Source organism: Bacteroidota bacterium (assembly GCA_021300195.1).
GTDB lineage: Bacteria > Bacteroidota > Bacteroidia > J057 > JAJTIE01 > JAJTIE01.
In genome coordinates this window covers 1-46,831 of record JAJTIE010000049.1, presented here as the reverse complement: position 1 = coordinate 46,831, position 46,831 = coordinate 1, and the positions used below count along the sequence as shown (strand labels likewise).

Below are 46,831 nucleotides of genomic sequence, written 5' to 3'. Positions count from 1 at the left end.
AGCACCCCCTACTCCGGACCGAAATGAATGCGACGCTGAACTCCCGTCTCAATCCCAGGTATTGCCCGCCCTTTGCATCTGCCCTTGCTCGACTAACAGTACTCCTTGGTGTCCTGTATTGCCTTGCCCCCTTGTACACGCGCGCGCAAGCACCTGTGCTAAACCTGGACGTAAATGAGTACGTCTGTGGCTCCAGCCTTGAGGTGACCAACAACACCGTAGCTGGCTCACATCAGTGGGACTTCTGCCTACAGGACATGGAGGCCAACTTTACGGACAATAACGCGCAAAGCAATATTAACACACGCGGAGCTGGTTCGGATGCAATTATCGAACCCAGCACTGGGAACACATACGTATTTGTAACATCTCTTTCAGGGTCGAATAATATCTTCCGTTACAATATGGGGGGTGATGGTAATACACCCAGCGGCGGAACTTCATATAATGCAAATACAGTACTCGGGAGTAATCTTGTGGGCTGTGATGCCCTCATTGATCAGACAACAGGTAATCGGCACTTATTCGTTGCCTCTCTAAACTTAGTTGGTATTGGTCGACTAGACTTTGGTTCCTCCTTTGAAAACATACCAACAATAGTAAGTATTGGAAATTTGGGAGGAAACCTGACCACAACCGCGTGGGCTGTAGAAATCAGTTATATAGACAATCGATATTACATGGTTGTAGGAACAAATGGGACCCAAGTTCATATTTTCTCATTTGCCAACAATCTCACATCTGCCCTCACACTGGTTCAAACAATAACAATCTCAACTACTGCAGCCCGAAACAGTTATCATTTAACAAAGCAGGGAGATATTTTTTATTTAATCGGCACGAGTGATGTGCGAAGCGGTTACACCATTATTCGTCTAGGTACGGCTGTGTCAGATGCACCTAGTTCTACCCAAAATATTAGCAGCGCAACCTTGACCGCACCTCAATTTAACACCTTGGTAGAGGAAGGGAACAAATATTACCTGATCGCAACACGAGGAGCTAACGATCTGTACAAGGTATCACTAGGAGTAGACCTTGCTAATACCTCTGATGATGCCGTCCAAACCATCTCAACTTCTGTTGTAACACCCCAGCGCTTTGCTATTAGCAGTGCTATCAATATCAATAATGGCCTACGACTTTACACCGCATCCGAAGGCAGCGTAAACAATCATTTGGTGCGCATCTCCTTCTCGGCTAACTGTGGCAGCAGCAGCCAGGCCAATCAGGCGGCCCCGTCGCAGGTTAGTCTCACCGGAACCGGGCCTCGGCTTATCCAGTATCAGGCTTGCAACGACGGATTCCGATGCAGGGATACAGTTATATCCGTAACGGCCCTGCAGGCACCCACCGCCTCCTTCTCCACCACCCCTAGCTGCCTGGGAGAAACCAATGCCTTTACCAGTACGATAACCACAGATCCGCTGGATGCGCCCCTCAGCTATGCCTGGAACTTTGGCAACGGGGCTACCAGTAGCATACAAAACCCTACTTACACATACCCCGGTGCGGGAAACTATACGGTAACACTGGATGTAGCGACCAACAGGGGCTGTAGCGACAACTATACGCAAACACTTGCTGTTCGTCCAAAGCCTGTTGCCTCCTTCACCCACACAAACCCCTGCCCCGGGGATAGCATTTCCTTCACCGGGACATCTACGCTGAGCGAGGGGACGATTGTAACACGAGAGTGGGTAATGGGCAACGGGCAAACACTTGTAAACCCCCCGCTCAACGTGCAGGGTGCCTTCAAGTATAAGTATCTGTTGCCGGGCTCTTATGACATAAAACTGCGCGTAACGACGGACAACGGGTGCCGGGACAGTATTACAAAGACCCTTGTGTATCCGGGTGCGGACTTTGCCGTGGGGCAGAGCTGTGTGGGCCAGCCCACCAGCCTGACAGCCACCTACACGGCCCCGGGCGGAGCCGCGTTGAGTGGCTTGAAGTGGGCAGTAGATGGCACGGAAATACTTGGCAACCCTGCCAGCTATACCTTCGGCTTCGAGGGTACCTATGAGGTGAGCCTGATCCTGACCTACGACAATGGCTGCCGAGACACGGTAACCAAGAATGTAACCGTCGGCCAAATACCCACTGCCAACTTTACCGTGGCACAGCCCTGCGTAAACCTGAACACGAGTTTTACAGATACCAGCACCCTGGGGGGAAACCAGAGCATCGTGAGCTGGGCCTGGAACTTTGGCGATCTCGCCTCAGGGAGTGCGAATACGAGCAACCTGCGAAATCCCACACACAACTATGCTACGGCGGGCACCTATACGGTTTCGCTCACCATTACCAGCAGCACGGGCTGCCAGGCTGCCACCAGCCGGGCAATTACCATCTCCACACCCAAAACACTGAGCATTCAGGCCCCGGCCCTGGCATGCCAGAGCCAGCCCGTTCAGCTAAGCACCACCCAAACCTTCCAGACTTACAACTGGACCGTGGAGACAGGCTCGGGCACCCTCTTCTCCACCCTAGCTGCACCCAGCTTTATTTTCGCTACTACGGGTGTCCGCACCATCTCTGTAACAGCGGTGGATGAAAACGGGTGCAGCCTGAGCAGCAGCCAGGTAGTGTCGGTGCAGGCAGTCCCGCAGGCGCTTTTTAGCGTAACAGGGGCAAATCTAAACGGGCAGTACTATACAGACTCTACCCTGACCTTTACCAGCCAGAGCACGCAGGGAGCCGGCCTGAGCTGGGAGATACAGCCCCTGGGCGAACAGCGCACTGCGGCTACATTTAGCTACGCCTTTCAGGACCCCGGAACCTACACGATCCAGCTAATAGCCCTCAACCCGAACGGATGCGCCGACACCACCCGGCAGAGCCTGGTCGTCATACCAGCCCCCGACCCGATTGCAGACCTGAGCATAGTGGGCATGCAGGCTACGGTAGAAGGTACCGTAGTGCGCACGCGCCTGCAGCTCACGAACACCGGCAATCAGGTTATCGAAAATTTCCGGCTTGGCAGCTTTCCGGCGGATAACCTGCCTGCCTTCCAGGATTTCAGTGTGCGCTTGGTACCCGGTGCCAGCCTGGATACCAGCCTGAGCCAGCTCTGGTTTTTTAGCCCTACAAACCCCTACGAGTTTATATGCGCCGAGGTAGCCCGAATAAATGGTGCTACAGACCTGGTGACCGAAAACAACCGAAAATGCGAGTTCTTCGGATCAGACCTGAGCGTACACCGTGTGTATCCCATCCCCGCCACGCGCGAGCTTTGGGTGGAGCTGGCTAGTAGTAGCACCCGCCTGCTGGAGATTGAACTAATAGACCAAATGGGCAGAACAAGCTACCGCACAAGTAGCCGACCCCTGGGCGCAGGCTTCCAGCGGATCCGCATCCCCCTCTCGGGCATACAGGACGGGCTGTATACCCTGCGTGTGCAGCAGGGCAAAGCAGACTACAAACAAAGAATATTGGTAGCAAACTAGAAGCCATGCGCACAGAAACTCTATTGGCATGGGCTTTGTTTCTGTACTGCTATGAATACACGCACCCACATACGCATCAGCCTGCTTATCCTGCTCGGCGCATTCGGCCTAACCGGCCTGGTCAAAGCCCAGGAACATCTGCCTCCCTTTGAGTTTGAGCATGTGAACGGAGGGTTGCTCCGACAGCAAGACCTGCCTAAGGGGCGCACCGTTTTTGTGCTGTTTTTCAGCCCAGACTGCGACCACTGCAACCGGCAGGCCCAGCTCATACAGGCCGAACTCCCGCTTTTCAGGCAGGCCACACTAGTGTGGGTAAATGCCTTTCATGAGGTGGCAGACATACGGGCTTTTCAGCAGAAGTACTTCGCCGGGCAGCCCAATTTTTATTTTGGAAAAGATAACGACTGGCGGTTCGACAGCTACTTTGGCGAAAGCCAGGTTCCCAGCATCTATGTGTACAACCCAGCTGGAGACCGCATTGCCAGTTTTGTACCCAAAGAAGGCGAGTTTGAAGAAGTGGAGGCCCAAACCCTGGCCAGGCTGATTCAATAGCTATCTTTGCCCCCATATGAGCCTGAAAGACACGCTGAACGAAGACCTGAAGACGGCCATGAAGGCCAAGGACCAGGTAGCCCTGCGTACCCTCCGCGCAATCAAGAGTGCCATCCTGCTGGCCGAAACTGCTGAGGGGCGCCAGGCAGGCACCGCACTCACCGAGGCGGAAGAGATAGAGCTGCTAACCCGGCAGCTAAAGCAGAGAAAGGATAGCATGGAGCAGTATCAGACCCACGGCAGGCCCGACCTGGCCGAGGCTGAAGAAGCCGAGATAGGCATCCTACAGCGCTATTTGCCCAGCCAGCTGGAGGGAGAAGACCTAAATGAGGCACTGAGGCAAATCATTGCTGAGGTGGGCGCCAGTGGCCCACAGGACTTTGGCCTGGTGATGAAGGCAGCAAGTAGCAGCCTGAAGGGAAGGGCAGACGGAAAGGCAATTTCTGCCGCAGTAAAGCAGCTGCTTTAGACCATTCAGGCACGGGTTTGTACCGTTCAGCAACGAAGCCGAACGTATACCGGCCCCTGCGCGTATTAGGGTTATCAGCAGCCGAGGATAGAATACCGGGAGTAATGGCCCTTATGTCCACTTCGACCTGCCGCGCCCTGCTTTTTGTCTATTTTTGAGCCATGCAGTTTAATCTCATCAAGGAAGGCGGATACGAGTACATCCAGCACGGCAAAGGCCCTACGCTCCTGCTGCTGCATGGGCTGTTTGGTGCCCTTAGCAACTGGAACGACGTATTGAAGGGCTTTACCGATCGCTATCGGGTCATTATACCGCTTATGCCGATCTACAAGAGCAGCGTGCACAATCCCTCGGTAGAGGGGCTGGCAGCTTTTGTGTCAGACTTTGTTCATTTTCAGAACCTGCAAGACCTGCATGTGGTGGGCAACAGCCTGGGAGGGCACATTGCACAGGTGTTTGCCCTAAAGGAGCCGGAGAAGGTGCGTACGCTAACGCTGACTGGCAGCAGCGGCCTATTCGAGAGTGGCATGGGTCAGGGCTACATCAGCCGGGGCAATTACGAGTTTATCAAAGAGCGGGTGGCCTTCACCTTCTACAGCCCCGAGACCGCCACCCGAGAGCTGGTGGACGAAGTATTCGAAATTGTAAATGATGCCAGCCGTGCCATTCGTATTGTAAAAATAGCCCGTGCTGCCCAGCGGCAGAATCTGCGGACAGACATCCAGCACCTCCGGCAGCCCACCTGCCTTATCTGGGGCCTGAACGACAACATAACCCCCACCTATGTAGCCCACGAGTTCAACAAACTGATTCCCAATAGCGAACTACACTTTATAGACCACTGCGGGCATGCAGCCATGATGGAGCAGCCCGAAGCTTTTAACCAGATTTTATCCGACTTTTTGGAGCGTAATACCACGCCCACCTTAGCGCATGCTAGCTGAAACCCTCATATCGCCCCACCTGCCCGCTGCACAGCCGGATCAGTCTATAGCCCAGCTGCTGGGGCAGATGCAGCGCTTCAATGTGCTGCACCTGCCGGTTGTGGAGGGTAAGCACTGCAGGGGCTTGATAGCCCGCATGCACCTGGAGCAGCTGAACGCACCGGAAGACCTACTGGCTGCCCATCTGGACGAGCTACCCATACTACAGCTGAGTGTAAACGGAAAGCAGCACTTCTTCGATATCATCGAGCTGATGAACCAGCACATGCTCAGCCTGGTGCCGGTGCTGGATGCTGACCAGCACTACCTGGGAGCGGTAAGCCAGGCGGAGGTTATCCGCGCGCTCAACCAGATAACCGCAGCAGAGGAGCCTGGTTATATCATTGTACTAAACCTGAAAAAGCAGGACTACAGCCTCACCGAGATAGCCAGCATAGTAGAGAGCAACCACGCACGCATACTGAGCCTGTATATGAGCCCCGGCGAAGACCCCCGCGCAGTATATGTAAACCTGAAGATAAGCGGGGAGGCCAGCGGGCCGGTCGTGCTCAGCTTCCAGCGCTATAGCTACGAGGTGGCCTACGTATTCAGCAGTGCGCAGGAGGCACAGGACACCCGGGAACGCTATGATGCCCTCATGCGATTTCTGAACATATAGCCCCTTTGGGGGGTAGGCTGCCACCTCGGAATGGTTCCCGGGGCACCGCTCCATGAACCCGCGCATGGCCGTACCACGCCTACAGCTACTGACCGACACACACCTCCAGCAGCGCTATACGGCCCTGGAGCTGGCACAGTTTGCCCGATCGGCCGGGGCCGATGCCGTGCAGTACCGAGAGAAACAGCAAAGCACCACACAACAGGTGCACACCCTGCAGCAGCTGCATGCCCTGCTACAGGGGAGCAGTACCCAGCTGATTGTAAATGACCGACCCGACTGGGCAGCTGCCCTGCCTGGCGCGGGGGCGCACGTAGGCCTGGAGGACAGCCCACCGCAGCAGGCCCGCAAGACGCTGGGGCCAGGCAGGCTACTGGGGGCCACCGTGCATAGCCTGGCCGAGCTGGAGGCCATAGCGCAAATGCCCGCCGGCACGGTAGACTACATAGGCGTAGGGCCTGTGTTTGGCACCACCAGCAAAAACACCGGCCTACCCCCACTGGGGCTTAGCGGCCTACGCGAAATCTGTAACTTGTCCTCCATACCTGTTGTAGCTATTGGCAGCATCACCCCGCACACCCTCCGGCCCGTACTGGACACCGGCACCTATGGCGTGGCGGTGCTGGCGGCCTTCTGCCTGGCTGCAGACCCTGCCGCTGTTGCTGCTGAGCTGCTGCACCTGCTGGCCCCCTACCGCTAGTGCCCAGCAGCCACCGGTGGCGGGATACTACGTGCTGGACAGCATTGGCATAACAGGCAACCGCGTAACACGCACCCAAACCATACTCCGCCTGCTGGAAGCCCAGATAGGTGACACCATCCGGGCAGACAGCCTGAGCCGCGCGTGGAATGCACTGCTGCTCTACAACACCGACCTCTTCAACCAAGTAACCATCCAGCAGGGGGCCCGGCCCGGACACTGGCACATAGCGGTGGAAGAACGCTGGTACCTATGGCCCTACTTGCGCTTCCGGGTGGAAGACGTTACGCTAAGCGACTGGGTGCGTAACCCGGTGTTCTACCGGGTTACCTATGCCCTGGGCTTCTACCGAAACAACCTGACGGGCCGGCAAGACAAGCTGCAGCTGGTATTCCGGGATGGATACAAACGGGGCTTCACCCTCTCCTACAACCGGCCCTTCCTATTCGTAAAACCCAAGATAGATGCTTACTTCTACTTCAATTATTTTCAGAACGACGAGGTAAACTATGGTGCCCGGTCGGGCGAGGTACTCCGCTTGCGCCAGCCCAATAGACCCGTTCGTACCCTGTACGAGGGTAGCATTGCCCTAAGTAAGCGCCTGAGCCAAACCGACTGGCTGCAGCTAAGCCCGGGCTACCGTACCGTAGCGGTGCAAGACTCTCTGACGGTGCTGAACCCCAGCTACCTGCCGGGCCAACGTACCCTGGAGGCCTATCCCTACCTGGCCCTGGGCTATGTGCACGACAGCAGGCGGGTACGCGCCTTCCCGCTGGCGGGCTACAAATGGGGCATCAGCCTAGCGCAGTATGGGCTGGGCGTGGGTACCAGCCAGTTCTGGAAACTACAGGGGCACTTCCGGCGCTTCATCCCCCTGGGCCTCAGCCGCTGGAACCTGGCCTATGGCCTGGATGCACAACACATCTTCTATCAGAACCTACCTTTTTACGAAAAAGCCTTCGTAGACCCGGATGTGGGTGCAAGGGGCTATGAGAGCTTTTTTGTAAGTGGCACCACCCTGCTAGATGCCAAAACCGAGCTGAAGTATGCCCTTATACCCTGGCGCATAAGGGAGGTGAGCTGGCTACCCCGGCCATTCCGCCACGCGGCACTAGGGCTATACCCCTATGTGTATGCAGACACCGGCTATATGGAAGACCGTAGCCAGAATGGCGATGACGGCACCTACCTGAACAAATTGCTGGGCACCGTGGGAATAGGCCTGTATGTGCCTTATATTTACGACAACCTGCTGCGGCTGGAGTACGGACTAAACGTACAGGGCCAGGCAAGGTTTCAGTTCAACTTCGTACATGCCCTGAGATGAACCTCGCGCTGTATGGCACCCTTACACGAAACACCCGGCTGGACTGTGTGCGTGGCTTACTGGAGTTTCTGTATGGCCACCGGATACCCTACCGGCTGTATGCCCCCTATGCCCAAGAGCTGAGCGAGCACTTTACGGACCTGGTAGCAGAGCTGGAGCCGCGTTTTGACAGCATACAAGACCTGCAAGACTGCGACTACCTGTACAGCCTGGGCGGCGACGGCACCCTGCTGGATGCAGCCACCCTGGCCTACCCGCACGACCTGCCCATTGTGGGGGTAAACATGGGCCGCCTGGGCTTCCTTACCGCCATTCCGCAGGAGGACCTGATCCTGGTAACCCGCGAGCTGATGCACAACCGCTACCACCTGGAGGAGCGGCACGCCCTGCAGGTGGTGAGCAACCGGCCCCAGCTATTTGGCGACGTAGACCTGGCACTGAATGAAGTAACCATCCACAAGAGCACGAGCAACGAGATGATAACCGTGCAGGTGTATGTAAACGGCGAGTTTTTGAACACCTACTGGGCAGACGGGCTGGTAATCTCCACCCCCACGGGCAGCACGGCCTACAACCTGGCCTGCGGGGGCCCCATCATTAGCCCCACTGTGCAGGGCAATGTAATTACCCCCATTGCACCCCACAGCCTTACGGTGCGGCCCATCCTGCTGCCCAGCAACGACGTAATCTCTATCCTGGTAGAGAGCCGGAGTGGGCAGAGCCTGGTGGCCATGGACCACCGCACCTACCTGATAGACAACCAGGTGGAGCTGGCCATCCGGCGGGCAAGCAGGCCCATCCGGCTGGTGCAAATCAATCCCGCCAGCTACTACACCACCCTGCGAAACCGCCTGAACTGGGGCCTGGATACGCGAAACTAGCTCTACTCCCCCCTAACCCGCTCATCGTGTCTGGCGCACTCATCTGGCAGCTACTACGGCTACACAACCGGCACCGCATCCACAGCCCCTATGTGTACCGGTTGCTTACGGGCTTTTTGCTCCGTAAGCCTGCGGCAGACCTACGGCCTATTCGCCAGCTGCACCGGCAGCTGCGGCAGCGCAACGACACCCTCTGGCTACAGGGCTACGGCGCACAGGCAGCTAGCCGCACCGTAACCATCGGGCAGCTAGCCCGCCGCTCGGCCACCGGCCCGCGCAAGGGGCGGCTGCTGCACCAGCTGGTGCGCCATGTGCAGCCACAGGCCATGCTGGAGCTGGGCACCAACCTGGGCCTGGGCACAGCCTACCTGGCCAGTGCCGCCCCCAGCGCCACCCTATACAGCTGGGAGGGCGAGGCCCAACTGGCAGGCCTGGCCCGCCAGCACCTGCAGCTGCTGGGCTACACGGCCCAGGTGCAGCAGGGCAGCTTTCTGCAGCGCTTTGCCCAGCTACAGCAGCACCCCATGCCCCCACTGCAGCTGGTGTATCTGGATGGCGACCACCGCTACCAGCCCACCCTGGACTACGTGGAGGCGCTGCTACCCCTGCTGGACACCGAGGCCGTGCTCGTGCTGGACGACCTGTACTGGAGCCGCGAAATGACCCGCGCCTGGCGGGCCCTGCAGCACCACCCCGCCTTCCCCCTCAGCATCGATCTCTTCCGCCTGGGGGTATTGGTAAAGCGAGACCAGGCCCGTCAGCACTTCCGCCTGTGGGTGGGGTAGCCTCACGCGCTAGAGGTCTACGTCCAGCAGGAAGCGCAGGGTTTTGCCGGGAGCAGGGGGATCTTAATCTTGAGTTTAACAGAAAAACTCCCCCTTACTGTAGTATGACAAGCTGTACACCACTGCCTTCAGGACTGGTGGTGTATAGAAAAAACATACCCTGCCCAAAGACCGTGGTATCGGGAATTGTATGAGAATCGCCCGTAAAGCTGGCCTGGTACACGGTCTGTCCATCCATACGGGCCAGGTACAGCTCATAGGTACCCACCTTTTTCATAGAAACCGACAGGCTACCATGTACTGGGTTTGGATAGGCATGGATGATTTCAACGCCCCCGGGAAAACTGGGCACCACGGGTTCAATAACCCTGAGCTCTGCCGCCTCACTTAAAACAGGCGCACCGCATTCCGGGGTGATTAACACGGAATAATAGGCCCCGGAGGCTTGCAGGCTTGCATTGCTTACCAGGTAGCTGGCAGCTGTAGCACCAGGGATATCTACCCCATCCTTTCTCCATTGGTAGGTCAGGCCCTGGCCTTGTGCATTTACCACAAACTGGCCCGCATACCCTGCTTCCAAAATGAGCTGCCGGGGCTGTTCTACTATGCTTGGGCTCTCTGATGTGCGGCTAAGGGTCATCTGGTCGGTGGTGATCCCGCAAAACTCGCTGCTGCTGGTGTAAGCAAAGGTGTAGGCACCGGCTGCCTCCATCCCCGAAGCTACATTGCCCACGATAGAGACCGGTGGAGAGTCTGCCGGTTGGTTTATCAGTGTCCAGCTACCTCCAGCAGGTGTGCCTGCTAATGTCAGGCTTGTTGCACAGGTGGAAACATCATTGCCTGCACTAGCCCGTGTGTCTGCCACAGAGAAGAGCGTAAGGTCATCACTTACCTGTGCACAAAGCTGGGCAGGTAGTGTGTAGCGTAGCACATACTCCCCTGCCAGTAGGCCAAGTACCTGGTTGCCCGAGATGGAGATAGGCGGAACACCGGCAGGCTGGCTAAGCACTGTCCAGGTACCGCCGGCGGGACTGGGGCTGAGGGTGTATTCGGTGTCGCAAGTGGCCGCATCCGGTCCGGCCGAAACCATGGGAGGCTCCAGGCGGGTAAGCGTAAATTCATCCGCTCCGGAGGCGCATAGGCCACCCGAAACCGTGTAGCGAAATACATAATCGCCCGGCACAGTCAGTCCACTCACGGTAGTGCTGGCAAACTGGGCCGAGGCACCCGCAGGCTGGCTTACCACACTCCAGCTGCCACCGCCAGCGGACGGGCTAAGGGTATAGCTGGCCTCGCAGGTAGTGGCATCCGCACCGGCCGAAACCGTTTCGGGTGCCAGGCGCGTAACCACTACAGCATCGGTGGCCATACCACAGTTTGTAGCCATGCTGTACTGCAGCACGTAGCTGCCGGGTACCAGCAGATTCGTTAGGCTATGCTGGCTTAGCAGCGCACTAGCCCCGGCCGGCTGGCTAAGGATAGTCCAAGTGCCCCCGGCAGGGCTGGGTGCCAGCTCATAGGTAGCCTCGCAGGTAGCGGCATCCACGCCTGCGGATACGGCACTGGGCGCCAATCGCGTGAAAGTGAGCTCATCCGAAAACGCCCCGCAGGCATTGCTCGCCGTGTAGCTAAATACGTAATCGCCTGGCACACCTACGCCGAGCACGGTACCACCAAGAAAGTAGGCCGAGGCACCCGCAGGCTGGCTCACCACACTCCAGCTACCACCGCCCACGGGTGGGCTCAGGTCATAGCTGTCTTCGCAGCTCACCACGTCCGCACCGGCCGAAATAGCGATCGGCGCATGGCGAGAAATCTGCACTTCGCTGCTGAAGGCGGCACAGGCACCCCCGGATGAGACGTAGCGGAGGGTGTAGATGCCTGGCTCGGTAAGCCCCTGAACCGTGTTCTGCTCAAAGGAAGCAGCAGCCCCGATGGGTTGATTCACCACCGACCATACACCCCCCACCGGACTGGGAGACAGCGTGTAGCTATCTGTGCAAGTGCTTGCATCGGGGCCTGCGTCTACCCCCAATTCTTCACGCACAAAACTGTACTGGGCACTCCTGCTGCCGCAGTCTGTTGGTGTTGTCGTGAATTCAATAAGGTAGGTGCCAGGCAGGCTAGCACCCTGTAATACGCCGCTGGGTAGCGGCACGGGACCGGGAATAGACCCGCTTGAAATAGTAGCCGAGGCACCGGCAGGCTGGCTGATAAGGCTCCACTGCCCAAAGAAACCAATAAAATATACAGTCTCGCTACAGGGTGAGGAGTTATTGGGTACCAGGTTATCCGGGTAGGGCTCGATGGACGGTACCTCAGGTGCAGGCTTTGTGGTTACCGAAAGCGTGTTGCTATAGGCCGTTCTACTGGCTGCATCCGTTACCCTCCTTCGGTAATGGGCGGTACCGGCTGTATTCTGTACAGGTAGGTCATAGGTTTCGCCCGTAGCAGCAGCAATCTCCACATACGTGCCCGTTGCACTCGGGGCTACCTCCCACTGGTAGGCGTAAGGAAGTGTGCCGCCGGCCGCCGGCTGCACGCTGGCAAAAGGAGCTGGATCAGCGCCCTGGCAAAGTGTTTGCGCAGCACCTACCTGGCCGGCTACTAGCAGGTTTCTTCTTTCGAGAGAAATGTCATGGTTATAGGGACAATCAGCGGAAACAGGGGTAATGTCGAAGCCGCCAAATGCATCAAGGCTAATACCAAATGCAGGGAAGGCGCGTGTGCTGCCGGGTGTGATCGTTGCGGTTAATTGAACCGTCTTTACATTCTTGCAGAACAACTTATCGTTCTCGTAGTATAAAACATAATCCGAAAGTGAATTTTGGCAAATGGGTTGGCCTCCAAGAATGGAAATCGGGACTACCAGGATGGTCCTTATGTTATCTCCTTCCTGGGCCATCGAAAACACCTGGCCTGTATTTGTGCGAAACACAACGGAGTTTACCTCCCACCCGGTTGGCAGGTTTTTAAGCCCCAGTATGGGTCTGTAATCGTAGAAACCACATTGTCCCCCCGGGATACTCTCGCTATCCTCGAATACCTCATCTCTGAAATCGGCGTAGACATTAACCTCAAAGGGTACACCCGGGGTGTACGTGGTCGGTTCTTCCGTCCGGATGTTATGAAACTGTGCCTGGACAGACGTGCCGAGCAAGAGGGTGAGCAACAAAGCAGCGGACGTAAAGAGAGTAGAAAAAGATCGCATACACAGGGGAATTGGAGGCAAAGGTTAGCGTCTGGGCTCGAATATACACTTTTATCCATAAAGTAGCCTGAACTCGCTTATTACCCATACCTAAGGCCGCAGGCTATGTTCCCTGTGCTCGTAGCGCATATCTGTTTCATGCATGCATCCACTGCTATTGGTGTTCCCGGCGGCTCACTGTGGGTCTACGTCCAGCAGGATGCGCAGGGTTTTGTCGGGGGCGGCGGCGTAGTAGGCCTGTATGGCCTGGCGCAGGGCATCCTTTAGGGCAGCGGCCTGGCCGGTGCGCGGCAGGCGTAGCATAAACTGGCGGCGGTAGCGGCTGCGCAGGCGCTCTACGGCGGGCGTGGCGGGGCCGGATAGGTGGGGGCCCAGGGTGGGCCGTAGCAGCTGGTGCAGGCGCTGGGCCTCCTGCTGCAGGTAGGGGGGCTGGCTGTGCTGCAGCTCTACCACCAGCAGGCGGGTGTATGGGGGGTAGGCAAAGGTGCGGCGGGCTTCCAGCTCGCGGGTGTAGAAGGCGGTGTAGGGCTGGGTGAGCAGGCCGAAGATGGGATGATCGGGCTGGTAGGTCTGTATCAGCACCTGGCCGGGCAGGTGGTGGCGCCCACTGCGGCCGGCAAACTGGCGGAGGAGCTGGTAGGCGCGCTCCTCGGCGCGGAAGTCGGGGTAGCTCAGCAGGGCATCGGCATTCAGCACCACGGCCAGGGTCAGGCGCGGAAAGTCCAGCCCCTTGGTCAGCATCTGGGTGCCCACCAGGATGTCCAGCTCGTGCTGTTCGTAGCGGTCTAGCAGCTCTTGCAGGGCATTTTTCCCACGGGTGGTATCTGCGTCCATGCGGGCTATGCGTGCGCCGGGCAGTAGCTGGGCCAGCTGCTCGGCCACCCGCTCGGTTCCATAGTCCTGCACGCGCAGTTCGGGCTGTCCGCAGGTGCCGCACACGCGGGTCTGGCTTTCGGTAAAGCCGCAGTAGTGGCAGCGCAGGTCTTGGGTGCGCTTGTGGTAGCTGAGGCTGATGTCGCAGCGGGGGCACTGGGGCACGGTGCCGCAGCTGGTGCACACCAGGTAGGGGGCATAGCCGCGCCGGTGTACAAATACGACGCTCTGCTCCTGGCGCTGCAGGCACTGCTGCAGGGCGTGCAGGGCATGGCTGCTCAGGCGGCCCTCGCTCAGGTGGTGGCCCACCTCGTGGCGCATGTCTATGCAGCGCAGCTGGGGGGGTGGGGCCGTGCGCACAGGCTCGGGCAGCTCCACCAGCTGGTAGCGGCCCGCCAGGGCCTGCCGGTAGTGCTCCAGGCTGGGGGTGGCACTGCCCAGCAGAATGGGGATCTGTAGCTGCTGAGCCAGGTACAGGGCCGCATCGCCAGCGTGGAAGTAGGGCAGGCTGTCCTGCTGCTTCAGGCTGGTATCATGCGCCTCGTCTATCAGGATCATCCCCAGGTTGGGAAAAGGCAGCCAGAGGGAGGAACGCACGCCCACCACCACGCGGTATTCTCCCTGCCACACCTTGTTCCAGATCTCTACCCGCTCGGCTGGGCTATATCGGCTGTGGTACACCCCCAGCAGCTCGCCAAAGGAAGCGCGGAGGCGCTCCACCACCTGCTTGGTAAGGGCAATTTCGGGCAGCATCAGCAGCACCTGCCGTCCCTGGGCCACCACGTCCTCTGCCAGGCGGGTGTACAGGTAGGTTTTGCCGCTGCCGGTGGCGCCATGCAGCAGGATGGGTTTGGTGGGCGCCTGTGCCCAGCTGTGCTGTATCTGGTGTAGGGCGCGGGCCTGGGCCTGGGTGGGGGCCGATGGGGTGCGGTAGGCCGTGTGTGCCACCTCGCGCAGGCGGCTTACGGGCAGGGCCTCTACGGTTACGATGCCCTTTGCCACCAGGGGGGCCAGGCTGGCCGCGCTGGCTCCGGCCTGCGCCAGCACCCAGTGCCTGGCGGGTAGCTGGCCCCTCAGGTGTGCCTCCGCCACCACCAGTAGTATTTTCTCCTGTTTGGGCGCGCGGCCTAGGCTTTCGAAGGCCTCGTTCAGCTTTTCCTCGGCTTGGTAGGCTGGTGTGAGCTTCAGTACGGGCAGGGTCTTCTCGGTATAGCGGTGCAGGGCCTCGGCCTGCTGGTGCACATAGCCTGCGGCCTGCAGCTCGGCTATGTAGCGCTGCGCACGCTTGAGGCCCAGGGCCTCGGCAGCCTCCTCGAGGCTCAGCTGCTGCGCCAGCAGGAGTGCCTGTAGTAGGAGGTAGGCTTTATCGCTCAGCTGGGGGTCCTCCAGGTCGGCCGTTTCGGTAGGGCTCAGCACCTGCTGGCTATCCACCTTCAGCCCAGTGGGTAGGGCCGCCCGTAGCACTTCGCCCTCGGTGCACAGGTAGTACTGCGCCAGCCACTGGATGAAGGGTAGCTGCCAGTCTTGCATCACGGGCTGCGGGTCTAGCACCTCCAGCACAGGCTTCAGCCCCTTGGCCTCGGCCTGGCTGTACAGGTAGCGGCAGCCTACCACTATGCCAGCATACTGCTGCCTGCGGCCAAAGGGCACCAGCACCCGGTGCCCGCTGAGCTGCTGCCCCTGGCAGGAACTGGGGAGCAGGTAGGTAAAGTGGCCAGCTACCGCTAGTGGCAGCAGCACATCTGCCACCCATACCCGATCTATACCCTGTTCCATGTCCGTCCGAATATAGGAGGAAAAAAAAGGGCAAAAAAATCGGCTACCCCCCTAAAGGCGCAGCCGATGAAATCAAAAAACCAGGCAAAAAATCATGATTCGGCTAAGGCTAGCCGATGGGAAGCGAAGTGCTTTCTATATCTGTTACTTCCTGTTTGGTAAGAACGCGAAGACAGTGAGCTTATTGTAGAGCGGCCTTATGCCCGGAAGTGATTCTATAAAAATCAGCCGCCCTTTTGAGGGGGCGGCTGAAAAATCAAAAAACCAGGCAAAAGTTTATAAGGGCTGAGTGCGAACCAGAATCTTACTCAGTGTATTCCGTCCATCTAAATACTTAATGGCAGAAAGTGGCTATAGGTAACCTGCCTGACCCTAAAAAAAGCCAGAAAACCCTGTAACCGGTTGAAAATAAGGGAGAAAAAAGATTATTTCTTTTTGCTCCTTGGGCTTTGGGCCGTCTTTTTGCGCGCAGCCTTTGCAGGTGCCTTGGCGGGTTTCTTTGAGGACTTGGTGGCTTCAGGTGCCTTTTTGTCGGCCTTGGCAGCGGCCCGGCCACGGCCACGGGGTTCGGGCTGGCTTTGTATGATCTCCATGGCGCGCTCGGGGGTGATGGCCTCTATCTGCTCATCCTTGGGTATCTTGTAGTTCTTGCCACTGTATGCCAGGTAGATGCCGTAGCGTCCTTTTAGTACCTGTACCCCATTCTGCTCCGAGAAATCCTTTACCAGGCGCTCAGAATCGGCCTGGCGCTTGGCATCTATCAGTGCAATGGCCTGCTCGGGTGTTATCTCCAGCGGGGAGAGGTCTTTGGGGATGCTCACAAACTTGCTGTTGTGGCGAATGTAGGGGCCAAAGCGGCCAATGGCGGCCACCACGTCCTTCCCCTCATAGGTGCCTACGGTGCGGGGCAGGCGGAAGAGGTCTAGCGCTTCGGCAAAGGTAATGGTCTCCAGGCGCTGGTTTTTCTGCAGGCTGGCAAATCGCTTCTCGGGGTCATCCCCCTCACCTATCTGTACCAGGGGCCCATACTTGCCCATGCGCACCAGCAGGGGCTTACCAGTCTGTGGGTCTACACCCAGCTCGCGCTCGCCAGTGGCACGGTTGGCACTGGCTTTGGTTACATTCACCCGTTCGTGAAACGGCCCGTAAAACCTGCGGATCATCTCGTTCCACTGCACGCCACCGGTGGCAATGTGGTCAAAGTCCTGCTCCACCTTAGCTGTGAAGCTGTAATCAAACACATCGGGAAAATACTCCACCAGGAAGTCGGTTACCAGCATGCCCAGGTCGGTAGGGAAGAGTTTCATCTTCTCGGCACCGGTATTTTCTGTTTTCTGCTGCTGCTTTACCTGGCCCTGAGCCAGGGTAAGCTCCTGGTAGCTGCGTACAGTTCCTTCGCGGTTTTCCTTTACCACATACTCCCGCTTCTGTATGGTGGAGATGGTGGGCGCGTAGGTAGAGGGACGGCCTATGCCCAGTTCCTCCAGCTTTTTCACCAGGCTGGCCTCATTGTAGCGGGCACTGGCGCGGGTGAATCGTTCGGTAGCCGTCAGCTGTTCCAGCTGCAGCACCTGGCCAACCTGAAGGGGGGGCAGCAGGCCTTGTGTCTCGCTTTCCTCCTCCTCGTCCTTGTGCTCCAGGTACAGCTTCATGAAGCCGTCGAAGGTGATGACCTCGCCTGTGGCCTGTAGCTGTGGCTGGCTACCAGCCCCCTGTATATCTACGGTGATGGTTGTTTTTTCCAGCTCGGCATCTGCCATCTGGCTAGCTACGGCGCGTTTCCAGATCAGTTCGTAGAGGCGGTTCTCATTACGCCCCATGTCTGGCAGGGCCCTGCGGGCCAGGTCGGTAGGGCGGATGGCCTCGTGGGCTTCCTGGGCACCTGCAGTTTTGGTCTTGTAGGTGCGGCGCTTGTGGTAGCGTTCGCCATACTCCTGCACAATAGCCTGCTGGCTGGCTGCCAGGGCCGTCTCGCTCAGGTTTAGCGAGTCGGTACGCATATAGGTAATATGGCCATTTTCGTACAGCGCCTGAGCAAGGCTCATGGTCTGGGCCACACTGTAGCCCAGCTTGCGTGCGGCCTCCTGCTGCAGGGTGCTGGTGGTGAAGGGGGCAGCGGGAGTCCGCTTGGCGGGTTTCTTTTGCACATCGGCCACCACAAAGCTGGCTGTGCGGCAGGCCTCCAGGAAGGCCCGCGCCTCGGCCTCGGTGTCGAATCGCTCCTTCAGCTCGGCCTGCAGCTTTTTGCCCGCTACCTCAAAGGTGCCTACCACCCGAAAGAATCCGCGCGACTGAAAGTCCATGATTTCCCGCTCGCGCTCCACAATCAGGCGCACGGCCACACTCTGCACACGGCCCGCGCTTAGGCCTGGCTTCAGCTTTTGCCACAGGATGGGCGATAGCTCAAAACCCACGAGCCTATCCAGCACGCGGCGGGCCTGCTGGGCATGCACCAGGTTCATATCCAGGCTGCGGGGGTTCGAGATGGCCTGCTGGATGGCAGGCTTGGTAATCTCGTGAAAAACAATCCGGGGTGTATTGTGCAGGTCCAAGCCCAGTTCCTGCAGCAGGTGCCAGCTGATGGCCTCTCCCTCGCGGTCCTCGTCCGTAGCCAGCCACACCTTTTGGGCGGTCTTGGCCAGGCGCTTCAGCTTGTTTACTACCTCTCGCTTGTCGCTGCTTACCTCATATTTGGGTTCAAAGTCGTGCTCGGTATCTATGGCTCCATTCCCTTTGGGCAGGTCGCGTATATGCCCCATGGAGGCCTCCACCTGGTAGTCGTCGCCCAGGTACTTTTCTATGGTTTTGGCCTTGGCAGGGGATTCTACTATCAACAAATGTTTTGCCATCGTGCCGTAAAAATGCAAACAATCTGAGGATCTGCCTAATGTTTGGCTGCACCTGGGCCGCTGGGCTGGTACCGGCGCGGTGCATACAGGAAGCCATAGGCCTCTGCAGGCCGCGCATTCAGCTGCTTGTGGTGGATTTTGTGTGCCCGGATAAGCCGCTGCAGATAACGCCAGCGGGTGCGATAGCGAACCCGGATGCGCTGATGAATGATGAGGTCGTGCAACCAGAAATACAGCAGCCCGTATAGCGCAATGCCTAGCCCAACCCAGAAGGGGAGACCCAAAGTGGGGAGGCCCAGAACCACCAGGCCGGCTGATAAGGCGGCATAGAAGAGAGCCACCAGGTCGTTCCACTCCCAAAAGCCACGCTGCGGGCGGTGGTGCGTACGGTGCACAAACCAGAGCGGACCGTGCAGCAGGTAGCGGTGTATCAGCCAGGCCAGCGCCTCCATACCTACTGCTGTGGCAATAAGCAGCAGGGTGCCTAAGAGTATTCTCTCCATGATGCGGGTAGGAAAAAAGGGGGTTTAGCGATTCGAACCGGCTGCCCCGATGCCTGGTGCCCGGCCTGCGGTGGTGCAGGCTAGTGGGTAGCGGGCCCCTCCTCCTGGGGGGGTGGATACTGGGCGTAGTTCTCGGCTGCCGACTGCAGGTAACGCTGTGGATCGAAACGCACCTGGGCAAAAAGGTACAGCATGAGCACCCGGCTGGTGCGCACCATGACCGGTAAGAACACCAGAGAGGCCAGAAAAAGCAGGGTTATGATGAGCCAAATAGGGGGATGCCAGATAAAGTAGGCCGTAAGACCGAGCAAAAAGAGCGCGGTATTCTGGGCATAGGTGATGTACATGGCCCCCCACCAGAAGCCAGGCTCTACCTCGAAGCGAAATGCACAATGGGGGCAGTAGGTGGGCATGCGCAGAAAGTGCCGGAATGCATAGGGCCGATGCAGAAACATGAAACCCCTGCGGCACTTGGGGCAGCGGGTGCCCAGCAGCGCGGCAAAGAAGGAGGGGGGCTTAGTCATGTGCAACCGGCTTGCTTCTGCGGCGGCGCATCCAGACAAAAGCCAGGGTACCCACCAGCAGGTAGGGGGTGGTCATCAGGAAGAGAATACCCACATTCAGGCCCTTGCCCACGGCTTTCTGCTCTTCTCGCTGGGCGCTCTCCACATTGCTCTTGCACATAGGGCACTGGGCCAGCACAGGGCCGGGGCCAGCACACACCGAAGCCAAGGCAAATAGCAGGCTATAAGTCAGTATCCGGTGCCGCATGCTCAATAATACGGAGAAATCATGAGGTATACCACTACACCCGTGATGGACACGTAGAGCCAGATGGGCAGCGTCCAGCGGGCTATGCGGCGGTGGCTGGCGTACTGCTGCGTAGCACCCCGGTAGATGCTCAGCAGGGCAAGTGGCACTACGGCCACAGCCAATACAATGTGGCTGAACAGAATAAATAAATACAGGCTATAGGTAGGAAGCGATTTGGGATAGGGTGTGCTTTCAAACTGGGCGTGCTGCACTACATAGCTCAGCAGGAAGAGCACGCTAAGCGCAAGTGCCGTAAGCATGCAGGCACGGTGCGCGGTTATCTGCCGGCGCAGAATAAAGGCAAAACCCAGTAGGAGCACGGCCGTAACGGTGCTATTGATGATGGCGTTCAGCTCGGGCAGGGTGCCCTTTTGCAGCCCATCTACAATACTGAGGTTCTCGAGGCCAAACAGCAGCAGGGCCACTACAGCCGGTATCAGCACACTCAGAACGATAATCAGGGGGATGGCAATGCTTTCCTTCAGTTTCATAGCGGTTACTGGCTTTTATACTCACAGCGTAGCACATTCAGCTCTTGCTGTAGCTTCTTCATTTCCTCGGGCCGCAGGGTGTTGTAGAAACCACGTATGCGCTGGTCCTTGTCTACCAGTACCAGCATGCTGCTATGCGTTATTTTTTCACGCTGCCCGGGTGCGTCCTGGTAGGGCTGCAGGTAGCTGTGGCGTATCAGCTGCTTCAGGGCGCTGCTGTCGCCGGTTACAAAGGTCCAGTCGGCCTGCTGGGCCTGGGCATAGGCTGCTAGTGTAGCGGCACTGTCTGTGGCGGGGTCTACGGTGTAGCTTACAAACGCGACATCCTGGGTTCCCTCTTGGCCTTCCTTCACCTCCTTCATGGCACGGGTTACTAGCGGGCAAGTAGTAGGGCAGGTGGTGAAAATAAAACCAGCTACGTGGTGCTTGCCTGCCAGGCTCTCGACACCGAAAGAGACACCGGCCTGCGAAATCAGGCCCTGGGGGTAGTCGATTAGGCGAGGAACCGAATCTCCGGTAGCATTTGTGTATTTATACACTGGCAGGGGCTTGCAGCGGGTCTCGCCCCAGGAGATAAATACAATCCAGATAAGCACAGGCAGGAGGATGATGCTGGCAACCAGGATGGCTCTTAGCTTTCCTCGGTGTGGATTGGGCTGTGTGCTCGACATTGGGTGTTTTCTCTTTGCGGCTCTGCTCAAGTTACCGGACCGGACTCTTCATGCTCCAGACAGCTTGGTACGCCAGCCAGATGGGCGCGGGCCCGATAGGGGCGGACCCCAGAAGTGGCCGGCGCAGTTCGGGCTAGGCAGAACGCCCGGGATGCCTAGTTCCACAGGCTTTGGTACATGTATCGGCCCTCGAGCACCAGGAGCAGGATGAGATAAAGCACAAAGAGCATGGGTGCCACGATAGACCACTTGAGGCCAATCTTCTCAAACTTGAGGTGCATGAAATAGGCTACGATAAAGAAGGCCTTGACGAGTGTCATGAGTACAAATACGGTACTCCAGATTACCTTGGTCTCCTCCGTCTTGATGTAGAGGGCAATGATAAACTCCAGGGCTGTGATGAAAAACAGCCAGAGAAAGGGCGCAATGATCCGGCTGAACACAGAGCCGTGATCTTCGTGCGCCTGATGCGTGGTGGGATGATGCGCCATAGGTAGGGTTAAATCAGGTAGAAGAAGGTAAAGACGAAGACCCAAACAAGATCGACAAAGTGCCAATAGAGGCCAATTTTTTCCACCATCTCGTAATTGCCGGTTTTTTGATAGATACCACGCACTACGTTGATGAGCAGGATGATGAGGATAATGACCCCACTGGTAACGTGGGCACCGTGGAAGCCGGTGATGGTGAAGAAGAGCTGGGCAAAGTTTTGGGGCGAGTTGAAGTCACTCACGCCCGCCACAGCATCATATTTGGGGCCAAAGGGGTTACCGCTCATGCTGGCACCCTGGTGGATCAAGTGCTCCCACTCTAGGGCCTGGCAGGCTAGGAACATGCTGCCGCCGATGATGGTGAGAACGAGCCAAAAAACTACCATCTTCTGGTTGCGCTTGTGGCCGGCATCTACCGCCATCACCATGGTTACGGAGCTCATAATGAGTATAAAGGTCATAATACCCACAAAAATGAGGGGCATGCCGTGGTCTGCCACAAAGGGTACAGACTGAAATACCTGCTCGGGATCGGGCCACCAGTCGTGGCTCATGCGCAGCACGCCGTAGGCAATGAGCAAGCCGCTGAAAGTAAAGGCATCTGACAGCAGGAAGAACCACATCATGAGTTTTCCGTACTGGGCACCCATTGGGTTTCTACCGCCGCCCCACAGGCTGCTTGTAGCCTGGGGCTGCTCGGGTGCGCTACTGGCAATAACAGGAGTGGCCATAGTGTATTAGGATGAATAGATGACGGACAAAAATATAAATAAATACAACCACAGGAAACCCAGGGCATGCCAGAAAATAGTGGCCAGCTCCAGGCCAAGTAGTCGTCCGGGATGCAGTCGGTTCATAAAGGCCAGGATGCCCATAACCAGCAGTACAGCGAGTGCACCCAGCAGGTGCAGGCCATGCATCCCCACGATGATGTAGAGAAAGCCACCGCTATTGCTCTTTACCAGCTCGCCGGCAGGATTTACAAAATTGTTGTCCACCAGGGCGATGCCCAGCTCGAACAAGGTAGTGAAGCCCAGAAACTGAATAGCCAGGAAAATGGCACCCAGGCCCATGGTGATGAGCAGAGCCAGGCGCATGGGCCTCTGCGCATCCTGCCGTGCCTTGTTGTAGGCATACTGCATACTGGCCGAGCTAAGCAGAACAACCAGGGTAGACACGGTAAAACTATCGGGCAGGCTGAAGAAACGCCAGGTGCCATTCTGCACCGCATCGGCCATGCTCACCAGCACCGCGCTGCTAAGTGCCGCAAAGATCATGGTGGTACTGATGATATACACCCAGAGCAGAAACTTCTGTGGATGCATGCGCCGGAAGGAGGTGATATCGCGAGACTCGGACATGGTTAGATGAATTTATCGACCAGTAACACCAGATGTACCAGGGGAAGGTAGAAAAAAGATCCGAACATGAGGCCCAGCGCCGCAGCCCGGCTCTGGCGCAGTAGCAGGTTGAGTGCCTGCAGGGTGTACAGGGCACTAAACCCAGAGATGAGCACGGTAGCCCCCAGGCCTGCCATGCCATACACCAGGGGGAGTAGGCTCATGGGCACCAGGAGGGCTGTGAGGAGGAGCACATTCATGGCAGCCTTTCGTCCGGGTGCCCCATACAGCATCAGGCGAAAGCCAGCCCGGCTGTAGTCTTCATGGGCTAGCCAGGCAATGCTCCAGAAGTGGGGGAGCTGCCACACCACCTGGATGGCAAACAGCACCCAGCCACCTGCGCCCAGGCCCCCCGTAGCCGCCACCCAACCAATCAGAGCAGGCAGGGCACCGGGGATGGCACCCACAAAAACGGCTACCGGCCCCATTCGCTTGGCAGGGGTGTACACAAAGGCATAGAGCAGTACACTGGCAAGGCCCAGCAGGGCAGGCAGCATGCCCAGGGCCACCCACAAAAGACCGGTGCCCAGGGCCGTAGTGAGCAGCGCAAAGCCCCAGGCCTCGGCCACCCGCATGCGCTGCCCCGGCAGGGGGCGGCTGGCCGTGCGCGCCATGTACAGGTCGTAGCGGATTTCCAGAATCTCATTGATGCTGTTGGCACCCAGGGTAATCAGCAGGCCACCGCAAACCAGCCACACAAAGGCAGGCCAGGCCAGGGGCAGCGGGGCCGCAATGAGGAAAACCATGGCGGCAGAGAGCACCACCACCAGCGAAAGACGCAGCTTGCCCAGCTGCTTGTAGTCGCTCAGCTTCTGCGCCAGGCTAAAGGCCGGTTTCTTCAGGAGGTTTTGTTCGATCACAGGCGGGAGGCAATTGAGGGCCGGGCGGCAGCATGCAGCCGCAGGTAGAGTATAAACATAGCACTGAGCAGCAGCATGCTAAGCAGCAGATGCACCGGCTGAACGGCAACAGGCAGGGCCAGGTAGTACAAAACCATGCCACTGACAATCATGGCGACAAGCAGGAGGAGCACACCCAGCCCCCAGGCATACAGGCCCGGCTGGAGATGGCGCATGCGCCCAAGGCGCAGGAAAATCCATACCGTGCCCGCCAGTACAAGCAGCGAAAAACTGCGGTGTATATAGACCATGGGGCCCAGGGCTGCGGTAACAGCCGTGCGATCATCCAGCTGGCTGAGCAGCGCATCTACCTGCTCGCGCACCTGGGTGCCCAGTGCCAGCTGAACCAGCCCAAGAAACACCAGCCCAAGCTGCAGGCTAGCCAGCCAGCGGGGCATGCCCGCCGCAGGCTGGTGCACGGTCCAGTAGGGGCGCAGGATGAACAATAAGACAAACACAATAACCGCCGCCATCACCATGTGGAGGGTAATCATATTCTCGCGCAGGTTGGTATCCACCACCTTTTTGCCCAGCCAGGCCTGAAAGGCTAGCAGCACCAGCACCAGCAGGCTAAGCAGCAGGGGGCCTCGCCGCGCAGAGGGTAGCCGCCAGGCACAAACGAGCATCCAGAGGGTAGCCAGGCCGGACAGGACACCAATGTCGCGGTTGATAAACTCCGTCCAGGTCTTGGCGGCATTAAAGTCCTCCAGCTCGTGGCCATGGGGGTTATAGCGGACTTTCCAGTCGGGGGGCAGCTGCTCTACCCGTGTGGGGGGGATCAGCTGGCCAAAACAGCGGGGCCAGTCGGGGCAGCCCATGCCACTACCCGTGGTGCGCACCACCGCGCCTGCCAGAATAACCAGATAGACGGAAAAAAGCGCAATCCTGGCGGCCTGATAAAAACGGCCAATGGCGCGGTCTTCCATCTGCGTACCTAGGCCTGGCCTTCAGCGGGATTCACGTCCTCCTTGTAGTGCACAGCTGCGGGTGCCACGGGTGTGGGCTGGGCAGCAGGGCTGCTACCTCCACCAGCAGGGGGGGCAACAAACTCGCCACCACCGTCTCCATCCCAGTAGTTTTTGCCATCTCGCAGGTCTTGCTCGCTAATGGTCTGGAGGATAAAGTCTTGCGGCGCACCGGGCTTGCTGAAGTCGTAGGGCCAGCGGTGAACCTCTGGTATCTCGCCCGGCCAGTTGCCATGGATGTGCTCCACCGGTGTGGTCCACTCCAGGGTAGTGCCCTGCCAGGGGTTCTGTGTGGCCCTGCGGCCCCAGATGGCGCTTACGGCAAAATTGTAGAGGAAGATAAACTGTGCGCCTACGCCCAGTATGGCCGCGTAGGTGATAAACACGTTCACGTCTACAAACACATTGGCAATATCAAACTCGGTAAAGGCATAGTAGCGACGGGGTACGCCGGCCAAGCCAATGAAGTGCATGGGGAAAAACACCATGTAGGCACTGGCAAAGGTGAGCCAGAAGTGAATGTAGCCTAGGCGCTTGTTCATCATACGGCCAAACATCTTGGGGAACCAGTGGTAAACACCGCTGAACATGCCGAACATGGCCGAGGAACCCATTACAATATGGAAGTGTGCTACCACAAAGTAGGTGTTGTGCAGGGGCACATCCAGGGGTGCATTGCCCAGCCAGAGGCCGGTGAGGCCGCCGGATACAAACAGGCTAACCAAGCCCACGGCAAACAGCATGGCGGGGGTATAGCGGATGTTTCCCTGCCAGAGGGTGGCCAGGTAGTTAAAGGTCTTCACCGCCGAAGGTACGGCTATAACCAGGGTTGCAATGATGAAGACCGTACCCAGGAAGGGGTTCATCCCTGTTACAAACATGTGGTGCCCCCATACCACAAAGGAGAGGAAGCTGATACCCATGAGTGAGCCGATCATGGCACGATAGCCGAAGATAGGCTTGCGGGCATTGGTGGCAATTACCTCTGAGGTAATGCCCAGTGCCGGCATCAGGATGATGTACACCTCGGGATGGCCCAGGAACCAGAAGAGGTGCTGAAAGAGGATGGGACTGCCCCCCTGGTGGGCAAGGGCCTCGCCAGCAATGTAGATATCGCTCAGGTAGAAGCTGGTACCCATGGTGCGGTCGAAGATGAGCAGCACCACAGCGCTAAGCAGCACCGGGAACGAGAGCACACCCAGAATGGCAGTAAGGAAGAATGACCAGATGGTAAGGGGCAGGCGGGTCATGCTCATGCCCTTGGTACGCATGTTCAGTATGGTGGCAATGTAGTTGAGCGAGCCCATGAGCGAGGAAATGACGAAGAGCGACATACTCACCAGCCAGAGCGTCATCCCCAGGCCACTCCCGGGCATCGCCTCGGGCAGGGCCGATAGGGGCGGATAGATGGTCCAGCCGGCGGCAGCGGGGCCCAGCTCGATAAAGATCGAGAAGATCATAACGACCGAAGACAGGAAGAAGAACCAGTACGACAGCATGTTGATAAGGGGAGAGGCCATATCCCGTGCGCCGATCTGATAGGGGATGAGCAGGTTGCTGAAGGTTCCGCTAAGGCCGGCCGTAAGCACAAAGAACACCATGATGGTGCCGTGCAGGGTAACCAGGGCCATGTAGAAGTTGGGGTCTAGCACGCCATTGGGTGCCCATTTGCCCACCATGCTCTGCAGGATAGGCAGAGACTGATCCGGAAACGCCAGTTGCAGCCGGAAGATTACCGACATCAGTCCGCCCACAAAGCCCATAATGATGCCCGTGATGAGGAACTGGCGGGCAATCATCTTGTGATCCTGGCTGAAGATGTATTTGGTAATGAAGGACTCCTTGTGGTGATGCCCGTGGCCATGCCCATGGTCGTGGTGGGCAGTGTGCGTATGGCTCAGGGTGTGTACGTTGGTTTCCATGACCGCTATCGTTTTAAAGACTCAAATCCTGTTGACAAAGTATCGCTTAGTTAGCCCGGTTATTCATGGCTGTGGGGCCTGCCGCGCCTGCTGGCTTGGCGGGCTGTGCGGCAGCAGTGCTATCGGTGGCGGCTTCTGCGGCCTTTGCCACCTGGGGTTGCTTCCACTTGGGCTGTGCGGCCAGCCAGGCCTTATAGGCTTGCTCTTCCTCTACCACCACTACCACGCGCATATTCCAGTGGCCGCTGCCACACAGCTGTCCACAGGCCAGCTCGTAGTTAAACTCAGGATTACGGGTATCCTGGCGCATCTGGTCGGTCGTCTTGGTCGGGGTGAAGGTAAACTGGGTGGGCATGCCCGGCACCGCATACACATTCACGGCAAAGTGGGGGATGTACATGCCATGCAGCACATCCTTGCTGCGGGCATGCAGGGTAATGGGCTGGTTTACGGGCACGTGCAGCTCCTTGGTATACACCAGCTGGTCGTCGTCGTTTTGTGTATCGGTGCTATCCAGGCCCAGCACATTGGCTCCCTCTATCAGCTTATAGTCTGCGTGGCCCAGTTTGTTGTCGGTGCCGGCATAGCGCACGGTCCACTTAAACTGCTCGGCTACCATCTCTATGTGGATGGGCTCCTTGCCAGCCAGGTCCGGGTAATGTATTTTGTTCCACACACTCACGCCATAGAGCACCACCAGGGCCAGGCCAAAGGCAGGAACGAGTGTCCAGATCAGCTCCAGCTTGTGGTTGTCGGGGTAGTAGAGGGCTTTGCGGCCCGCCTTTCGCACATAGCGGGCGGCGTACAGGAAGATAAAGAACTGAACCAGCACAAAAGCCACCCCCGTGGCAGACAGGGTAATGTTGAAAAGCGTATCCACCCCCTGGCCGTGTACGGTGGTGGTTTCGCCTAGTGTATAGGGGCCATACTCCACCACCTGGTACCAAACGAAAAAGCCCAGTGCCAAGCCAAAGAGGGCAAATAAGCCTCCATTGATGCGGTTGGCATCCCAGTTCTTAAAGGGATCGAAGTCTACCAGGCGGGCAATGCGCGAAGACAGGAAGACCACGAGGAGCAGCAGCACCAGGCCAAGAACCTTTACCAGGTCGAACAGACCAAAAAGCAGCTCGCGCTTGGAATTGGGGTCCACAATCGGGCCTGCATCGGCAGCACGCCGAGCGGCCTCCTCGCCTATGGCACCATAGGCACTGCTTGCCAAAGCCAGGATAAACAACAGCAGCATGCCCGCCAGGCAGGGACGGCAGCTCACAGCTTTCCGGAGAGAGGATACTTGCTTCATAGCCAAATCAGGATTTCAGGCGAATATTACCCTTGTAGATACCAAATAATAAAATGAGAACCCCAATAATGAGGAACAGAATGACAAGTGAAAGCAGGATACCCAGGCTGAATACGCCGTCTTGAATATGGGCGGGTGGCATCGAGGCTGCCGAACCGGACGGGGCGGGTGCGGCTGCCAGCCACAGAAAAAGGCCCAGCGAATGATAGGTGTCCGCAGCAGAAGCCTGAACGGCATCCCCCAAGGCATCTACATCCAAGTGGGCGGAAGAAAAAATACGAGCGGCCAGCCCAGCGGGCCAGGCAGCGGCAGACGACGCAGAAGCAGAACCCTGCGGAATAAGCAGCAGGGCACCACACAGGCATGCAAACAGAAGGCTTCTCTTGCGCATCGTTATTCTGGGAAAAAGGCTGGGAGTAACACACCCAAACCCACCAAAAGTACCGCAATAATACGACAAGCGCAACAGTTACCCAACACCGTACTGCGATTTATGCACCGCCTGGCCCAGGCTTAGCCTGGCCCGGGAAGAAGGCTTCTTTTTGGTCGCCCAGCAGGATGGTACGCACATTGTCTGAGTGGATAAAGTCGTGCGGAAATCCCAGCTCGATGGCCGAGCAGGCATCCAGCTCGTTCAGTGCAGCCTCCGGCAGCTGCACACTCAGGCAGTGCAGGTTGGCCAGCAGCTGGGCACTGGTACGTGCGCCAATAATGGGAAACACCTGCCGGCCACGGCTGTTTACCCAGGCCAGGGCCAGCTGGGCCGAGGTAAAGCCCAGTTCGCGGGCCAGGCGGCCCAGGGTTTCGGCTATGGCCAGGTTTCGGGCGCTTACCCGCTTACTGTCCTCCTTCAGCCTGTTGGTACCCGAAAAGGCCTGGGGGTCTGCGTATTTACCTGTCAGCAGGCCACTGCCCAGGGGGCTCCAGGCCAGCACTGCCAGGCCTAGGGCCTGTGCCATGGGCAGCAGCTCGCGCTCGGTGCTACGCTGTATCAGGCTGTACTCTGCCTGTATGGCACACAGGGGTTCCCAGCCACGTAGCTGGGCTAGCAGCTGGGCCCGCGCCACTATCCAGGCCGGTGTGTCGCTGAAGCCAACGTACAGCACCTTGCCGCTGCTCACCAGGTCATCCAGGGTGCGCAGCGCTTCCTCCAGGCCGGTGGTAAAGTCCCAGGCATGCAGCCAGTACAGGTCTATGTAGTCCGTGTCCAGGCGCTTCAGGCTGGCCTCAGCTGCCTGTCGGATGTTCTTGCGGTGGTTTCCGCCGGTGTTCAGGCCCCGGCGGTCCATGTTCAGGCTAAACTTGGTGGCCACCACCAGTTCCTCGCGCCGCGCCTTTATCAGCGGGGCCAGTATGCGCTCGCTGCTACCGGCAGTATAGTAGTTGGCGGTATCGATAAAGTTTCCGCCAGCCGCCACATAGGCCTCAAAAATGCGAGCACACTCCTCCGCATCGGCACCCCAGCCCCATTCGGTGCCAAAGGTCATGGTGCCCAGGCACAGCTCGCTCACACGTAGGCCACTCGTTCCCAGGGTAGTGTATTTCATTGCTAGCAGGTGTATATGAGACGGCACAAAGCTACGCATTCCCACCCGGTGTAGGGCGCAGGCACAGGCAGCCTGGGGGTTTTTGTATACCGAGTGAACCATACCGGGCCTAAAATCCTTTGACTTGCCATGGAGCTAAAGAACGCAAGGATTCTCGTTACCGGGGGGAGTGCCGGCATAGGCCTGGCTACTGCCCGGCTGCTGATGGCCCACGGTGCGCGTGTGTGTATATCCGGGCGAAATGAAGCCCGGCTGAAAGAGGCTGCCGAAGCCCTGGGCTGCACCTGGGTAGCGGCAGATGTAAGCCAGGAGGCGCAGGTAGTGAACCTGGTGGCCGAGGCCACTAAACAGCTGGAGGGGCTGGATGTGCTGATTAACAACGCGGACTATGGCTATGCAGCACCCCTGGTGGAGGTAGAAGCGGCAGCCTTTGAGCAGGTGTGGCGCACCAACGTGCTGGGTGCCACCCTGTGCGCCCGCGAGGCGGCGCGGCACTTTATCGCACAAAAGAAGGGGCATATCCTGAACATAGCCAGCACGGCGAGCACCAAGGGTAGCCCAAATGCCTCGCCCTATGTGGCTACCAAGTTTGCCTTGCGGGGCATGACAGAATGCTGGCGGCAAGAGCTGCGCCAGCACAACATCCGGGTGATGCTGGTGAACCCCAGTGAGGTGATGACAGACTTTGCCCGATCGGTACAGACACCCGGCGGCACCCGGGCACGTACCTACACCCAGGCCGAGCAGGATACCAAGCTGCGGGCCGAGGAGATAGCCCACACCATACTGGGCATGCTGCAGCTGGACGATCGGGCCTTTATTACCGAGGCCACCGTCTTTGCCACCAACCCCATGGTGTAGCATTAACCTACAGTTGACACAAAGGCGTAGCCGATTTTCCGCAACGGTGGGGGGCGGTTACGAAACGGGCGGTAACAAAAAAAGCCTGTACCGAGTAGTACAGGCTTTTTTGTGTAATGGGGGGGGGTAGGCCACGCAGGATGGCGCTTCGTGCCCCCCAGAAAGAGTGTATGTTGCAACAACGGCTAGTCCTTCACCAGCTCCATTTCGTCTATCAGGTGGCTGGCACCGGCTAGCTTGTCGATGAGGAAGAGTACGTAGCGTATGTCTACATTGATGGTACGCTTCAGTGCGGTGTCGTACACCAGGTCTCCGGTCATGGCTTCCCAGTTTCCGTCGAAGGCAAGGCCGATCAGGTGGCCATGGCCGTCCAGCAGGGGGCTTCCGCTGTTTCCGCCCGTTATGTCATTGTTGGTCAGCACACACACATGCAGCTGGCCATCCTCGGCTACCCAGCGGCCGTAGTCTTTGTTTTTCAGCAGCTGTACCAGCTTGTCGGGCACCACAAACTCCTCGTCCTTGGGGTCTTCTTTTTGCAGGATTCCCCTGGCGGTGGTGTAGTAATCATAGTGCACCGCATCGGCGGGGCTATAGTCCTGCACGGTGCCGTAGGTAACGCGCATGGTGGAGTTTGCGTTGGGGTAGAACTTCTTGTCGGGCTGCATTTCGCGCAGGCCGGCTACATACTGCCGGTAGGGCACGTCATTAGCATGCTGGTGCTGCTGGTAAGCGCCGTACTCGGCCCTTACAGCCGACACCAGACCCTGTGCAAGCTGTATGGCGGGGTCGTTTTGTAGCACGCTCCACTTAGGGGCCTTTAAGAAGGCGGCCAGTTTCTCTTTTGTGGCAAAAACGCTGTTGGCATAAACAAAAGCGGCGTAGGCGGCATAGTCGCCCTTGAACTTCTTCTGCACCAGTTTGAAAATCTCGGGATGCTTGTCTGCCGCTATGTCCTTGGCATACAGGGCAAACATAGTGGCCATCGTTTCGCGGTCTACAGGCATGTGGTAGTGCCCGTAGATTTCGTCCAGCTGGGTGGCCAGGGCATCTGCGGTGGCGCGCACCTCTGCGGCATCCACTTTTCGCTTGTTCTTGCCGGTGCCGGGGTCCATTACGCTGTATAGGCCAAAGCCTTTCTGGAAGGTAGTAAGGACCAGCTTGGGCGCGAAGAGGGATACATTCATGTGCAGGAACACCTGTAGGCCTTCTACCGATGCATCCACGTTGTCATTGATGGTGCGGATAACACCCTCGTACTCGCTCTTGTTACTCTGGGCTACCCAGGCGTTGAAGGCTTTTTCCTGCTGCTTTTTCTCTTCGATTACATCCAGTTTGGCCAGGCCTTCTGTTTGACCAATAAAATACTTCCAGGCATTTGCTGTGCGAGCATATTCGCTGGCGTACTGTATTTTGACTGCGGGATCGGCATCCATGTAGGTTTTTATCACCTCCAGCTTTTTGCCAAACAGCTTGATGTACAGGGGGTTTATTTTCTCCGCCTGCACTTCCATTTCGTGGCCCGTAAGGTAGCGGTCGGTATTACCGGGCCAGCCCATTACCATGGCAGGGTCGCCTTTCTTCACGCCGCCCACATTTATTTTCAGGAAGTGGCGGGGCTTGTAGGGCACATTGCTGGTGCTGTAGGCGGCGGGCTTGTTGTCCGGGCCTGCATAGATGCGAAACATGCTGAAGTCGCCTGTATGGCGGGGCCACATCCAGTTGTCGGTGTCGCCGCCAAATTTTCCCACGCTCTCGGGGGGGGTGCCCACCAGGCGTACATCGGTAAACACTTCGTACACAAACAGGTAGTACTCGCTGCCGTTAAAAAAGTCTTTCACCTCGGCCGTGTAGTGTGTGCCCTCTATGGCAGCCTCTTCCAGTGCTGTAATGGCCTCTTGCACCAGGCGCTCGCGCTCATCCTCGGTAGCCCCGGCGGCCACCTGGGCCAGCAAGCGGCTGGTTACATCCTCCATACGCACCAGGAATTTCACCTCCAGGTCCGGATTCGGGATTTCCTCGGCACGCGTCATAGCCCAAAAACCATCGCGCAGGTAGTTGTGATCGGTGGTGCTGCGGGCCGCAATGGCATCGTAGCCACAGTGGTGGTTGGTCAGGATCAGGCCATCGGGGCTTATCAGCTCGGAGGTACAGCCCCCGGCAAACTGTGGGATGGCGTCCTTCAGCGAGCTTTTGTTCACGCTGTAGATGTCTTCGGCTGTCAGCTTAAAGCCCAGGGCACGCATTTCCTCTATGTTCTGGCTAATCAATAGGGGCAGCCACATCCCCTCATCTGGCGGCGGTGTGGGTGGCCCGGCCAGCACACGCAGCCCAATGCACAGGTTTAGCACCAGGGCTACCCAGGTTGCTTTCAGTTTTTTCATAAGGTTTAAGAATGGATGGATAACTACACTACTAAAGGGGCGAATATAGAAAGAAGCGACACAAATGCGCCCATGAAATACCGAAACGGTAGCTGACAGGGATGAACGGCAAGCAAAGCACCCACTAGCCAGGGGCCAGAGCCAGGGCTAAAGTTCCTCCAGCAGGTACAGAACTGCCCGAATCAGCAGCCAGATCAGGTTCTGCACAACAAAGATGGCCAGGAAGTAGCCCAGCAGAAAGAGCACCCAGGTGAGCGCGTTATCCAGCAGGGTATAGCGGCCCTGCTGTACATAGTACACAAATGGGGCTGCGGTAAGCATGCTGACAAAGAGGGTAAGAAAGGCCACCGCCTGAAAGCCCGTGCTGCCAAATCGCTCGAAGCGAGCAAACCAAACCACAATCAGGTAGCGCTCTGCGGCACCTTTCCACTTGATTTTCATAGTTACAAAGATCGGAAATGTGCCCTAACTGAAATAACCCATCCCTAGGGCCGCACATACAGCTGGGGGGCCATCAGGGGGTCGGGCAGCAATAGGCTCCAGTGCAGGTTTGCGGTTATGCGCAGCCACTGCGCACAGCTGTGTGCGCCCACGCGGCCTGCACTTGTCTGGTTCAGGTCGCTAGTGGGGTTGTCTGCCAGCAGCTGGTAGTAGTGCTGGGCCAGCTCCAGGTCCGTACCCGCCTCCGTCAGCCCGCGGTAGTACCACCAGGCCAGTTCCTGCTGTGCCGGTGGGTAGCCCAGCTGCACCGCTGCCTGCTGCATGTATGCCAGTGCCAGGCTGTCATTGCGGGCTGTGCCCCGCCCCGCGTGGTAGGCTATGCCGCAGTAGTGCAGGGCCTCGGGCGCACGGGCCCGTGCTGCACGCAGGGCATAGGCCAGTGCCTTGGCATCATCGCGGCCCAGCTGTAGGTGGCTAGCCTCAAACATGCTGCTCTCGTGGGCGTATACGCGCATCATGGCCAGTAGTGCCTGGGTGTTTCCGCGGTCGGCAGCTGCCTGCATCCATTCGGCAGCCGTCTTTTCATTACGCTGCACCCCCAGCCCGTGCAGGTAGGTAATGCCGAGCAGGTAGGCCGCATCGGCACTGCCCCGCTGGCTGGCCAGCTGCAGATAGTGCTGGGCACTGTCCAGCTGGGGCCGGGTGTCCCAGGTACCCATCCCATAGCGCTCGCCCAGCCAAATGGCTGCCCGCACGTCGCCAGAGTCTGCCTGCACGCGCAGCTGCCCCGTGCTCTGTGCACGAGCAGCGGGCACAGCCATACAGGCAGCCAGGCACAGTACACCCCTCAAGATCCATGGCTTCATAGGCGCATTTTAGATAAATTCTGTGTCAAAAAAAATACTTGCAATCCAACGAATAAGCGTGCACATTGGTCTACTATTCTTCCCGCTTCGTCATGTCCTCTTCTACAGAACTGCCTGTACTGAAACTATCCAGCAAGCTGCCGGATGTGGGTTCCAGTATCTTTTATGAGATGACCCGGCTGGCCCAGCAGCACCAGGCTATCAACCTGGGGCAGGGGTTTCCGGGTTTTCAGCCAGATGCCAGGCTGGTACAGGCCGTGCACCAGGCCATGCTGGATGGCCACAACCAGTATGCCCCCATGGCAGGCGTGCCGGCCCTGCGCGAAGAATTGAGCCGCCTGTGCGAGCGCAAAAATGGCCGCCGCTACGAGCCCGAAACCGAAATTACCATCACCAGCGGGGCCACAGAGGCCCTGTATGCCGTTATATCGGCCGTAGTGTGGCCCGAGGATGAGGTCATCGTATTCGACCCCGCATACGAGAGCTACGTGCCGGCCATACGGGCCAATGGCGGCCAGCCAGTGCACATCCCACTCAGTTATCCAGACTACCGCATAGACTGGAACAAGGTGAAGCGGCTGATAACCAGCAAAACCCGCGCCATCATCCTGAACAATCCGCACAACCCCAGTGGCCAGCTGCTGGATGCGGCAGACATAGAGGCACTGCGCTCCATCACCCGAGATAGCGATATGCTGATTATAAGCGATGAGGTGTATGAGCACATCGTCTTCAACGGACAGCCACACCTAAGCATGGCGCAGTATGACGACCTGGCTGCTCGCAGCTTTGTGATTGGCAGCCTGGGCAAAACCCTGCATACCACCGGCTGGAAGATTGGATACTGCATGGCACCGGCTGCCCTTACACAGGAGCTGCGGCGCTTTCATCAGCAGATTGTATTTGCCGTAAGCACCCCCATGCAGGTGGGTACTGCTGCCTACCTGGCTAGCCAGCCCACACTGGCACAAGACCTGAAAACCCTGTTTGGCCAGAAGCGGGACCGCTTCAACCGGCTGATGAAGGGCAGCAGGCTGAAGCCCATACCGAGCCAGGGCAGCTATTTTCATCTCTACAGCTTCCGGGAGCTGGAGGGGCTGTCGGCGCTATCGGACGTAGAATTCTGCCGACAGCTGATTAGCCAGCATGGTGTGGCTGCCATTCCCATCTCAGTGTTTTACCGAGACCAGGAAGATCAGAAGGTGATTCGCCTCTGCTTTGCCAAGGAAGATGCCGTGCTGGATGCCGCCGCAGAACGCCTGTGTGCGGTATAGCCAAACCTGTGGTGCGGGCAGAGTAGGCCCCTGTGCAAGCTGCCGAACCCAGCCGCCCGGAGTGAGGCCGGTAGCGAATCCGGCTGTATCTTGTAGCCATGTCCGAGTCTTTCCATATAACCCTGGTGCAGGCAGACCTGGCCTGGGAGCAGCCCGAACAAAACCGCAGTATGCTGGACGAGCTGCTGGCCACCACCACCGGCAGCGACCTGATCCTGCTGCCCGAGATGTTTACCACCGGCTTCAGCATGCAGGCTGCGCGGCTAGCCGAGCCCACAGATGGGCCCACCCTGGCCTGGATGCGCCACCTGGCCGCCCGGAAGGATGCGCTGGTGTGCGGCTCCTTCATAGCCACCGAGGGGGGCCGCTACTACAACCGCATGCTGGGCGTACAGCCCGATGGCAGCTACACCGCCTACGACAAGCGGCACCTCTTCCGCATGGCGGGCGAGCAGGAGGTGTATGAGGCTGGGGACCAACGCCCCATCCTGCACTGGCGGGGCTGGCGCATCCTGCCCCTGGTGTGCTATGACCTGCGCTTCCCGGTATGGAGCCGAAACCACATAGACCATACAGAGCTGGCCTATGACCTGGCCCTGTATGTGGCCAACTGGCCCGAGCGGCGCAGCGCCCACTGGCAGAAATTACTGGCCGCCCGCGCTATCGAAAATCAGGCCTATGTGGCAGGCGTAAACCGGGTGGGGAAAGATGGCCTGGACCATGTATATGCCGGCCACAGCGCGTTGTACGACTACCAGGGCGAGGTGCTGTGCGGCCTAAGCCCCCACCAGGTAGGGGTAGCCACCTGTACCCTAAGCCTCACCTCGCTCAGCCAGTATCGAGACCGCTTCCCTGCCTGGATGGATCAAGACACCTTCAGCCTGCACTAGCAGCGTAGCAGGGGCTTTCGGGTCAGCGAACCTTTATCTCCTGCACCAGGGGTATGTCCAGGTAGGTATTGATCGTATCGCGCAGCCGCTCGCGGGCCAGCGTCAGCTCGTGCCGCCATGCGGCAGACTCTACCTCCACCGTAAGCACCCCCTGCTCATAGCGCAGCTGCCTCGTCTGCCGGGCCAGGGCTGGCCCCACTATCTGCGTCCACTCCCGGTGTATGCGGTGCACGGCATGCTCGCGTGCCAGCCCGCTATCGGCCAGCCACTGCTGCAGTGCCTCTGCCAGGCTAAACGCATTGCGGTATTTCTTTTCGCCAGACATGAGCGGGGCGGACCTGTAATGGGAATAAAGATACGGCCCCGCGCGGGTGCAGTGGGGTACGCTCGAAAAAAATATGCATCTTGATGGGGATGAAAATGCATGTTATCTCGGCCTTTCGCAGCCGGTGGATATTGTTGGCTATCTGCACACTGCACAGCATCTGGCTACTGGTGCTCAGCTACATCTGGCTGAACCAGCCCATCAGCTATGCCGACGAGGCCCTGCTGACCAAGTACACCACCATCCTTAGGCGGCTGGTGCTGGGCCTGGATGACCACCCCCCCCAGGGGCGTTTTGTGTTCGTAAACGTGAGCTGGGCCAAGAGCCTGATCCCCAAAACAGATGCAGAGGGACTGCCCATAGGCAACCAGCCCATTACCGACCGCCAGGTGCTGGGGCAGTTTTTCCGGCAGGTAAATACCGCCGATGCACACCGCTACCTGCTAGTAGACATCAACTTCGACCTGGCCACGGAGCAGGATAGCCTGCTGCGGGCCACCATTACCCACACCCCGCGCATGGTGGCCAGTTATCACCGAGACCCCAACACCGGCAAACCCATCCGGCCTGTGTTTGATATCCCCATCGGGCTGGCGGATTATACCGACGACTTTGGGAGTTTCTACAAGTTTACCCTGCTATACGATAGCCTGAAAACAGTGCCCGTACAGCTGTACGAAGCCCTGCACCCGGGCACCAAGATATCGGGCAACTGGCTGCTGAGCTGGCGAAACGGGCAGCCCATTCTGAATACCTTTATCCTGGATTTTCGCATACGGCCCTACCACCTGAGTACCACCCGAAAAGGTGGCTATGAATACTACAACATACAGGACCTGCAGTGGTACAGCCCCGAAGAGCTGCGCAAGGCCCTGGGGGGAAAGATTGTAGTGGTAGGCGACTTTGAAGACCGAGACATACACGAAACCATGCTAGGCAATATGCCTGGCCCCCTCATCCTGGTGAATGCCCTGCTGGCACTGGAAGAAGGCGATATGGTAATCAATAGCTGGTTTCTGCTCTTTCTGTTCATTACCTATTTCTTTATGTCGCTGGATGTATTTACCCTGCACCAGCTAAGGCCAAAAGCCAGGCGGCGGGATGCGATGGAAATGGGAGAGGCCGGAAAGCTGATGGGCGACTTCTTTGGATATTTCTTCTTCCTGGGCCTCGCCTCTGTACTCTCCTATTTTCTGTTCAATATCCACCTGAATGTCCTGCTATTCGCGCTCTATTTATCGAGCCTGGAGCTAGTAGTGCGCATAGGCAGCCGGCGCATGCGTCGCTTGGAGCGAATGGCCAAACTCTCCCGCAGGTATCGAAACAAAAACTGATCGCACCAGCCATTGTCACAGCCCCCATATTGCTGCGTCCAAAGGGTGTAAAAGCATTTTTAATCACCCTGATTTTCATTAACATGAGTACGATAGCAGTAGCGCAACAAGTAACCGAACTGGTAGTGTACAGGATAAAAGCCGATGCCGATCGCACCTTTATTCTCCATACAGTAGACGAGGAATTGGCGAAATTCCCAGGGTTCATCAACCGCCGGGTAGAGGTGAGCACAGACGACACCCAGGTATTGGTAGACTACGTGCAGTGGCAGAGCCTGGAGCAGGCCCAGGCTGCGGCAGAGCAGGTGATGCAGAATCCCAGCCCGAAAGTGGCTACTTTTTTGAGCATGATCGAAGAAATTATCTATTTCAAACACTTTAAGGATGCAGCAACCCGATAAGCCACAGCCTGACCCCAAAGCAAGCGATGAGGCACTGCTGGTTGCCGCCAGGGAGGGGTCTCGCACAGCGCTAGAACTGCTACTGGCCCGCCACCGCCCGTTTATCTACAACGTGGCCTGGCGGCTGGTACTCAGCCCGGCGGATGCCGAGGACCTGACCCAGGAGGTACTGATCAAGGCCTTGACCCGCCTGGATCAGTTTCAGGGACGCAGCAGCTTTCGCACCTGGCTGTACCGCATCGCCATGAATCACTTCCTGGAGATGAAGCGGCGACCCATGGAGCAGGCCATTGGCAGCTTTGAGGCCTTCGGGGCCGAGCTGGATGCGGTGCCAAATGAAGACCTGAGCACCGAAGAGCAGCTTAGCCAACAGGAGCTGATACAAGAGGCCAAGCTGGGCTGCCTGGCCGGCATGCTGCTGTGCCTGGATAGGCGCCAGAGGCTGGTGTATGTACTGGGCGAAATTTTTGAACTCAGCACCCGAGAGGGGGCCGAGCTAACCGAGCTGAGTGAAGACAACTACCGGCAGATACTAAGCCGGGCGCGCCGCGACCTACGGGCGTTTATGAACCAGAAGTGCGGCCTGGTGAACCCCGATAACCCCTGCCGCTGCCAGCGCAAAACCAAGGGCTTTATACAGGCGGGATGGGTAGACCCCGGGCAGATGAAGTTTAACCTGCCGCACCAACAGAGCATACTGCAAAGCCTGGAAGCTCGCCAGAAACAGCTGGAAGAGGCCATGGAAGGACCCTATAGGGGCCTGTTTCAAGCAGGAGCCTATGACCAACGAGCGCGGGAGCAGCTACTGGCCAGCCTGCTGGCCCATCCACACATACAGCTAGTATTCAACCTGAACTAGCCAAACAGGCAAGGGGGGCGGCCAAGAAAGATGGACAAAAGGCTAGAACAGTGTGCCATCTAGCCCGTGGCCGCTTTGGTCGCACAGGTCGGCCCCGGAAGTACAGCTATTGTCCACCCCCTCATCGAAACGCCAGTAGGCTACCAGGCCCGGTTCCGTGCCGGCCAGCTGCTCGCACATCTTGTGGCGGATATCTGTAGCAGAAAGGGGGTAATCCCAGATAGATATCTCATCGAGGACACCGCTCAAATGACCCCGGTGAATCCCTGCATAATCGCTTTTGGCAGCCAACTGAATGAAATCTCCGTCCTGCATTGCGTCAGAAAAGAAAAAGTCTGAAGGGCCGCCGGCAACTGTCTGCATACCTTGTATTTCCCCATTTACATAAAGGGAAAAAGTACCGGATCCCTCCTGCGATACATAGGCCAAGTGATACCACTGATCCGGGGTGAAACTGACCGTGGTATTTCCTACATAAACAAGATCGCCCGTCCGGCTTACCATCACTACACCAAACCGAATACCACCGGTAGCTGCATCATACACAGCATGAATAGGAAACTGTCGGTTATTAACACTCCCCACCTGGCGGGTAGAGATCAGCACGCCGTAGTTCTCAGATGAACTCGGCTTTACCCAGGCTGTAACAGTGCCTTCCTGCATTGCCCCTAGACTATTTGCCGGAGCTACCTCTACATAATGAACCTCATTTTGGAAGGACAAAGCCCGCCCACTACCCTGCCCGCTGGCTGTAGCAAACAAAGCAAGAGAAAGCAGGTACAATAAATTCTTCATACAGCAAAAACTTTATGTCTAGAAAAAAAGCTCAAAACTTAATCCCATGATTCCCATTCCCACTGGCATCGCATACATCCTGGCCGCCGGGGCAGGTGTTGTCTGCGCCCTCGTCCATGCGGTAATAGGCCACCAGGCCAGGCTCGGTGCCCGTCAGTTTCTCGCACATCTTGTGGCGAATTTCGTCCTGGGTAAGGGCGCGGCTCCAGATACGTACCTCATCAATGTCGCCCCTAAATAGTTTGGTATTTAAGTCTTCGCCGGCACCTATGCCGGAATGATTGGCAAGCGTAGCAGACTGCCATGGTGGAACAACTGGCAAAATACCAGCAGGTAGTTGGAGGCTCGAGATAAGATTGCCATTCCGATACATAAATGCGAAACCTGCGGTACGATCAAACACAAGCGATAGATGCTCCCATACGCCCGGCTCTATGGATCCTATATAGGCACCATGCCAGATTTCGTCACTTCCCATAAATCCCATGCGCCACTGCCCATTTATATCTCCATAAATCATGGCTGTACCTTGTAGGTTCAACACATGCCGTTGGTCATAATGACTCGTACCACTCGGCACGATACTCGCCTTTGTCCAAGCGCTTATCGTGTAATGGGAATGACCTGCCAGGTTATAGGCAACTGCCACCCGTGATGTACCTTCAAAATTCAGCGCCCCTCCAGGCCCCTGGGCGATTACGAGATATGGTGCAACTACCATACCCGTAATTATATACATGAATAATCGCGCACCTTTAGTTTTCATATTTCTCAAAATTTAACTCCATGATTGTTGTTTCCGCTGGCATCACACACATCCTGGCCGCCGGCGCAGGTTCCATCAGCACCCTCGTCCATACGCCAGTAGGCTGCTAGGCCTGGCTCTGTACCCGTCAGCCGCTCGCACATCTTATGGCGTATCTCGGTGGGGCTAAGGGCCCTATACCAAAGGGCCATCTCATCCAGAACTCCACCGCGTACGTAGTCTATCAGGTCATTACTGTTACCGCGTCGGGCTCCGATCTGGGTAATCACGGCACGGTTTCCAATGGCTGTGGGAACCGGAACCGTTTGAAAGGTGAAGTCTACAAGCTGCTGCTCTCCGTTCACATACATACGCATGCGTTCCGCATCGGTGGCCAGCGTGCCGTCAAACACCACCGCCACATGATACCAATTGCCCGGCACTAATGGCTCAGCTGCTGTTTGCATACCCAGCCCAGCATTCGTGTTGGCCACCAGTCTATTGTTAAATAGTGTGACATAAAAACCCGTATTGGCCCCAACGGGCTGCACGCTGTTCACCCAGTGGGTGAACAGCGTCTGATTGACGCTAGGGTCGCCATAGCGCACCCAGCAGCTGAAGGTTACCTGCTGCTGGCCGTTCAGGCTACTCAGCAGGGGCAGGCGTATCCAGTCATTCCCATCAAAGCTAAGTGCACGAACACTGCCCTGTGCCAATACCGACCGCTGGCCTACCGTGAGCAGGCAGAGGATCGAAACGAAATAAATGAACCTCTTTTTCATTATCCCATTAGGTTAAGCTAGAATTTTACCCCGTGATTCGCATTCCCGCTGGCATCGCACACATCCTGGCCGCCTGGGCAGGTTCCGTCAGCGCCCTCGTCCATCCGGTAGTAGGCCACCAGGCCGGGCTCGTTACCCGCCAGCCGCTCGGTCATCTTGTGGCGAATTTCGGTAGGACTAAGAGCCCGGTACCATAGTGCCATTTCATCCAAAACGCCACCGCGTACGTGGTCTATCAGTACGTTACCGTTATCCCTACGGGCACCGATCTGGGTAATCACTGCACGATCTCCAATGGCTGTAGGCACTGGAACCGGTTGATTCGTGAAGTCTACAAGCTGTTGTTCTCCGTTCACATACATCCGCATGCGTTCCGCATCGGTGGCCAGCGTGCCGTCAAATACCACCGCCACATGATACCAATTGCCCGGCACTAGTGGCTCAGCTGCTGTTTGCATCCACCAGCCAGCACTTGTGTTGGCCGTCAGTCTGTGATTCAATAGCGTGATATAGAAACCCACATTGGTGCCAACAGGGTTTACGCTATTTCCCCAATGTGCGAAAAGTGTTTGATTTACGTTAGGGTCGCCATAGCGCACCCAGCAGCTGAAGGTTACCTGCTGCTGGCCGTTCAGGCTACTCAGCAGGGGCAGGCGTATCCAGTCATTTCCATCAAAGCTAAGTGCACGAACACTGCCCTGTGCCCATACCGACCGCTGGCCTACCGTGAGCAGGCAGAGGATCGAAACGAAATAAATGAACCTCTTTTTCATTATCCTATTAGGTTAAGCTAGAATTTTACCCCGTGATTCGCATTCCCGCTGGCATCGCATACATCCTGGCCGCCTGGGCAGGTATTGTCTGCACCCTCATCTAGGCGGTAGTAGGCCACCAGGCCGGGCTCAGCGTTCCGCAGGCGTTCGGTCATTTTGTGGCGGATCTGCTCTTCTGTTAGGGCACGGCTCCAAATGCGGAGCTCATCTACATTGCCTTGCATTCGCCCATTACGGCCAATCCCGGCACAGACACCATCGCCGATAAACATGTCAACCGAGTTATCTACATTGTAATCGAAACGTAGAGTGGTTGTAGCGAAAAGGCTTCCGTCGCGGTAACTACGAATCTCCCGGCCACGGCGGACGAAGGCAACATGATGCCATTCGCCATCATAAATGAGACCCGCACCACAACGGTCATCCTCACCTAGAGCACTATTCGAAACCTCCAGGTATATACCATCAGTGGGGCTTGTTCGGATATTCCAAAAGTTTGAATTTCCGCAGACAGGGCGCTTCCCAACCACAACTAGTTCCTCCAGGGTAAGGGTGGACGGTACCCTTACCCATAGCTCTAGGGAAAAATCACCAAGACCAAAGTTAAGGGTCGCGCTATTGCCCACACGAATGCCTCCGGCTACCCCATTAAAATCTAACGCACTACCTGCCCCCTGGCCATGGGCCATAGCAAATAGGCTGAAAAATGCGATTAGTAATATCCCTCTCATGTTCTTCATTTTTAAGTATTCATACGGTAAAAAAATCTTCCACTCCCTAGAACCGCACGCCATGATTGTTTTGTCCGCTTGCATCACACACATCTGCCCCTGGGCAAGCATCCTGATCCATGCGGTAATAAGCAGCAAAGCCGGGTTCGCTACCCGTCAGTCGCTCGGTCATTTTGTGGCGGATCTCGTCCTCCGTTAGGGCGCGGTTCCAGATGCGGACTTCGTCCACTATCCCCCTAAAGGGCAGATCAATCTGAGAGGTGAAGCCAGGGTTTATACCAATTGCGGCCTGGCTCGTAGCCGAGTGGCTCTGCACATGTAGCGCCCCAGTAGCAACCTGTACGCCATTTATGTACAAGGTAGTGGTTCCATTGTTTCTTCGCGTAACCGCAAAATGGGCCCATTCATTGGTGGGTACAGCCGCTCCGGTGGGGATACTAACAAGCTGCCATGGGGGAGAAACCCCCTCATTGTGGGCAGCAACATAGAACACACCCGGGCCGAGTCCAACGGCAAAAGTGAGCTGCGGATTCCCTTCCCCGTATACCCAACTCTCCTCGTTAGATTGATTAAAGACCCAGGCCTCCCAGGTGTATTCGGCCCTGTTATTAAGAAACGAATGACTGATGCTAACACCTGCTGGCGGATTAGCCTCAGTGGGTATACCCCCACCCGGCATCGGCACTCGATCGCCCGTAAAGCCCAGGGCCCGAACGCTGCCCTGGCCATAGGCGATAGCAAAGAGGCAGCAGGCAATAAATAGCAGAATCTTTTTCATGCGTTCTTAATAAACTTTTTCTTACTAAAACTTCACCCCATGATTATTATTCCCGCTGGCATCACACACATCCTGGCCACCCGGGCAGGTATTGTCTGCACCCTCATCCAGGCGGTAGTAAGCTACCAGGCCAGGCTCGGTGCCAGCCAGCCGCTCGGTCATTTTGTGGCGAATCTCATCCTCTGTAAGCGCGCGGTTCCAGATGCTTACTTCGTCGAGCACACCTCTCATTCGCCGGTCCTGCATAGAAAAGAAAAGGCTGCCGAGCCGTACTGGGGCACCCGTATCATCTAAATCGCCCAATGCACCCGAACTAGCACCGGCCAAAATACCATCGATGTGTATAGAAAAAACGGAACCTGTTCGCATAAAAACCAGATGATGCCAGGCACCATCGTTTACCTGAAAGCTGGTAGCAACACCCAAGGCAGAACTGCCATCTCGCACATGAATTCCTGGGGTTGTCCTTGCCGGGGTTCCACTCGTTTCCAGATAAAACTCAATGTCGCGTGTATACCCCGAGCCTATTTGAGTGTATCCACTTCCCCACAGGTTCGTGAAATAAATGGGCTGCACGGGGTCAATCTTTGCCCACATAGATACGGTAAAATCGCGATTGTCAAAGGCAATTGTACTAGGGAGGCTAATGTATCCGTCGCCGGAAAAACTTAAGGCACTTACACTCCCCTGCCCGTAACTAGCGAACAGCGAATAACAAATAGTAAATAAAATCAGACGCTTCATGGGATTATTTCCTTTTAGTTAACTACTAGGAGGTTGCTGGTTGCTGGTTGCTGGTTGCTGGTTGCTGGTTGCTGGTTGCTGGTTGCTGGTTGCTGGTTGCTGGTTGCTAAAACTTAACCCCATGATTGCCATTTCCACTCGCATCGCATACGTCCTGGCCGCCCGGGCAGGTGTTGTCTGTGCCCTCATCCATGCGGTAGTAAGCCACCAGGCCGGGCACAGCACCCGCCAGCCGCTCGGTCATCTTATGGCGAATTTCCGCCTCACTCAGCGCGCGGCTCCAGATGCGCACTTCGTCTACCATACCTGGCAGGTAGGAACATGGCCCACCGCATCCCAAATATCCTGTTATTGACCCAATGCTGAGATCCGGGTTATTGGCAAATGTCTGAATCGGATTAGTAAAGTATCCGACATTCGCATCTTGAACACCATTGATATAGATGCGCATGTTGCCCGATGAACGTACACATGCAATGTGCGCCCATTGGCTGGTAGGTACTGCGGAAATGCTCTCCATACCAAATAGGTATTGATACTGGCCATAATCATTAATGCGGAAGCGAATACGGTTGTTCATGCCAAAACCCATCATAAACCGGGGCTGCTGATTCGCCCCACTTACACCTGAGTCAGCATCAAGGATGCGGTCCCATTCGGCTGCGTCGCTCTTCAGGTATACCCAAGCTTCCAGGGTAATGTCGTTGGCACCATCCAGGCTGCTGAAATTGGGGACCTGTACATAGCCTATGCCATCTATGTCTATTGCGCGGCCCGGCTGGGCCTCAGCAAAGCCAGAAACAGAAAAGAGCAGTACCAGGGAGAAAGTTGATAAGATTTTCATATTCTTTAGTATCTAATTCCATGATTATTATTCCCGCTGGCATCACATACATCCTGGCCGCCGGGGCAGGTATTGTCTGTGCCCTCATCCATACGGTAGTAGGCTACCAGGCCGGGCTCGGTACCTGCCAGGTGCTCGGTCATCCTGTGGCGGATTTCGTCCTGTGTAAGTGCTCGGTTCCAGATGCGCACTTCATCGATTTCTCCCTGAAATGGCGACCCAATAGAGGAAGTGGGGGAGCAACAATTGGTACGTATCCCAATACGGGGTGGCAGTGCATTGCCCACTATCGCTCCACTGGCATTCACACTAGCCACCTCAATCCCATTTATATAAGAACGCATTCGTGACCCATCATAAGTTCCAGCTACATGCACCCAGGTATTACTGGCAACTGTGCCGGCAAGACTCGTCAACGTTTTCTGACCGGATGAGAGGCCAAGTGACCATGTTAGCGCGCCGCTGTTGTGAACATCAAACTCATAACTATTTAAGGAATTACCCTTGGCAATGATAGTGGGATACACCACGGGATAGCCTGATACAAAAATCCAGGCTTCAATGGTGATGGCACTACCCTCTAGATTGAGGCTCGAGCCGCTGCCTATTTGTACATGACTGCTGCCGCCATCAAACGCCAGTGAGCTACCTGCTCCCTGGGCAACCGCCAAGCTAGCAAGGCAAATACTCACAACAAAAGTACTAAACAACCGTTTCTTCATTTTCTTAAAATTTAGTTCCGTGATTGCCATTTCCACTCGCATCGCATACGTCCTGGCCGCCAGGGCAGGTGTTGTCTGTGCCCTCGTCCATACGCCAGTAGGCTGCTAGGCCTGGCTCTGTGCCCGTCAGCCGCTCGGTCATCTTATGGCGAATTTCGGCCTCCGTTAGGGCGCGGTTCCAGATGCGAATCTCATCTACTCTACCATCAAAGAAATAATTGTAAGTGGAAAACGCGGCGCTTAACCTGCCAATTCTTAGCTCATCTGTGCTATAGCCGATGGTGGCCGGCGCAGAATTACTGCTTGCAATAAGCACTCCATCCAGATAAAGCTGCAAGGTACCCGCTACAAAAGTACCTGCCAGATGATGCCACCCATTCAGGGGAAAAGGGTCTGCACCAGCAACATAAGTTCCATTGACCACATTGTTCCCCACGCCAAAGACAGGTGTACCACTTCCCCCTTCTATCCACATATGGTAGCCCGAGGTGGCGGGATTCCAGTCATCATCTTTACTTATCAGCATGCGCCTGTCAGTGCCTAGGTGATTGGTTACATACACCCATGCTTCCAGCGTAAGTGCAGTGCTGGGCCTAACGCTAACCGAATTTCCAATAGATAAGTAGGAACTCCCGGAAAACGCCAGTGCACCCGAAGAACCTTGTCCATAACAGGAACCGGCGAGGCAAGCTGAAATTACAATCAGAATTGGTATCATACTTTTTTAAAGATTGGTTCCATCATTATTGTTTCACGCCATGGTTGCCATTTCCGCTCGCGTCGCACACATCCAGGCCACCCGGGCAGGT

Annotated in this window: 46 protein-coding genes; 15 read left to right on the top strand and 31 right to left on the bottom strand. The window is 57.0% G+C overall.

Features of this window, described 5'->3' with window-relative positions; genetic code table 11:
• The first annotated feature begins 932 nt into the window (after positions 1–932).
• The 9 genes from LW884_10495 (at position 933) to LW884_10455 (ending at position 9,765) form a co-directional block, all read left to right on the top strand.
• Positions 933–3,449 carry a PKD domain-containing protein gene (locus LW884_10495; GenBank protein ID MCE3008758.1) on the top strand — a complete coding sequence of 839 codons (2,517 nt, stop codon included), beginning with the start codon at positions 933–935 and terminating at the stop codon, positions 3,447–3,449.
• A gap of 51 nt (positions 3,450–3,500) precedes the next feature.
• A complete protein-coding gene (locus LW884_10490; GenBank protein ID MCE3008757.1) occupies positions 3,501–4,001 on the top strand; it encodes a thioredoxin family protein in 501 nt (166 codons plus the stop codon).
• 16 nt (positions 4,002–4,017) lie between these two features.
• Positions 4,018–4,470, top strand: coding sequence for a GatB/YqeY domain-containing protein (locus LW884_10485; protein ID MCE3008756.1), 453 nt, complete (start codon positions 4,018–4,020; stop codon positions 4,468–4,470).
• Between the two features lie 161 nt (positions 4,471–4,631).
• A complete protein-coding gene (locus LW884_10480; protein MCE3008755.1) occupies positions 4,632–5,414 on the top strand; it encodes an alpha/beta fold hydrolase in 783 nt (260 codons plus the stop codon).
• Positions 5,404–6,072 carry a CBS domain-containing protein gene (locus LW884_10475; protein ID MCE3008754.1) on the top strand — a complete coding sequence of 223 codons (669 nt, stop codon included), beginning with the start codon at positions 5,404–5,406 and terminating at the stop codon, positions 6,070–6,072. Before LW884_10480 ends, LW884_10475 begins: the two co-directional genes overlap by 11 nt.
• A 52-nt stretch (positions 6,073–6,124) precedes the next feature.
• The gene (gene thiE, locus LW884_10470) at positions 6,125–6,772 is read left to right on the top strand and encodes a thiamine phosphate synthase (protein ID MCE3008753.1); all 648 of its coding nucleotides are present in this window, start codon (positions 6,125–6,127) and stop codon (positions 6,770–6,772) included.
• A 16-nt stretch (positions 6,773–6,788) separates the two neighbouring features.
• A complete protein-coding gene (locus tag LW884_10465) occupies positions 6,789–8,099 on the top strand; it encodes a hypothetical protein (protein ID MCE3008752.1) in 1,311 nt (436 codons plus the stop codon).
• Positions 8,096–8,980, top strand: coding sequence for an NAD(+)/NADH kinase (locus LW884_10460; GenBank protein ID MCE3008751.1), 885 nt, complete (start codon positions 8,096–8,098; stop codon positions 8,978–8,980). The genes LW884_10465 and LW884_10460 overlap by 4 nt, the downstream gene beginning before the upstream one ends.
• A gap of 26 nt (positions 8,981–9,006) precedes the next feature.
• Positions 9,007–9,765 (top strand): class I SAM-dependent methyltransferase, encoded by a 759-nt coding sequence (locus LW884_10455; GenBank protein ID MCE3008750.1) that lies wholly within the window; start codon positions 9,007–9,009, stop codon positions 9,763–9,765.
• Positions 9,766–9,859: 94 nt separating this feature from the next.
• On the opposite strand, the gene LW884_10450 is transcribed toward LW884_10455, so the two are convergent.
• The 17 genes from LW884_10450 to LW884_10370 form a co-directional block, all read right to left on the bottom strand.
• On the bottom strand, positions 9,860–12,307 hold the full coding sequence (locus LW884_10450) for a hypothetical protein (protein ID MCE3008749.1): 2,448 nt from the start codon (positions 12,305–12,307) through the stop codon (positions 9,860–9,862).
• Positions 12,308–13,150: 843 nt separating this feature from the next.
• Entirely contained in the window at positions 13,151–15,625 is a 2,475-nt protein-coding gene (gene priA / locus LW884_10445) for a primosomal protein N' (protein MCE3008748.1), read from the bottom strand.
• Positions 15,626–16,050: 425 nt separating this feature from the next.
• Positions 16,051–18,474: a type I DNA topoisomerase gene (topA, locus tag LW884_10440; protein ID MCE3008747.1), complete on the bottom strand. Its 2,424-nt coding sequence runs from the start codon at positions 18,472–18,474 to the stop codon at positions 16,051–16,053.
• A gap of 35 nt (positions 18,475–18,509) precedes the next feature.
• On the bottom strand, positions 18,510–18,977 hold the full coding sequence (locus tag LW884_10435; protein ID MCE3008746.1) for a sterol desaturase family protein: 468 nt from the start codon (positions 18,975–18,977) through the stop codon (positions 18,510–18,512).
• A gap of 80 nt (positions 18,978–19,057) precedes the next feature.
• Positions 19,058–19,501 (bottom strand): DUF983 domain-containing protein, encoded by a 444-nt coding sequence (locus LW884_10430; GenBank protein MCE3008745.1) that lies wholly within the window; start codon positions 19,499–19,501, stop codon positions 19,058–19,060.
• Positions 19,494–19,748 (bottom strand): hypothetical protein, encoded by a 255-nt coding sequence (locus LW884_10425; protein ID MCE3008744.1) that lies wholly within the window; start codon positions 19,746–19,748, stop codon positions 19,494–19,496. The genes LW884_10430 and LW884_10425 overlap by 8 nt, the downstream gene beginning before the upstream one ends.
• 2 nt (positions 19,749–19,750) lie before the next feature.
• A complete protein-coding gene (locus tag LW884_10420; GenBank protein MCE3008743.1) occupies positions 19,751–20,281 on the bottom strand; it encodes a DUF420 domain-containing protein in 531 nt (176 codons plus the stop codon).
• Between the two features lie 5 nt (positions 20,282–20,286).
• Positions 20,287–20,952 (bottom strand): SCO family protein, encoded by a 666-nt coding sequence (locus LW884_10415; GenBank protein ID MCE3008742.1) that lies wholly within the window; start codon positions 20,950–20,952, stop codon positions 20,287–20,289.
• 155 nt (positions 20,953–21,107) lie between these two features.
• The gene (locus LW884_10410; GenBank protein ID MCE3008741.1) at positions 21,108–21,443 is read right to left on the bottom strand and encodes a cytochrome C oxidase subunit IV family protein; all 336 of its coding nucleotides are present in this window, start codon (positions 21,441–21,443) and stop codon (positions 21,108–21,110) included.
• Positions 21,444–21,451: 8 nt separating this feature from the next.
• The gene (locus LW884_10405) at positions 21,452–22,174 is read right to left on the bottom strand and encodes a cytochrome c oxidase subunit 3 (protein MCE3008740.1); all 723 of its coding nucleotides are present in this window, start codon (positions 22,172–22,174) and stop codon (positions 21,452–21,454) included.
• Positions 22,175–22,180: 6 nt separating this feature from the next.
• The gene (locus tag LW884_10400; protein ID MCE3008739.1) at positions 22,181–22,804 is read right to left on the bottom strand and encodes a cytochrome c oxidase subunit 3; all 624 of its coding nucleotides are present in this window, start codon (positions 22,802–22,804) and stop codon (positions 22,181–22,183) included.
• Between the two features lie 2 nt (positions 22,805–22,806).
• The gene (cyoE, locus tag LW884_10395; protein ID MCE3008738.1) at positions 22,807–23,703 is read right to left on the bottom strand and encodes a heme o synthase; all 897 of its coding nucleotides are present in this window, start codon (positions 23,701–23,703) and stop codon (positions 22,807–22,809) included.
• On the bottom strand, positions 23,700–24,668 hold the full coding sequence (locus LW884_10390; protein MCE3008737.1) for a COX15/CtaA family protein: 969 nt from the start codon (positions 24,666–24,668) through the stop codon (positions 23,700–23,702). Before LW884_10390 ends, cyoE begins: the two co-directional genes overlap by 4 nt.
• Before the next feature lie 8 nt (positions 24,669–24,676).
• The gene (locus tag LW884_10385; protein ID MCE3008736.1) at positions 24,677–26,629 is read right to left on the bottom strand and encodes a cbb3-type cytochrome c oxidase subunit I; all 1,953 of its coding nucleotides are present in this window, start codon (positions 26,627–26,629) and stop codon (positions 24,677–24,679) included.
• 46 nt (positions 26,630–26,675) lie between these two features.
• Entirely contained in the window at positions 26,676–27,929 is a 1,254-nt protein-coding gene (locus LW884_10380) for a cytochrome c oxidase subunit II (GenBank protein MCE3008735.1), read from the bottom strand.
• A 7-nt stretch (positions 27,930–27,936) separates the two neighbouring features.
• Complete coding sequence (locus tag LW884_10375) at positions 27,937–28,320, bottom strand: hypothetical protein (GenBank protein ID MCE3008734.1); 384 nt, start codon at positions 28,318–28,320, stop codon at positions 27,937–27,939.
• Between the two features lie 100 nt (positions 28,321–28,420).
• Positions 28,421–29,476, bottom strand: a complete 1,056-nt coding sequence (locus tag LW884_10370; protein ID MCE3008733.1) for an aldo/keto reductase — start codon at positions 29,474–29,476, stop codon at positions 28,421–28,423.
• A 129-nt stretch (positions 29,477–29,605) separates the two neighbouring features.
• On the opposite strand from LW884_10370, the gene LW884_10365 reads away from it, so the two are divergent.
• Positions 29,606–30,337: an SDR family oxidoreductase gene (locus LW884_10365; GenBank protein ID MCE3008732.1), complete on the top strand. Its 732-nt coding sequence runs from the start codon at positions 29,606–29,608 to the stop codon at positions 30,335–30,337.
• 185 nt (positions 30,338–30,522) lie between these two features.
• Here LW884_10365 and LW884_10360 read toward each other — a convergent pair whose 3' ends face one another.
• From LW884_10360 to LW884_10350, 3 genes are all read right to left on the bottom strand, one after another.
• The gene (locus LW884_10360; protein MCE3008731.1) at positions 30,523–32,718 is read right to left on the bottom strand and encodes a S46 family peptidase; all 2,196 of its coding nucleotides are present in this window, start codon (positions 32,716–32,718) and stop codon (positions 30,523–30,525) included.
• 147 nt (positions 32,719–32,865) lie between these two features.
• The gene (locus LW884_10355) at positions 32,866–33,159 is read right to left on the bottom strand and encodes a hypothetical protein (protein MCE3008730.1); all 294 of its coding nucleotides are present in this window, start codon (positions 33,157–33,159) and stop codon (positions 32,866–32,868) included.
• A gap of 44 nt (positions 33,160–33,203) precedes the next feature.
• On the bottom strand, positions 33,204–34,025 hold the full coding sequence (locus LW884_10350; protein ID MCE3008729.1) for a sel1 repeat family protein: 822 nt from the start codon (positions 34,023–34,025) through the stop codon (positions 33,204–33,206).
• Between the two features lie 92 nt (positions 34,026–34,117).
• On the opposite strand from LW884_10350, the gene LW884_10345 reads away from it, so the two are divergent.
• Both LW884_10345 and LW884_10340 read left to right on the top strand, forming a co-directional pair.
• Complete coding sequence (locus LW884_10345) at positions 34,118–35,299, top strand: methionine aminotransferase (GenBank protein MCE3008728.1); 1,182 nt, start codon at positions 34,118–34,120, stop codon at positions 35,297–35,299.
• 98 nt (positions 35,300–35,397) lie between these two features.
• Positions 35,398–36,189 (top strand): amidohydrolase, encoded by a 792-nt coding sequence (locus LW884_10340; protein ID MCE3008727.1) that lies wholly within the window; start codon positions 35,398–35,400, stop codon positions 36,187–36,189.
• Positions 36,190–36,211: 22 nt separating this feature from the next.
• On the opposite strand, the gene LW884_10335 is transcribed toward LW884_10340, so the two are convergent.
• Positions 36,212–36,514 (bottom strand): DUF721 domain-containing protein, encoded by a 303-nt coding sequence (locus LW884_10335; GenBank protein MCE3008726.1) that lies wholly within the window; start codon positions 36,512–36,514, stop codon positions 36,212–36,214.
• 89 nt (positions 36,515–36,603) lie between these two features.
• Here LW884_10335 and LW884_10330 point away from each other — a divergent pair, with 89 nt between their 5' ends.
• The 3 genes from LW884_10330 (at position 36,604) to LW884_10320 (ending at position 39,108) form a co-directional block, all read left to right on the top strand.
• Positions 36,604–37,848, top strand: coding sequence for a CHASE2 domain-containing protein (locus LW884_10330; GenBank protein MCE3008725.1), 1,245 nt, complete (start codon positions 36,604–36,606; stop codon positions 37,846–37,848).
• 83 nt (positions 37,849–37,931) lie between these two features.
• Complete coding sequence (locus tag LW884_10325; protein MCE3008724.1) at positions 37,932–38,249, top strand: hypothetical protein; 318 nt, start codon at positions 37,932–37,934, stop codon at positions 38,247–38,249.
• Positions 38,233–39,108 (top strand): RNA polymerase sigma factor, encoded by an 876-nt coding sequence (locus LW884_10320; GenBank protein MCE3008723.1) that lies wholly within the window; start codon positions 38,233–38,235, stop codon positions 39,106–39,108. The genes LW884_10325 and LW884_10320 overlap by 17 nt, the downstream gene beginning before the upstream one ends.
• Positions 39,109–39,150: 42 nt before the next feature.
• On the opposite strand, the gene LW884_10315 is transcribed toward LW884_10320, so the two are convergent.
• The 10 genes from LW884_10315 to LW884_10270 all read right to left on the bottom strand — a co-directional run bounded on the left by LW884_10315 (position 39,151) and on the right by LW884_10270 (position 46,740).
• Positions 39,151–39,903: a LamG domain-containing protein gene (locus tag LW884_10315; GenBank protein ID MCE3008722.1), complete on the bottom strand. Its 753-nt coding sequence runs from the start codon at positions 39,901–39,903 to the stop codon at positions 39,151–39,153.
• 31 nt (positions 39,904–39,934) lie between these two features.
• Positions 39,935–40,624, bottom strand: a complete 690-nt coding sequence (locus LW884_10310; GenBank protein ID MCE3008721.1) for a LamG domain-containing protein — start codon at positions 40,622–40,624, stop codon at positions 39,935–39,937.
• 50 nt (positions 40,625–40,674) lie between these two features.
• Positions 40,675–41,430, bottom strand: coding sequence for a LamG domain-containing protein (locus tag LW884_10305; GenBank protein MCE3008720.1), 756 nt, complete (start codon positions 41,428–41,430; stop codon positions 40,675–40,677).
• 17 nt (positions 41,431–41,447) lie between these two features.
• The gene (locus LW884_10300) at positions 41,448–42,203 is read right to left on the bottom strand and encodes a LamG domain-containing protein (protein MCE3008719.1); all 756 of its coding nucleotides are present in this window, start codon (positions 42,201–42,203) and stop codon (positions 41,448–41,450) included.
• 17 nt (positions 42,204–42,220) lie between these two features.
• On the bottom strand, positions 42,221–42,943 hold the full coding sequence (locus LW884_10295; GenBank protein ID MCE3008718.1) for a LamG domain-containing protein: 723 nt from the start codon (positions 42,941–42,943) through the stop codon (positions 42,221–42,223).
• Positions 42,944–42,980: 37 nt separating this feature from the next.
• Positions 42,981–43,712, bottom strand: a complete 732-nt coding sequence (locus LW884_10290) for a LamG domain-containing protein (protein MCE3008717.1) — start codon at positions 43,710–43,712, stop codon at positions 42,981–42,983.
• A 24-nt stretch (positions 43,713–43,736) separates the two neighbouring features.
• A complete protein-coding gene (locus tag LW884_10285) occupies positions 43,737–44,456 on the bottom strand; it encodes a LamG domain-containing protein (GenBank protein ID MCE3008716.1) in 720 nt (239 codons plus the stop codon).
• Positions 44,457–44,562: 106 nt separating this feature from the next.
• Entirely contained in the window at positions 44,563–45,300 is a 738-nt protein-coding gene (locus tag LW884_10280) for a LamG domain-containing protein (GenBank protein MCE3008715.1), read from the bottom strand.
• A 5-nt stretch (positions 45,301–45,305) separates the two neighbouring features.
• A complete protein-coding gene (locus tag LW884_10275; protein MCE3008714.1) occupies positions 45,306–46,022 on the bottom strand; it encodes a LamG domain-containing protein in 717 nt (238 codons plus the stop codon).
• 4 nt (positions 46,023–46,026) lie between these two features.
• Entirely contained in the window at positions 46,027–46,740 is a 714-nt protein-coding gene (locus tag LW884_10270) for a LamG domain-containing protein (GenBank protein ID MCE3008713.1), read from the bottom strand.
• Between the last annotated feature and the right edge of the window lie 91 nt (positions 46,741–46,831).

Excerpts from the sequence above, each read along its gene's own strand:
- LW884_10490 (MCE3008757.1), top strand. The coding sequence starts at position 3,501 with ATGAATACACGCACCCACATACGCATCAGCCTGCTTATCCTGCTCGGC.
- LW884_10485 (MCE3008756.1), top strand. The coding sequence starts at position 4,018 with ATGAGCCTGAAAGACACGCTGAACGAAGACCTGAAGACGGCCATGAAG.
- LW884_10480 (MCE3008755.1), top strand. The coding sequence starts at position 4,632 with ATGCAGTTTAATCTCATCAAGGAAGGCGGATACGAGTACATCCAGCAC.
- LW884_10475 (MCE3008754.1), top strand. The coding sequence starts at position 5,404 with ATGCTAGCTGAAACCCTCATATCGCCCCACCTGCCCGCTGCACAGCCG.
- thiE (MCE3008753.1), top strand. The coding sequence starts at position 6,125 with ATGAACCCGCGCATGGCCGTACCACGCCTACAGCTACTGACCGACACA.
- LW884_10460 (MCE3008751.1), top strand. The coding sequence starts at position 8,096 with ATGAACCTCGCGCTGTATGGCACCCTTACACGAAACACCCGGCTGGAC.
- priA (MCE3008748.1), bottom strand. The coding sequence starts at position 15,625 with ATGGAACAGGGTATAGATCGGGTATGGGTGGCAGATGTGCTGCTGCCA.
- topA (MCE3008747.1), bottom strand. The coding sequence starts at position 18,474 with ATGGCAAAACATTTGTTGATAGTAGAATCCCCTGCCAAGGCCAAAACC.
- LW884_10435 (MCE3008746.1), bottom strand. The coding sequence starts at position 18,977 with ATGGAGAGAATACTCTTAGGCACCCTGCTGCTTATTGCCACAGCAGTA.
- LW884_10430 (MCE3008745.1), bottom strand. The coding sequence starts at position 19,501 with ATGACTAAGCCCCCCTCCTTCTTTGCCGCGCTGCTGGGCACCCGCTGC.
- LW884_10425 (MCE3008744.1), bottom strand. The coding sequence starts at position 19,748 with ATGCGGCACCGGATACTGACTTATAGCCTGCTATTTGCCTTGGCTTCG.
- LW884_10420 (MCE3008743.1), bottom strand. The coding sequence starts at position 20,281 with ATGAAACTGAAGGAAAGCATTGCCATCCCCCTGATTATCGTTCTGAGT.
- LW884_10415 (MCE3008742.1), bottom strand. The coding sequence starts at position 20,952 with ATGTCGAGCACACAGCCCAATCCACACCGAGGAAAGCTAAGAGCCATC.
- LW884_10410 (MCE3008741.1), bottom strand. The coding sequence starts at position 21,443 with ATGGCGCATCATCCCACCACGCATCAGGCGCACGAAGATCACGGCTCT.
- LW884_10405 (MCE3008740.1), bottom strand. The coding sequence starts at position 22,174 with ATGGCCACTCCTGTTATTGCCAGTAGCGCACCCGAGCAGCCCCAGGCT.
- LW884_10400 (MCE3008739.1), bottom strand. The coding sequence starts at position 22,804 with ATGTCCGAGTCTCGCGATATCACCTCCTTCCGGCGCATGCATCCACAG.
- LW884_10390 (MCE3008737.1), bottom strand. The coding sequence starts at position 24,668 with ATGGAAGACCGCGCCATTGGCCGTTTTTATCAGGCCGCCAGGATTGCG.
- LW884_10385 (MCE3008736.1), bottom strand. The coding sequence starts at position 26,629 with ATGGAAACCAACGTACACACCCTGAGCCATACGCACACTGCCCACCAC.
- LW884_10380 (MCE3008735.1), bottom strand. The coding sequence starts at position 27,929 with ATGAAGCAAGTATCCTCTCTCCGGAAAGCTGTGAGCTGCCGTCCCTGC.
- LW884_10375 (MCE3008734.1), bottom strand. The coding sequence starts at position 28,320 with ATGCGCAAGAGAAGCCTTCTGTTTGCATGCCTGTGTGGTGCCCTGCTG.
- LW884_10370 (MCE3008733.1), bottom strand. The coding sequence starts at position 29,476 with ATGAAATACACTACCCTGGGAACGAGTGGCCTACGTGTGAGCGAGCTG.
- LW884_10365 (MCE3008732.1), top strand. The coding sequence starts at position 29,606 with ATGGAGCTAAAGAACGCAAGGATTCTCGTTACCGGGGGGAGTGCCGGC.
- LW884_10360 (MCE3008731.1), bottom strand. The coding sequence starts at position 32,718 with ATGAAAAAACTGAAAGCAACCTGGGTAGCCCTGGTGCTAAACCTGTGC.
- LW884_10355 (MCE3008730.1), bottom strand. The coding sequence starts at position 33,159 with ATGAAAATCAAGTGGAAAGGTGCCGCAGAGCGCTACCTGATTGTGGTT.
- LW884_10350 (MCE3008729.1), bottom strand. The coding sequence starts at position 34,025 with ATGAAGCCATGGATCTTGAGGGGTGTACTGTGCCTGGCTGCCTGTATG.
- LW884_10345 (MCE3008728.1), top strand. The coding sequence starts at position 34,118 with ATGTCCTCTTCTACAGAACTGCCTGTACTGAAACTATCCAGCAAGCTG.
- LW884_10340 (MCE3008727.1), top strand. The coding sequence starts at position 35,398 with ATGTCCGAGTCTTTCCATATAACCCTGGTGCAGGCAGACCTGGCCTGG.
- LW884_10335 (MCE3008726.1), bottom strand. The coding sequence starts at position 36,514 with ATGTCTGGCGAAAAGAAATACCGCAATGCGTTTAGCCTGGCAGAGGCA.
- LW884_10330 (MCE3008725.1), top strand. The coding sequence starts at position 36,604 with ATGAAAATGCATGTTATCTCGGCCTTTCGCAGCCGGTGGATATTGTTG.
- LW884_10325 (MCE3008724.1), top strand. The coding sequence starts at position 37,932 with ATGAGTACGATAGCAGTAGCGCAACAAGTAACCGAACTGGTAGTGTAC.
- LW884_10320 (MCE3008723.1), top strand. The coding sequence starts at position 38,233 with ATGCAGCAACCCGATAAGCCACAGCCTGACCCCAAAGCAAGCGATGAG.
- LW884_10315 (MCE3008722.1), bottom strand. The coding sequence starts at position 39,903 with ATGAAGAATTTATTGTACCTGCTTTCTCTTGCTTTGTTTGCTACAGCC.
- LW884_10310 (MCE3008721.1), bottom strand. The coding sequence starts at position 40,624 with ATGGTAGTTGCACCATATCTCGTAATCGCCCAGGGGCCTGGAGGGGCG.
- LW884_10305 (MCE3008720.1), bottom strand. The coding sequence starts at position 41,430 with ATGAAAAAGAGGTTCATTTATTTCGTTTCGATCCTCTGCCTGCTCACG.
- LW884_10300 (MCE3008719.1), bottom strand. The coding sequence starts at position 42,203 with ATGAAAAAGAGGTTCATTTATTTCGTTTCGATCCTCTGCCTGCTCACG.
- LW884_10295 (MCE3008718.1), bottom strand. The coding sequence starts at position 42,943 with ATGAAGAACATGAGAGGGATATTACTAATCGCATTTTTCAGCCTATTT.
- LW884_10290 (MCE3008717.1), bottom strand. The coding sequence starts at position 43,712 with ATGAAAAAGATTCTGCTATTTATTGCCTGCTGCCTCTTTGCTATCGCC.
- LW884_10285 (MCE3008716.1), bottom strand. The coding sequence starts at position 44,456 with ATGAAGCGTCTGATTTTATTTACTATTTGTTATTCGCTGTTCGCTAGT.
- LW884_10280 (MCE3008715.1), bottom strand. The coding sequence starts at position 45,300 with ATGAAAATCTTATCAACTTTCTCCCTGGTACTGCTCTTTTCTGTTTCT.
- LW884_10275 (MCE3008714.1), bottom strand. The coding sequence starts at position 46,022 with ATGAAGAAACGGTTGTTTAGTACTTTTGTTGTGAGTATTTGCCTTGCT.
- LW884_10270 (MCE3008713.1), bottom strand. The coding sequence starts at position 46,740 with ATGATACCAATTCTGATTGTAATTTCAGCTTGCCTCGCCGGTTCCTGT.